The sequence below is a fragment of the Gimesia algae genome, from assembly GCF_007746795.1.
Taxonomy (GTDB): Bacteria; Planctomycetota; Planctomycetia; order Planctomycetales; family Planctomycetaceae; genus Gimesia; species Gimesia algae.
The window spans coordinates 288,357-346,027 of the sequence record NZ_CP036343.1; the positions used below are offsets into that span (position 1 = coordinate 288,357).

46 protein-coding genes (2 of these 46 cut by a window edge) are annotated in these 57,671 nt (G+C 49.9%); 16 read left to right on the forward strand and 30 right to left on the reverse strand.

The annotated features are described in order from the left end of the window. A protein-coding gene (rdgB, locus tag Pan161_RS01075) for an RdgB/HAM1 family non-canonical purine NTP pyrophosphatase (protein ID WP_145223769.1) crosses the window boundary here: on the reverse strand, positions 1 to 253 show its start. 368 nt of this gene lie to the left of the window's left edge; the window shows 253 of its 621 coding nt (coding positions 1–253); its start codon is at positions 251 to 253; its stop codon lies beyond the left edge, outside the window. 147 nt (positions 254 to 400) lie between these two features. After that, positions 401 to 1,471, reverse strand: a complete 1,071-nt coding sequence (locus Pan161_RS01080) for a hypothetical protein (protein WP_145223770.1) — start codon at positions 1,469 to 1,471, stop codon at positions 401 to 403. Between the two features lie 339 nt (positions 1,472 to 1,810). Here Pan161_RS01080 and Pan161_RS01085 point away from each other — a divergent pair, with 339 nt between their 5' ends. Next, entirely contained in the window at positions 1,811 to 2,506 is a 696-nt protein-coding gene (locus Pan161_RS01085; protein WP_145223771.1) for a metallophosphoesterase family protein, read from the forward strand. A 16-nt stretch (positions 2,507 to 2,522) separates the two neighbouring features. Here the strand turns inward: Pan161_RS01085 and Pan161_RS01090 are convergent, their stop codons facing one another. Both Pan161_RS01090 and Pan161_RS01095 read right to left on the reverse strand, forming a co-directional pair. Next, on the reverse strand, positions 2,523 to 3,947 hold the full coding sequence (locus Pan161_RS01090; RefSeq protein ID WP_145223772.1) for a class II fumarate hydratase: 1,425 nt from the start codon (positions 3,945 to 3,947) through the stop codon (positions 2,523 to 2,525). Positions 3,948 to 4,085: 138 nt separating this feature from the next. Then, a complete protein-coding gene (locus tag Pan161_RS01095) occupies positions 4,086 to 7,091 on the reverse strand; it encodes a PVC-type heme-binding CxxCH protein (RefSeq protein WP_145223773.1) in 3,006 nt (1,001 codons plus the stop codon). A gap of 346 nt (positions 7,092 to 7,437) precedes the next feature. Between Pan161_RS01095 and Pan161_RS01100 the strand changes: the two genes are divergently transcribed. Next, a complete protein-coding gene (locus Pan161_RS01100; RefSeq protein WP_145223774.1) occupies positions 7,438 to 8,367 on the forward strand; it encodes an SMP-30/gluconolactonase/LRE family protein in 930 nt (309 codons plus the stop codon). An 85-nt stretch (positions 8,368 to 8,452) separates the two neighbouring features. On the opposite strand, the gene Pan161_RS01105 is transcribed toward Pan161_RS01100, so the two are convergent. The 6 genes from Pan161_RS01105 to Pan161_RS01130 form a co-directional block, all read right to left on the reverse strand. Further along, positions 8,453 to 9,607, reverse strand: coding sequence for a type IV pilus twitching motility protein PilT (locus tag Pan161_RS01105; RefSeq protein WP_145223775.1), 1,155 nt, complete (start codon positions 9,605 to 9,607; stop codon positions 8,453 to 8,455). Positions 9,608 to 9,846: 239 nt separating this feature from the next. Next, positions 9,847 to 10,641 carry an imidazole glycerol phosphate synthase subunit HisF gene (gene hisF, locus Pan161_RS01110; protein WP_145223776.1) on the reverse strand — a complete coding sequence of 265 codons (795 nt, stop codon included), beginning with the start codon at positions 10,639 to 10,641 and terminating at the stop codon, positions 9,847 to 9,849. Positions 10,642 to 11,014: 373 nt separating this feature from the next. Further along, positions 11,015 to 11,539, reverse strand: a complete 525-nt coding sequence (locus Pan161_RS01115; protein ID WP_145223777.1) for a carboxypeptidase-like regulatory domain-containing protein — start codon at positions 11,537 to 11,539, stop codon at positions 11,015 to 11,017. A 119-nt stretch (positions 11,540 to 11,658) separates the two neighbouring features. Continuing rightward, entirely contained in the window at positions 11,659 to 12,603 is a 945-nt protein-coding gene (locus tag Pan161_RS01120) for a DUF1559 domain-containing protein (protein WP_261342936.1), read from the reverse strand. 957 nt (positions 12,604 to 13,560) lie between these two features. Beyond that, positions 13,561 to 14,055 (reverse strand): carboxypeptidase-like regulatory domain-containing protein, encoded by a 495-nt coding sequence (locus Pan161_RS01125; RefSeq protein WP_232103579.1) that lies wholly within the window; start codon positions 14,053 to 14,055, stop codon positions 13,561 to 13,563. 159 nt (positions 14,056 to 14,214) lie between these two features. Continuing rightward, positions 14,215 to 15,159 carry a DUF1559 domain-containing protein gene (locus tag Pan161_RS01130; RefSeq protein WP_145223779.1) on the reverse strand — a complete coding sequence of 315 codons (945 nt, stop codon included), beginning with the start codon at positions 15,157 to 15,159 and terminating at the stop codon, positions 14,215 to 14,217. Positions 15,160 to 15,930: 771 nt separating this feature from the next. Between Pan161_RS01130 and Pan161_RS01135 the strand changes: the two genes are divergently transcribed. Together Pan161_RS01135 and Pan161_RS01140 are read left to right on the forward strand one after the other, a co-directional pair. Continuing rightward, positions 15,931 to 17,106 carry a sialidase family protein gene (locus tag Pan161_RS01135; RefSeq protein ID WP_232103580.1) on the forward strand — a complete coding sequence of 392 codons (1,176 nt, stop codon included), beginning with the start codon at positions 15,931 to 15,933 and terminating at the stop codon, positions 17,104 to 17,106. A gap of 185 nt (positions 17,107 to 17,291) precedes the next feature. After that, on the forward strand, positions 17,292 to 18,638 hold the full coding sequence (locus Pan161_RS01140) for a right-handed parallel beta-helix repeat-containing protein (RefSeq protein WP_145223781.1): 1,347 nt from the start codon (positions 17,292 to 17,294) through the stop codon (positions 18,636 to 18,638). Positions 18,639 to 18,660: 22 nt separating this feature from the next. Here Pan161_RS01140 and Pan161_RS01145 read toward each other — a convergent pair whose 3' ends face one another. Both Pan161_RS01145 and Pan161_RS01150 read right to left on the reverse strand, forming a co-directional pair. After that, positions 18,661 to 19,896, reverse strand: coding sequence for an aminotransferase class I/II-fold pyridoxal phosphate-dependent enzyme (locus tag Pan161_RS01145; RefSeq protein WP_145223782.1), 1,236 nt, complete (start codon positions 19,894 to 19,896; stop codon positions 18,661 to 18,663). Positions 19,897 to 20,134: 238 nt separating this feature from the next. Continuing rightward, the gene (locus Pan161_RS01150) at positions 20,135 to 21,235 is read right to left on the reverse strand and encodes a SurA N-terminal domain-containing protein (protein ID WP_145223783.1); all 1,101 of its coding nucleotides are present in this window, start codon (positions 21,233 to 21,235) and stop codon (positions 20,135 to 20,137) included. 752 nt (positions 21,236 to 21,987) lie between these two features. Here Pan161_RS01150 and Pan161_RS01155 point away from each other — a divergent pair. Then, the gene (locus tag Pan161_RS01155) at positions 21,988 to 23,091 is read left to right on the forward strand and encodes an SPFH domain-containing protein (RefSeq protein ID WP_145223784.1); all 1,104 of its coding nucleotides are present in this window, start codon (positions 21,988 to 21,990) and stop codon (positions 23,089 to 23,091) included. Positions 23,092 to 23,186: 95 nt separating this feature from the next. Then, positions 23,187 to 24,353 (forward strand): glycosyltransferase family 4 protein, encoded by a 1,167-nt coding sequence (locus Pan161_RS01160; protein ID WP_145223785.1) that lies wholly within the window; start codon positions 23,187 to 23,189, stop codon positions 24,351 to 24,353. 14 nt (positions 24,354 to 24,367) lie between these two features. Here the strand turns inward: Pan161_RS01160 and Pan161_RS01165 are convergent, their stop codons facing one another. The 5 genes from Pan161_RS01165 to Pan161_RS01185 all read right to left on the reverse strand — a co-directional run bounded on the left by Pan161_RS01165 (position 24,368) and on the right by Pan161_RS01185 (position 28,344). Beyond that, positions 24,368 to 25,588 carry an FG-GAP repeat domain-containing protein gene (locus tag Pan161_RS01165; protein WP_145223786.1) on the reverse strand — a complete coding sequence of 407 codons (1,221 nt, stop codon included), beginning with the start codon at positions 25,586 to 25,588 and terminating at the stop codon, positions 24,368 to 24,370. After that, complete coding sequence (locus Pan161_RS01170) at positions 25,585 to 26,691, reverse strand: NHL domain-containing protein (protein ID WP_145223787.1); 1,107 nt, start codon at positions 26,689 to 26,691, stop codon at positions 25,585 to 25,587. The genes Pan161_RS01165 and Pan161_RS01170 overlap by 4 nt, the downstream gene beginning before the upstream one ends. A 29-nt stretch (positions 26,692 to 26,720) precedes the next feature. Further along, positions 26,721 to 27,062 carry a hypothetical protein gene (locus Pan161_RS01175; RefSeq protein WP_145223788.1) on the reverse strand — a complete coding sequence of 114 codons (342 nt, stop codon included), beginning with the start codon at positions 27,060 to 27,062 and terminating at the stop codon, positions 26,721 to 26,723. Beyond that, complete coding sequence (locus Pan161_RS01180) at positions 27,063 to 27,989, reverse strand: DUF1559 family PulG-like putative transporter (protein WP_145223789.1); 927 nt, start codon at positions 27,987 to 27,989, stop codon at positions 27,063 to 27,065. A 163-nt stretch (positions 27,990 to 28,152) separates the two neighbouring features. Beyond that, positions 28,153 to 28,344 (reverse strand): hypothetical protein, encoded by a 192-nt coding sequence (locus Pan161_RS01185; protein WP_145223790.1) that lies wholly within the window; start codon positions 28,342 to 28,344, stop codon positions 28,153 to 28,155. A 167-nt stretch (positions 28,345 to 28,511) separates the two neighbouring features. Between Pan161_RS01185 and Pan161_RS01190 the strand changes: the two genes are divergently transcribed. From Pan161_RS01190 to Pan161_RS01215, 6 genes are all read left to right on the forward strand, one after another. Then, complete coding sequence (locus Pan161_RS01190) at positions 28,512 to 29,327, forward strand: Nif3-like dinuclear metal center hexameric protein (protein ID WP_145223791.1); 816 nt, start codon at positions 28,512 to 28,514, stop codon at positions 29,325 to 29,327. A 210-nt stretch (positions 29,328 to 29,537) separates the two neighbouring features. Further along, positions 29,538 to 31,019 carry a lysine--tRNA ligase gene (gene lysS / locus Pan161_RS01195; RefSeq protein ID WP_145223792.1) on the forward strand — a complete coding sequence of 494 codons (1,482 nt, stop codon included), beginning with the start codon at positions 29,538 to 29,540 and terminating at the stop codon, positions 31,017 to 31,019. Between the two features lie 67 nt (positions 31,020 to 31,086). Further along, on the forward strand, positions 31,087 to 32,688 hold the full coding sequence (locus Pan161_RS01200) for an ABC transporter permease (protein WP_145223793.1): 1,602 nt from the start codon (positions 31,087 to 31,089) through the stop codon (positions 32,686 to 32,688). 81 nt (positions 32,689 to 32,769) lie between these two features. Next, a complete protein-coding gene (locus Pan161_RS01205; RefSeq protein ID WP_197995631.1) occupies positions 32,770 to 33,516 on the forward strand; it encodes an ABC transporter ATP-binding protein in 747 nt (248 codons plus the stop codon). Positions 33,517 to 33,701: 185 nt separating this feature from the next. Beyond that, the gene (gene ilvE, locus Pan161_RS01210; protein WP_145223794.1) at positions 33,702 to 34,559 is read left to right on the forward strand and encodes a branched-chain-amino-acid transaminase; all 858 of its coding nucleotides are present in this window, start codon (positions 33,702 to 33,704) and stop codon (positions 34,557 to 34,559) included. Positions 34,560 to 34,737: 178 nt separating this feature from the next. After that, the gene (locus Pan161_RS01215) at positions 34,738 to 35,499 is read left to right on the forward strand and encodes a YHS domain-containing protein (RefSeq protein ID WP_197995632.1); all 762 of its coding nucleotides are present in this window, start codon (positions 34,738 to 34,740) and stop codon (positions 35,497 to 35,499) included. Positions 35,500 to 35,527: 28 nt separating this feature from the next. Here the strand turns inward: Pan161_RS01215 and Pan161_RS01220 are convergent, their stop codons facing one another. Next, on the reverse strand, positions 35,528 to 35,770 hold the full coding sequence (locus Pan161_RS01220; protein ID WP_145223795.1) for a hypothetical protein: 243 nt from the start codon (positions 35,768 to 35,770) through the stop codon (positions 35,528 to 35,530). Between the two features lie 381 nt (positions 35,771 to 36,151). Continuing rightward, the gene (locus Pan161_RS01225; protein ID WP_145223796.1) at positions 36,152 to 36,346 is read right to left on the reverse strand and encodes a hypothetical protein; all 195 of its coding nucleotides are present in this window, start codon (positions 36,344 to 36,346) and stop codon (positions 36,152 to 36,154) included. Positions 36,347 to 36,839: 493 nt separating this feature from the next. Here Pan161_RS01225 and Pan161_RS01230 point away from each other — a divergent pair, with 493 nt between their 5' ends. Then, positions 36,840 to 37,118, forward strand: coding sequence for a Flp family type IVb pilin (locus Pan161_RS01230; protein ID WP_002645565.1), 279 nt, complete (start codon positions 36,840 to 36,842; stop codon positions 37,116 to 37,118). Positions 37,119 to 37,256: 138 nt separating this feature from the next. Continuing rightward, positions 37,257 to 37,577 carry a branched-chain amino acid aminotransferase gene (locus Pan161_RS01235; protein ID WP_145223797.1) on the forward strand — a complete coding sequence of 107 codons (321 nt, stop codon included), beginning with the start codon at positions 37,257 to 37,259 and terminating at the stop codon, positions 37,575 to 37,577. A 154-nt stretch (positions 37,578 to 37,731) separates the two neighbouring features. On the opposite strand, the gene fliS is transcribed toward Pan161_RS01235, so the two are convergent. The 7 genes from fliS to Pan161_RS01270 all read right to left on the reverse strand — a co-directional run bounded on the left by fliS (position 37,732) and on the right by Pan161_RS01270 (position 49,980). After that, a complete protein-coding gene (fliS, locus tag Pan161_RS01240) occupies positions 37,732 to 38,205 on the reverse strand; it encodes a flagellar export chaperone FliS (protein WP_197995633.1) in 474 nt (157 codons plus the stop codon). A 67-nt stretch (positions 38,206 to 38,272) separates the two neighbouring features. Continuing rightward, a complete protein-coding gene (gene fliD / locus Pan161_RS01245) occupies positions 38,273 to 40,993 on the reverse strand; it encodes a flagellar filament capping protein FliD (protein ID WP_145223799.1) in 2,721 nt (906 codons plus the stop codon). A gap of 190 nt (positions 40,994 to 41,183) precedes the next feature. After that, on the reverse strand, positions 41,184 to 41,966 hold the full coding sequence (locus tag Pan161_RS01250) for a class I SAM-dependent methyltransferase (RefSeq protein ID WP_145223800.1): 783 nt from the start codon (positions 41,964 to 41,966) through the stop codon (positions 41,184 to 41,186). Between the two features lie 55 nt (positions 41,967 to 42,021). Further along, positions 42,022 to 42,873, reverse strand: a complete 852-nt coding sequence (locus tag Pan161_RS01255) for a phytanoyl-CoA dioxygenase family protein (RefSeq protein ID WP_145223801.1) — start codon at positions 42,871 to 42,873, stop codon at positions 42,022 to 42,024. A gap of 38 nt (positions 42,874 to 42,911) precedes the next feature. Continuing rightward, positions 42,912 to 43,601 (reverse strand): hypothetical protein, encoded by a 690-nt coding sequence (locus Pan161_RS01260; protein ID WP_145223802.1) that lies wholly within the window; start codon positions 43,599 to 43,601, stop codon positions 42,912 to 42,914. A gap of 70 nt (positions 43,602 to 43,671) precedes the next feature. Next, entirely contained in the window at positions 43,672 to 47,868 is a 4,197-nt protein-coding gene (locus Pan161_RS01265; RefSeq protein ID WP_145223803.1) for a tetratricopeptide repeat protein, read from the reverse strand. Between the two features lie 303 nt (positions 47,869 to 48,171). Next, positions 48,172 to 49,980 carry a flagellin N-terminal helical domain-containing protein gene (locus Pan161_RS01270; protein ID WP_145223804.1) on the reverse strand — a complete coding sequence of 603 codons (1,809 nt, stop codon included), beginning with the start codon at positions 49,978 to 49,980 and terminating at the stop codon, positions 48,172 to 48,174. Between the two features lie 1,674 nt (positions 49,981 to 51,654). On the opposite strand from Pan161_RS01270, the gene Pan161_RS30365 reads away from it, so the two are divergent. Then, on the forward strand, positions 51,655 to 51,801 hold the full coding sequence (locus Pan161_RS30365; protein ID WP_197995634.1) for a hypothetical protein: 147 nt from the start codon (positions 51,655 to 51,657) through the stop codon (positions 51,799 to 51,801). 104 nt (positions 51,802 to 51,905) lie between these two features. Here the strand turns inward: Pan161_RS30365 and Pan161_RS01275 are convergent, their stop codons facing one another. Together Pan161_RS01275 and Pan161_RS01280 are read right to left on the reverse strand one after the other, a co-directional pair. After that, a complete protein-coding gene (locus Pan161_RS01275) occupies positions 51,906 to 53,051 on the reverse strand; it encodes a cysteine desulfurase family protein (protein ID WP_145223805.1) in 1,146 nt (381 codons plus the stop codon). A 45-nt stretch (positions 53,052 to 53,096) separates the two neighbouring features. After that, positions 53,097 to 54,170 carry an AAA family ATPase gene (locus Pan161_RS01280; protein WP_145223806.1) on the reverse strand — a complete coding sequence of 358 codons (1,074 nt, stop codon included), beginning with the start codon at positions 54,168 to 54,170 and terminating at the stop codon, positions 53,097 to 53,099. Between the two features lie 200 nt (positions 54,171 to 54,370). Here Pan161_RS01280 and Pan161_RS01285 point away from each other — a divergent pair, with 200 nt between their 5' ends. Further along, positions 54,371 to 55,186 (forward strand): 3'-5' exonuclease, encoded by an 816-nt coding sequence (locus Pan161_RS01285; protein ID WP_232103582.1) that lies wholly within the window; start codon positions 54,371 to 54,373, stop codon positions 55,184 to 55,186. A 9-nt stretch (positions 55,187 to 55,195) separates the two neighbouring features. Here Pan161_RS01285 and Pan161_RS01290 read toward each other — a convergent pair whose 3' ends face one another. Next, positions 55,196 to 56,356: a hypothetical protein gene (locus tag Pan161_RS01290; protein ID WP_145223807.1), complete on the reverse strand. Its 1,161-nt coding sequence runs from the start codon at positions 56,354 to 56,356 to the stop codon at positions 55,196 to 55,198. 225 nt (positions 56,357 to 56,581) lie between these two features. Then, a protein-coding gene (locus Pan161_RS01295; RefSeq protein WP_145223808.1) for a HEAT repeat domain-containing protein crosses the window boundary here: on the reverse strand, positions 56,582 to 57,671 show its final stretch. It continues 2,378 nt past the right edge of the window; only the last 1,090 of its 3,468 coding nucleotides appear in the window; its start codon lies off the right edge, out of view; it ends in the stop codon at positions 56,582 to 56,584.

Here is a 57,671-nt window from a genome sequence, read left to right on the forward strand (position 1 = left end):
GTGCGCCATCGAGGGCATCGATCATGAGCCCGCTGTCTTCACCAATCGTCCAGTGTGAAAGGGTGCGCGCGGTCTGCGAAGCTTTTTTGGCTGCGTTCTCGCCGAATGTACTGCCATCTTCGATGACTTCTTCCGCTTCCGGGAAATCGGCCACGCTCTGAACCTGAATGCCATGTGGAGCTAACAACTCTGAAATTTCATTTGCTTTTTTCTGATTACGACTGGCCAGAACGATGATGGGATAGTGAGACATGGAACCGTTTTCAAAAGAGAGATCAGTCAAAGAATGTGAACGCGGGAAAGCGCGGCGCAAAAAAGCCTTCCCGAATTCTGGCACTTTATCAGGCCTGAATAGTGGAAGGAAGGCTACTGCGATGATTGATCGACTGGATCCGGAAGCTTATTTTGCGTTGGGAACCTGCATCAACAGAGGCTTGGGATCGAAGACCCAGGAAGCCAATGGTGGTGCGCCCGCTGAATTACCGGGAATGATGAAGTACTCGGATGTCATGGCCTCGACACCTGTTTCCGGGTGAGGCCTCATTTTCGAGCCAAACAGTTTGGCATAGGCTTCAATGCGGGGATCGTCGGGGGCATCGAAAGACCCGACGGTGACGATCGAGCGATATTTTTCATGCAGGACATAGGCATCAATGTCGGTTGCATTACCGGCAGGGAAACCATGTTTTTTCGCTTCACGTAAAGCCTTCGTTAAGAGCCAGGCATTTTGAGCGGCTTTGTCCAGGCTGTTACTGACAGCTTCTGATTCAGACGCATTAGTAAATCTTGAAGTGGCTGTTTCTGTGACTGAATTTCCATAAAACGAAGCAATGACCAGAGAGTACTTGCCTTTGTTATTCAGCAGAGAGTATTCGACGCCGGAGTTCAGTTTGGCGATCAGTGGATCCTGTTTTCGCTGGGCGACTTCCTGTGGCGAGAGCAGGGGGTTGATCGTGAGGAACGCGCCGCTCAACGGTCCGGGTTGACCGGGAGTTTTTTTGTAGACGCCATTTTCGGTAATGACTTCTGGTTGGAAGTGCTTAATGTATTTGAGCGTTTTCTGTGCGACTTCATCTTCGCTGTCAGAATAGTTTCCGGCGATCACCGAAATCATGGCGCGCTGGGCGGCATAGCTGCGTCGTTCTTCGCGCCCCAGACGGTCGAGCGTATTGAACCGCTGAATGACTGATTCCTGGCTGAAGGTGTAGGCCGGGATACCACGTTTACGAAGTTCGTAGACCAGTTCATCGGCTGCTTCCTGGGCACTCAAGCCTTTGGAACGCCTGCTTTCCGGAATGTCACGCAGACTGGCGACCATGATCATCCATGGTCCATGCCGTTTGGTCAGCTTGTATTTCTTACCTTTGACGGCTTCAATGCGTGCCTCTGCGACGGGCAGAAAACTGGTCGCGCAGACTGTCACGGCGATGGTAAAAATCAGACATAGTTTAAACAGTTGCATGGTCCGCATATCAGTATCCCTTCTGAACAGCGTCCGAACCGGATGGATTAAATTGAATGATTGAGGCTTTGTTTCCGGCTTCATCCTGAAGGGAAACAGTTGTCTAAAGTTTAGACGGGGGTCGTGATAATATTGAGCTGCCTCAGACATGCGGCGGGAGTCTAGCAGTTCTGCAAAAAGGAGTCCAGAGCTGATTTTTCCTGCTGGAATTCTGTCGCAGAGACGGGAAAAAGGAGCAGAATCGGCGTTGTCTGATAGAAATGGTTTCCCAGGCCTGGCGGCTTGTCTATAATCTAAGTAACTGTGGAATAATAAGATAACGGATTTGTTAATACTGGATGATGATGTATGCGTGTACTTGTGGTTTCCGATATCCATTCCAACTGGGTGGCGCTCTCTTCGATTCAGGAAGAGTTCGACTACTGCCTGTGCGTCGGGGATCTGGTCGACTACGGAACCGAACCGCTACCCTGTATTGAATGGATCAAAGCGCATGCCACTGCCTGTGTGCGGGGGAACCACGATCATGCCGTTGCTCAGAGGGTGGAAGCAAAAGGTTCTACCGGATTTCGCAAGCTGGCATGTGCAACGCGGCCGCTGCATTGGGAGTTGCTGGATCGTGTCAAAATGAAATACCTGGCGCGGTTACCGATCTCACAACAGATTACGATTGAAGGGGTCACCTTCTATCTGGTACACGGCACCCCCCGTGATCCTCTGGACGAGTATCTGGGGGATAACGAAGCGGCGTGGACAGCCCGCCTGCAGGGCATCAATGCGAGCTTCATCTGTGTGGGGCATACCCATATTCCGTTTCACCTGAATCTGGGTGACAAGCAGGTGATTAATCCCGGCAGCGTGGGACAGCCTCGGGACGGAGATCCGCGGATTTCTTACGCGATCGTTGAGGATGGCAAGGTGACGTTGAAACGTCAGGAATATGATATCCAGGCAGCCATTCGCCAGATGGAAACAGCGGGCCTGTCAGGAGAAACACTGGAGATGGCCTCCAGTGTACTCCTTAACGGCCGTATGACTTCCTGACGATCCACGCTGACTGTTAAGCATGTGGTTCCGTCATGCTCATTGGATCCAAAGCTTCTTTGAGTGTTTCCGCCGGCAGGATTTCCTGTTCGGTGCAGAGTTCTCGAATTGTCTTACCTGACTTGAACGCTTCTTTGGCTAATGCGGATGCTTTTTCATAGCCGATATGAGGGTTCAGACTGGTCACCATGGAGAGACTGTTTTCGACGGCTGCGTTGCAGGCTTCTTCGTTGGCTTCCATATTGTCTGAGCAGAGCCGCACGAACTCATTGCTGGAATTGGCCAGCAGGTGAATGCTTTCCAGTGCGGTAAATCCCATCACGGGCATCATGATATTCAGCTGGAACTGACCACCGGCTGCCCCGGACATGGTAATGGTCTGATCGTTGCCGATGACCCGGGTTGAGGCCTGCATCATGCTTTCACACATGACGGGATTCACTTTGCCGGGCATAATGGAACTGCCAGGCTGCAGGTCGGGAATCTTGACTTCATAAAATCCACAGCGGGGGCCTGAACCGAGCCAGCGGATATTGTTTGATACATTGAACAGTGTGGTGGCGATGGTTTTTAAGATGGCATGGCATTCTACCAGACCGTCCCGCTGCGCATTGGCTTCGAAATGGTCGGCAGCTTCGACAAAAGAGATGCCGGTCAGCTTCGCGAGTTCGGCACTCACGCGGTGACCGAATTCCGGATGAGTATTGATGCCGGAACCGACGGCGGTGCCCCCCACGGGTAATTCATAAACGGCAGCCGCTGCCTGATAGGCGCGTTCCACACTGAGTTCAAGCTGGCGGGCGAATCCACCAAATTCCTGTCCCAGTCTGAGTGGTGTGGCATCGGCCAGGTGGGTGCGGCCGATCTTGATGATCTGATCCCAGTCTTGGGCTTTCTGCGCCAGGCTGGCTGCCAGTTTTTCCAGTCCGGGAATCAGATGATTGTGAATGCTGGAGGCGACAGCGACATGGATGGCGGTGGGGAAGGTGTCGTTGGTGCTCTGTCCCATATTCACATGATCGTTGGGGTGGACGGACTTTTCCGGGGCAAAGCGGTCCTGTCCCAGAATTTCGATCGCGCGATTGCTGATGACTTCGTTCACGTTCATGTTACTCGAAGTTCCTGAGCCGGTCTGGTAAACGTCAATCGGAAACTGATCGTCGAATTTTCCATCGGCGACTTCGGTGGCAGCATCGATCAGCGCTTTGATCTGTTCGTCATTCAGCGGATTTTTTCCACTACCGGAGAGCTTTCCAATATCGCGGTTCGCATGTGCGGCGGCCAGCTTGACCTGCCCCATGGCATGAATCAGACTGGGAGGCAGGGTATTGCCGGAGATCTGAAAATTCTCAACGGCCCGCTGCGTCTGTGCACCGTAGTACGCTTCTGCTGGAACCTGTACTTCACCCATCGAATCACGTTCGGTTCGAAACCCCGACATGGTCTGTTTCCTGTCTCGTTTAAAGTTGTCAATTGTGAATGTAAAAAGAGCCGACTTTCAAGTAATGGGAAAGCCGGCTTCAATTCTAGCAAGTTGTCCTGTTTTCTCAATCGCCGCCCGGTTCGGGTGAGAAAATGCTCAGGGTAGAGGCTGCGAGCTGCGCAGATAGCTGAACAGATCCCGAACTTCTTTCTCAGAAAGCTTGTCGAGCAGGCCTTCTGGCATCAGTGATTTCTTCTGCGGCAGCATTTCATCGATATTGTCGCGTTCCACCGTGATGCTTTGACCATCGGCACTGCGGATGACAATCACATTATTGTCCTGATCGGCGAGGAACCCGTTGACGGTCCGCCCATCCTCGGTGACAATCAGATAGGTTTCAAAACCTTCGCGGATTTCGTTGGAGGGATTGATGATATTCACCAGCATGCGACCGACGTCATCGCGTTTGAACGAAGTCAAATCGGGGCCAATTTCTCCTCCGTCGCCGAACAGTTTATGGCATTTGCCACAGTTCTTCTGGAACAGTTTTTCGCCGGCATAGCGATCGGGTTCTTCTGTGGCTGTGGTCAGCAATTTCTGTTGGGCGGCGATCTGCTGCTGCATCTGTTCGGTTGTAGCGCCGGCGATGGAGCCGAAATGTTTTGCGATGAGAGCGGTAATGCCTGCATCACCATAGACCGTCATTTTGCGGGCTGTTTCAACGGGCACGGTGTCTTTGTTGATTTTTCCCGCTTCGATGGCCCGAAGAAATTCAAGCGTCCAGGGTTTGCGAATGGAAACCAGGGTCTGGGCGGCACTGCGGAGATCGTCAGACATGTTCGGGTACTGCGCGGCGACCACTTTGCCGATCGATTCATCCGGATATTGCTGCAGGGCGCTGATGGCGGCGATCTGCATCTGCAGGTCACTGGAGTTCTGAATGATCTTCAACAGCAGGGGGACTGATTGCGGGACTTTGACTTCGCCCAGGATCTGAATCAGGTCGAGACGTTTCTGGTTGTCCGCTTTGGAGTCGGCGACGATCTTCAGCGCTTTTTTAACAGCCTCCTGATCGCCTTGGCGAAGACCCAGCGACAGAGACTGTCCGCCGTACTTTGACATGGCGGTGATCAGCTCTTTGGGGAAGCTGGCCTGCGAGCGACCCTTCATGGCGGTTTCAAATCCCGACATCAGAATTTCTGCATGAGACTTTTCCGGGGCGAGTTCCAGCAGGCGAGCACAGACCAGCAGGTCATTCCGTGAACCTGTTGATGCGAACCGCCGCATGATACGTTCGAGAATATACTTTTCTACCAGTGGGTACTGCCAGGCTTCCGGCTTTTCAAAATAGGTGAGCAGTTCAGCCCGGTTTTCAGCGACCCGTTTTTCCAGCGACCACCAGAGCATCAAAGGCAGGTGCACATCTTCCAGATCTTCGGAGCGGCTCAATAGATTAAAGGCAATGGGCAGACCGGGTTCTGCGGTCAGTCGTTTGGATGAACTGGCGAGCTGGCTGCGAACCTGCACGTGTGGTTCAGTCAATGCTAACGCAATGAGCTGCTGCCCAATTTCCGGAGAGACGTGATGGTCATCACAGAGCAGTCGAATGGTCCAGGCCCTGACATACGGATCGGAATGCATCAGTGATTTCTGCGCGACGCTTTCGTCAAAGCCGCCGCTCAGGTTCAATGCCCAGAGTGCTTCCAACGCCGACTGTCCTTCTAAAGAGAACAGTTTCTGTTTGAGAGCAGGAATCACACTGGCGTCTTTTCTGTCTCCAAACAGGCGGAGCGCCTGCTGACGAAACCATTTGTTGGGATGATCGAGTACGGCGATCAGTTCTTCGGAAGATTTTTTGCCGAGATCGAAGGAAGCCAGCGGTTTAGCATCTTTGGCAGTGAGTCGATAGATACGGCCATCTTCTTTTTCCACCTGGCCGGAATAATGCTGACCGTGGGCAATCTGATGTTCGTACATGTCACAGAAATATATCGCGCCATCAGGGCCGAGTTTAATATCGACGGGACGGAAACGTTTATCGGTGGTCGCGACGGGGCGTTGCAGGTCTTCGGTCTGATAGGAGGATCCATCGGCGGTGATTTTACTTTCGACCACGCGCCCCTGCAGCGGTTCTATCCCAAACAGGTGTCCCCAGTATTTTTTCGGGAGCGTTTCGGCTTCGTAGATAATAAAGTTGTGAGTAAATCGCGGGACCTTGGCATGTTTCATCGCCTGGAAGTACCCGAAGGCATACGGATTAGAAAGCGGGCCGTGTTTGCCGAAGCCTTTCTGGTAGTAGCTGCCTTGTGTGTAATGGAAGCCTCGAGTGTTGCCGCCATTGTGTCCGGAATAGAGTCGGCCTTTGTCATCAAATTCGACGCCGAATGCGTTTCCGCCCCCCTCGGAAAAAATTTCATAGATCTGCTTTTCCGGGTGGTAACGCCAGATCAATTGTCCCAGCGTTTGAATGGCTTCTTTGTCTTTCTGTCCGGGCTTTTTCACTTTTCCGGAAACGGTACTCCCCTGCGAAGAGTAGAGCCAGCCATCCGGGCCCCAGCGGAGGCTATTGACGACCGAGTGTGTGTCTTCCAGCCCGAAGCCTTCGAGGTGCACGACGGGATCGCCGTCGGGAACATCATCGTTATCTTTATCGGGGTAAAACAACAGGTAAGGAGGATTCAAAACCCAGACACCGCCACGCCCTTTGACAAACGAAGAAGCAATATTCAAACCGTCAAGGAACGTTTTATGTTTATCGTATTTTCCATCGCCGTTGGTATCTTCGTGGATGGTGATTTTGTCGGCCCCTTTTTCATGGTGTGGCGGAGGCAGGGGGATTTTATCGTAAACGGCGCGATGGTGTTTGTCTTTGCTGAGAATTCTCAATCCTTCGGGGTAGGGATACTGCAGGTAGTTAATGACCCACATGCGTCCGCGTTCATCGAAATTTTGAAAGATCGGCTGCCTGACCTCGGGCTCGGCGAGCACCTGTTCGATCTTGAGATCATCGGGAACAGTGAACTGCTTGAGTGAGTCCGCCGGGCTGAAAAATTCGCCTCCGGTATTATTGGGTGGTGGAACCGGAGGGGCTGCCTGAGTTATTGAACTTACGGACCACAGGACAGGGGTGAGAGCCAGTAGTATGATCGTGCGATGATTCATTAATCTGAATCCTTGTTACTTGGATAATGCAGTATGCAGTCGGTCTAAATCTGACTGGGGAGGGATGGACGTTCTATCCCGCAGGAAAGATCCTCCGGGAATTTATAAATATCATTCAGAATCTGTTACCCAGTCTGAAGGGAGCGCATGTCAAAATCAAGTAACCGACAGGGAATGCAGTCCAGTTTCTCTGTCGGTCCCGTCAAATATCTTGTCTGTTCTATTGTTTTTCGAGTCATCTATAGTGGAAAAGGGCTCCTTTGTTTTCTTACGATAAATGATTGCCGATTCCTTAAAGGCAATCGGTGTTTTTTGTTAAATCGATTTCTTTCAGGACCGGATACTTATGATAAAACGAATCACGCTGGTGGCCGTCATGTTGAGTTTGTCGCTCTCTGTTCCAATGGGATGGGCTCAAAAGCAGGAGACGGAAACGCATCCCCTGCCTGCAACAGTGGCTGAAAATGCGAAGTTGCAGGAAGAGTATGCAGCGAAAGCATTTTTCGAAGGGCCGATCTGGGACCCGACTGGCAAACAGTTGTACTTCACTTCATTTGTGGATAAGGACACAAAGATTCTGCGGCTGGATGGGACGGGGAAAGCGAGTGTCTGGCTGGATAACACCAAAGGCATCAATGGAACATACCTTTCGCTGGAAGGTCGTATGCTGGGGGCACAGGCCTACGGTCAGCATGTGATGAGTTACGCTTTCGGTGAATCGGGGCCAGCCGATACGATCGTGATTGCCGCGAATCCGAAATGGAATCAGCCCAACGATGTCTGTCAGACGCCTAATGGCAATATCTATTTTACCGACCCGGATTTCAAGAACCGTAAAACCAGCGCCGTGTATGTGAAACCAACTGAAGCAGAAGTGAAAAAAATTATCACCAGTATGCCGGTTCCTAACGGCGTGATCGCCTCGAACGACGGGAAGACCCTCTATGTGGGGGACAGTCACGAAAAGCTGTGGCGCAGTTTTCCGATCCTGGCGGACGGCACGGTAGGGGAAGGTCAGCTGTTTTTTGATCCTGCAACATCACGCAAGGATTCTCCCGATGGGATGAGCATTGATGCGGAGGGGAACCTGTATCTTTCCGGGCGGGGTGGTGTGTGGGTGGCGAGTCCCGAGGGAAAATCACTGGGTTTGATCCCTGTCCCTGAGTTCTGTTCGAATGTGACCTTTGGAGGCGCGGAGGGAAAGACGCTTTACTTCACCTGTGCGAATAAAGTCTACAGTCTGAAAATGAAGGTGAAAGGCGGACAGTTTCGCTAAGCTTCTGCAGGAAATGTCTATAAAAAAGCAGGCGCTGTCTGAAATGGACAGCGCCTGCTTTGTATTCGTGATTGGGAGAACGCGTTTACAGAATCGCGGCCCCTTTGACGTCGATCCCTTTCAGGACCATCTTCAGTTCTTCGACGTTCGGTGAAATTTCGAACGCGTCGGCGCGGCTGATGAATTCGCGATCGATGAAACCTTTCAGGCTGTCATTGAACTGCTGCATGCCTTCATCTTTACCGATACGGATGGCAGCGGCCAGTTTTTCATCCTGCTCTTCGAGGATCAGTTTTCGTACGGTGGGATTGAATGTCATGATTTCAATGATCGGCACTCGTCCCGGTTTGTCGACGATGGTCTTCAGCAGTTTTTGTGCGACGATGGCACGCATGTTGAACGCCAGACTGCTGCGCAGCGCTTTATGCATGTCCTGCGGGAAGAGGTCGAGAATACGGCCGATACAACTGGGGGCATTAGAAGCGTGAATGGTTCCAAACACAAGGTGCCCTGTTTCCGCAGCGTGGATGGCTGTGGAGAATGTTTCCATGTCACGCATTTCGCCCACCAGCATGATGTCGGGGTCCTGACGCACGGCGTGTTTCATCGCGATTTCAAAGTCTTTCACATCGATGCCGACCTCGCGCTGATTGATCAGACATTTATTCTGCGTGTAGACGAATTCGATCGGGTCTTCAATCGTTAGAATATGTTTGCGGTAATTATCGTTCACCCAGTTCAACATCGAAGCAATCGTGGTACTTTTACCACTACCGGTCACACCGGCGAGCAGTACCATGCCCTGATCGAATTTACAAAGCGACTCCATCACGGGGGGCAGGAATAAGCCTTCAAAGTTGGGGATCGAGCGTTCGATTTTACGGGAGACCATGCCTGGAAAACCGAGCTGGATAAACAGGTTCACACGGAATCGCCAAGGCACCCCTTCGTACTCTACCACGTAAGAAAAGTCAGCTCCCCCTTCATCGTGGAAGATTTTCTGATTTCGTTCATCCATCATCGGCTCAAACAGGGCCATCATCTGGTCCCGGTCGATGGGGTCCATCTGCAGTTCCCGCAGCGTTCCTTTGACGCGCAGGATCGGTGCTTTTCCTACCTGCATATGCAAGTCAGACCCGCCATGCTTGATCAACTGGCGGAAGACTTTGTCGACCTCGTTTTCAACGCGCCCAGTGATGGGATTGACGTCTTTAGGTTTTGCAGGAACTGTTGTCGCCATAAACAAACTCCACTTATTCTAACTCGATGTTCTGCTGCAAGAGCGTGCAGCTGACTTGACAGGAATTGCTGAACAGAAGTGAGACACATTGATGAGAGGTCTCATACACATAACGGAAGCTACTTGGGCTGCTATCACTATTTTGGGAACTCTGAAAGAACATGCAAGCTTCAATTCCCGCGTTACCGGTAAATTTGTTGCTCTCACGGGATAACGGGTAGACCTTTTCTGGTTATCAGTTACACCCGGTTCAAGGAGACTTCGCTTTTGAATCGAATCGGAATTCCCCGTTCTGCCAGGTAGTGTTTCGTTTCATCAACCGGATGGGTTCCATAGTGAAAAATGCTGGCTGCGAGCGCAGCGCTGGCTTTGCCTGCGGTCAGAATCTGATATAAGTGTTCAGGGCAGCCGGCGCCCCCGCTGGCCACGACGGGGATTGTGACGGCTTCGGCAACGGCGCGAGTCATCGGCAGATCATAGCCATCTTTTGTGCCGTCGGCGTCCATCGAGGTCAGTACGATTTCCCCCGCTCCCAGGTCTTCCACTTTCTGAGCCCATTCGATGGCTTCCAGGCCCGTGGGAACACGACCCCCGTTTACGTGCACTTCCCAGAATTCTTTACCGTCTTTCTGCACCCGTTTGGGATCGATATTGACGACGATACACTGGCTGCCAAATCGCAGCGCGGCTTCGCGGATCAGGTCCGGATCTTTGACGGCGGAAGAATTGATGGAAACTTTGTCACAGCCTGCACTCAGTAACGCACGGATATCTTCGAGTGTTCGAATTCCCCCGCCAACCGTCAAAGGCATGAAGATGACCTCCGACGTACGGCGGACGATATCCAGAATGATCTCGCGTTCTTCATGGCTGGCAGTGATGTCCAGAAAGACGAGTTCATCGGCCCCCTGTTCTTCATAGCGCGCTGCGACTTCCACCGGGTCTCCCGCATCCTGAAGATTGACGAAATTGACCCCTTTGACCACCCGGCCTGCATGTACATCGAGGCAGGGTATGATTCGTTTCGCCAGCATTATAAACAGCCTTGATTTTGTAGTTGAAAGAGCGTGTGAAGCGTCAGAAGGGTCTGAAACAAGGTTCGACCTCTGAACTGACTAAAGATTAATCGACGGAGACTGAATTGAACAGTCTACCCATACGGAATCCTGCAATGACAATCAGACCGATGTGTACAGGTCGGAAATGAGTCGGTTCTTCGAGCGGTGAGAACAGTGAGTGTACTGAATCAGGGGGCCTGCGTGATTTCCGGGTACGATTTAGCAGGTCTAAAAAAATTCGCAGTACCATTTCTGTTACTGCGAATGAAATCGATAGATTGAGTTGAAATCAAGGTTGCAAGGTTAAAACTCCTGTTTCATAACCATAGAGACAGTAACTGCATACAGTTTATTTTGACTTCAGATCAAAGTTAACCGTATTGACTCCCGCAGTGACATCTGCCTTCAACTCGGTTTTCGAATTGTATTTTGCAGGAATAGGGTCCTCCTCACCTTTCTTTTTGGGCTTGGGACGTGGTCTGCTCTGTGTCATATCACCATCCGATTCCACGGGTGGGGTCTCGACCTCAGTCGTATCTGTAATATCTGTATTCGCTAAGTCTGTGTCCCCATCTATGGTTTCTTCCAGTGGCTCTCCCGTGGTAATCTTCACAGTATGACTGCCAACAATAGCGCCCTTGGAGTCGCCCAGATAGGCAAGTTCGTAATTACCACTTGCATCGGTTCGCCCTGTAGAGGGATTCCCTTTGTCTGGTATAAAAACAATGATGGCATCAGGCAGTGGTGCCCCATCCATGGTGATAACGCCAGAAACCGTTCCGAGATCCACCGAATCTCCGCCAGAACATCCCAGACAATAAACTGATAATGTCACCAGCAGGAATTTCGATGTCATACTTTTAATACGATTCATATTTCTCCTCATAGGACCTGATTACATAAGATTGGTATTCTGGTGGCTGTGATAAAGTCAAAGAGTCCGGTTTCACCAGTGTGGTGAAACCGGAAACAAGAGTTTTCTACAGCGCGGCTTTAATACTCGCCTAAGACATTCTTGTCATTGATGGCGGCGAGATAAACCAGGGTATCGCCGTTTACGTTTTCGCTGATGAATTTGACTCGACCGTCACCGAAAACAAAGTGGCAGCCTCCCGTATGAGAGCTACTCAGCGACCATTCATATTTGGTTCCCGTATTATTATTGATCCCGTTGATCAGATAGATCGTGGAAGGATCCGGGGTTGCTGTTGCACCCTGCCAGGTTCGAACCAGCGCAGTGTGATATGGCCAGTTTGCATAATTACCAGCTGTACCACTAGAGTTAGATGCACCAATCCAGAGACCGCCTGCATTTACCCCTTCTGTCGTTCTTTCACCAACCATAATTACATTGCTGACGCCGTCGGTAAAGTCACGCATGCGGGTGACAGCATGATTGTTAAATGGACCGGCATAACATGAACCTGCGGTCGCGCCGGGTTTAATGTTACAGGGCGAATAAATCGCGGGATAATTCGACTTACCCCAGGATCCGATGTTGGTATTGAGTCCTTCCATGGGGTCAGACGGGCAGTTGAAAGCAGGGAGGATAGTTTTGACGAGTGCAAGTTGTGGAGGAGTCCCCGTATAATTGGCACGCCAAGGCGCATTCATATTAATCTGATTGTAAAGTGAGGACTGATCCATGAAGGGAAGCAGCATCACACTCCAGGCAAGGTAACTATCCGTATCAGGATCGTACGTTGTATTTCGAATGTTTTCTACATGCATCTGGGGAAATGAACGATGCGTTTCATGATAGTTGTGTAAGGCCAGCCCAATCTGCTTCAGGTTGTTTTTACAGGTGCTTCTGCGAGCTGCTTCACGTGCCTGTTGCACAGCCGGCAGTAAAAGTGCGATCAAAATCGCGATGATGGCAATCACCACCAGAAGTTCAATCAGGGTGAATCCCCGTTTTGCTGTGAGTCGTTTCATCATCACCTCCAATGTAGAAAGAAATTAAGAGAAAGGAATAAATTACTCTCTCGAACTCTCGTTTCAATTTCAATTTAACATTGAAAGTAGAGGTAGTTGCATCAAGGTAGTAAGCAATTTAGAAAAATTCAGGTCCGAAAGGACAGAGCTTGGTGATGCCAGATACCCAGTTGATAACAAGAGCGCGAAAACGATATTTAACAAGGTAATAACTGCCAAGAATTGCAGTTAGATGAACACAATAAGCGTACAGGCGAAAGCCTTACAAAGAGTGGTAGTGAATTATTAATGAATTGTAAAAAACAAAAAACTAAAATGTCAAACAAATTATTTGAGGGATTCTTCGTTTACCGCTAATTAGTTTTATTAACAAAGGGGAGGGGACGGACAATTCAGGCATCGGAGGTCACATCGCTAATAATGTTTGTAGAGTGAAGATCGTGGAATCAGAACAGAGAGGTTCTGGAGAGGGGTTCGCATAAGTTCTTTAATTCAAGGGAGTTTCATTGATGAGAACGAAGTTCAGTGCATTGGTTCAACATAAATGAAAGCGACTTGGAGTGTTGTAACTGAGCCAAATATGGTGAAGCGGATTGTGGAGGAGTTGGTACGGAAAAATTATGTTTGGAATCGGATTTTTTTAGAATAGCGTACCGAAAATTAATAATTCGGTCCCTATTTCTCATTTCGTTGAATTTGAATCCTGCTGCAAAATACATAACCCGAGAGCACGCGCGCTACGATTTCTCCTTCAAGCCTCCAGGGTTCCTCTAACCAGTCCGTACCGTGTTCAAGTACAATATCGCAGGAGGAATTCCCTTAAAATGCAGGCCCTCTGAAGTCGTTTCACGAATTGCTGTGAACAAAGTTCTTGCTGTATCAAAGCGACGGTTTACACTGTTTGAGGTAATTCACTACGCTTATTGAGACGTCAGGCTTCTGATACAGAATCAGCGTTGGCTACTCTGATTTCAAATCAAAATCGATTGTGTTTTCTCCTGCCGTGACTTTCTTGATTAATTCTGTCTGAGAATTATATCTGGCAGGAATTGGTTCTTCTTTGCCTTTCTTGTTGGGAGTGGTTACAGGTCTTTTCTTGGTCATGTCACCATCGGATTCTACAGGGGGAGTGGCTATGTCGAGAGTCTCAGACATAGCCACTTTCGCAAAATCTGTATCGCCGTCAATTTCTTCGTCCAGTTCATTTGGATCGCGGGAGGTAATTTTCACTTTGTGGCTACCTACAATCGCTCCCCTGGAATTTCCCAGATAGGTGAGATCATACGTTCCTTGTTCGTCAGTTCGACCAGAAGAAGGATTCCCTTTCTCAGGTACAAATACAACAATGGCATTGGAGAGTGGCTTGCCATCCATGGTGACAACTCCCGAGACGCTACCCAGATCGACGTCGTTTCCACCGGTACAACCCAGACAGCAGGAAGTTAAAATGACCATGAAGAAATTCCATGGCATTTTAGAAATGTAACTCATAGCTTTCCTCTTAGACCCAGATAGCATGAGGGGCAATTTCTTGTGGTTATTTGGTAGTCAGAAATCCCGGTTTCACCAGTGGAGGTGAAACCGGGAGAACGAAACTCAAATATTTAAGGTCCGTTAGAACTCACCAATGACATTTTTATCGTTGATGGCAGCCAGGTAAACCAGCGTGTCCCCGTCGATATTTTCACTGATGAAGCGGACACTGCCATCACCCAGTAAGAAGTGGCAGCCACCTGTATGTGAACTGCTTAAAGACCAGGCATACCTCAGGCCATCATTGTTATTGATACCATTGATGAGGTAGATCGTGGAAGGATCTGGTGTCGCTGTTGGTCCCTGCCACGTCCGCACCAGGGCAGTATGGTAAGGCCAGTTGGCGACATTTCCCGCAGACGAGTGAACATAGCCTTGCGCACCAATCCAGATGGCTCCTGAACCACGATCTTCGGTAGTTCTTTCACCAACCATAATCAGATTACTCGCACCATCGGTAAAGTTTTTCATTCTGTTGATGTTGTGGTAATTAAAAGCACCCGTATAACAACTCCCTGCTGTGTTGCCAGGCTTGATATTACAGGGAGACATAAGCGCCGGGTAGTTTGACTTACCCCAGGATCCGATGTTGGAATTGAGTCCGCCCATGGGATCAGAAGGGCAGTTGAATACCGGGATGATGGTTTTTACAAGAGACAGCTGTGCGACCGTTCCCGTGGGGGTACGCCACGGTTCGTTCATGTTGATCTTGTTGTAGACGGTGGCCTGGTCCATGAACGGTAAAATCATGGCGCTCCAGGCAAGGTAGTTTTCTCCACCTGGGGGGTCATAAGTTGTGTTGCGTATGTTCTCTATATGCGCGGGAGGGAACGTACGATGTGTGTCGTGATAGTTGTGTAGAGCCAGTCCAATCTGCTTCAGACTGTTCTTACAGGTACTTCTGCGAGCTGCTTCGCGTGCCTGTTGCACAGCAGGCAACAGCAGAGCAACGAGGATCGCAATGATCGCAATTACGACCAGGAGTTCAATCAGGGTAAATCCCCGTTTCTTTGTGAGTCGTCTCATCTTCACCACCGGCATTTGTTAAGAGAAATAAGAGAAATGATAACCATTCCCCACTCTCATCCGGCCTTTAAGCGAATCGAAAACGGTAATGCGCACAAAGCTAAGAAAGCTGTTGAGATAAAATCTGCGCACAGACAAATTTCAGTTAGCTGTAAAGAGCGACTTTAGTTAGTTCAGATAAGAGTAAGAAATATGAAAGTTATAACGACAAAATTAACTACCAGAATCAGTAGATAAAGTCTCTCAGTATTAATGGCGAATGCCAGTTAGAGTTGTTTAAAAAGACATGTCTCATTAAAAGGCAGATAATTAAATTGTCAACATGTTTCTATTTGTATTTATCGAATGTTTCAGCTGAAAAATGAAGAAAAATTCATATCTGTAGCGTTGTACTATGCTTACGGGGAAAGAAAATCTTCGAAAAAAATATAGAATTATCGAAACATTGATTGAGATGCAGTGTTGCCGTTCAGCACTGTTTTCTATTGATGTGAGAAGGGAGGCGAAACACCCTCATTGCAAAAGGAAAAAGCGCTTCAGTCTGACCAGAATTGTTACTCATCCTGCTATAGAAAGGCGAAACATTTCTAAAGAACCATTCATTATTCACGAGTATATGCTTGATGATTATCAGGCACTGTTGTCCAATCAGAGAATGTGTCTCTGTGTAAAGAGTGATCATTGGTGGTGAGAGTTTTGAAGTATTGCAACGGGTAACCAATGCACGTCACAACCGATTCTCATCGCCTGAAAAATAAAGAGGATCAGAGAATGAATCAAAGTCGCCTGTATAGTCCTGCTGTGTTCGTCGCTGTAATCGCTGGTGTATTACCCATCAATATGATGCGGGCCGGAGATGATGCAAAATCAACCGCGGTGGAATCGGGAACCATTCAACGTGTCTTGCGATTACCGGCGCGCGAGAATAATCCCCGCAACAGTGAAGGGGATTTTATCACTCTGAAAGATGGACGCATTCTGTTTGTCTACACTCATTTCACGGGTGGGGCTGCAGACCACTCCTCTGCTTACCTGGCGGGTCGCTACTCATCCGATGGCGGCAGGACCTGGACGCAGGAAGATGAAACGATCATCGAAAATGACGGCAAACAGAACATCATGTCGGTCTCACTGTTGCGGCTGCAGGACGGACGAATCGCCTTGTTTTATGCCCGCAAAAATTCGCTCCATGATTTACTGCCTGTCATGCGCATCAGCGCTGATGAAGGAGTTCACTGGAGCGAACCGCTTGAGATCATTCCTCAAAACGAGGTCGGATATTATGTCTTGAACAATGATCGCGTAGTGCAGTTGAAGAGTGGTCGCATTGTGGTCCCGTTGGCGCTACATCAGAACCTGCCAGGATCAGATCGGTTTAACCCCAATGCAAAATTCCTCTGTTATTACTCTGACGATCAGGGAAAAACCTGGCAGCGTGGAACAGAAGTTGTTGTCGAGACGCAGCCAGGTGGCAAGCAGCCTTACATGCAGGAACCCGGTTTGGTTGAACTGAAAGACGGGACCCTGATGGGATTCTGTCGTACGAATGGCGGCAGTCAGTATGTCGCGTTTTCACAAGATGGAGGCCAGACGTTTTCCGAACTGAAGCCATCCCAGATTATTTCTCCCGTCTCGCCGGCATCCATAGAACGCATTCCTTCCACGGGTGACTTACTGCTGGTCTGGAATAATCACCAGGGAATCGATGCCAAGCTGCGCGGCAAGCGGACGCCGCTGACCCTGGCTATTTCCAAAGACGAAGGCAAGACCTGGCAGCAGATTCAGAATATCGAAACCAATCCGAATGGCTGGTACTGTTACACGGCGATTGAGTTCACGAAAGACGGCGTACTACTGGGACACTGTGCCGGCGATCGTACGAAAAATAATGGACTCGCAGAATCGCAAATCACGCTGGTGCCCCTGTCTGTCATCTACGGAAAGTAAATGACTCGCGGAAAATGTCCTTCTTTGTCAGGAATAAAACCGATCGTACCAGAAAAACAATCGATCTGATTGATCTCTGGAATCGAGCTTGAATTCACTGAATGAATCAGGGAAACTGATTATAAATAGAGTTAATAAAATTCTGCTTGTATTCATTCCTCAGACCATTTTCCCGGAGTCGACTGATGAAATCATTGCCCCTTTCCCGTCGTGATTTTCTAGGTACCGCTGTTGGCGGTGGATTGGGGGTGCTCTCATTGAGCCGGCTAATCAATGCCGGCCTGCCGACTGTAAACGACCCGCGTGCCACAGACGGTGATTCACGCTTTGAACCGGAATGGGAAGATCGCCTTTCCATTTCCGTCGGACCGAAATCGGGAGATATCAGCGGTACGAGTGACAAAGCGCTCCAGGCAGCGATTGACTACATAGCCGGTAAAGGAGGAGGCACGGTTCGACTGCTGCCCGGAACATTCACTCTGCGAAATGCGTTGCATCTGCCATCGAAGATTCGGCTGCAGGGAAGTGGCCCGGAAACAATCATCACAAAAGGCGCCTCGGAAACGGTGGCGCTCTCTGAAGATTCTGACTGGTACGATCAGGAAATTACGCTGGAGAAGTCGGCGGGCCTTCAGGTGGGAGATGGAGTCGTTCTCGTGACAAAGAATCCGAGTACCGGCAGTCAGGAAGTCATTAAACGCACGCTGGTGGCACGATCCGGAAACCGGTTCAAGTTGAACGACGGATTGCGCAAGAATTTGTGGCTTTCCGGAAAGCCTACCGTCTCATCCCTGTTTCCGTTATTAACCAGCGAATACACAAAAAATGTATTGATCGAAGATCTGACGCTGGATGGGAATCGGGAAAACAATACCAACCTGAATGGCAACTATGGTGGCTGTATCTTTCTGCAGGACTGCAATCGCTACACGATACGAAACGTGACCGCGAGGAATTATAACGGGGACGGCATCAGCTTTCAGATCTGTCACGATGTCAAAGTCGAGAACTGCCACAGCCACGATAATGCCGACCTGGGAATTCATCCCGGATCGGGTTCACAGCGACCGTTGATTGTGAACAACCGCTTCGAAAATAACCACATCGGGTTGTACTGGTGCTGGGGTGTGAAATTTGGCCTGGCGGAGAAGAATCAGTTAAAAGGCAATGACATCAGTATTTCGATTGGCCATAACGATACCGATAATGTGATGCGGGAAAATGTCATCCGTGACAGTAACCAGGTTGGTATTTTGTTCCGTAATGATATCCGTGGGAAAAACTTCTGGGCGAATCGCAATACGGTGGTCAAGAATCAGATCATCAACAGCGGAGCCGCAGATGGGGTCGCCATCGACATCACTGGCAAGACTTCCGACCTGATAATTACCGATAACGTCATCAGTGAAGAGCGCCAGCCGATGCAGCGCACCGGGATCCGCATTGGACCCGATGCGGGCACGATCAAACTGGCCGAAAATCAGATTCAGGGATTCATGAAGCCGGTCGATGATCAGCGAAAGACCGTCTGAGTCTTCGAAATCTTCAGCGGAATTACTCCGCTGTGATTTCTTCTGACTTCATCACTTTACCGATCTGCTTAACGGCCTGTCGCAATCGCTGTGAGTTTTCGACGATTGCCATCCGCAGGTATCCTTCGCCGTCTTCACCGAACCCGCGTCCGGGGCTGACGGCGACGCCACCTTCGTCCAGCAGTTTCATTGCGAAATCGATCGATCCCATCTTGGCCCAGGGTTCCGGGATCTTGGCCCAGACGAACATACCCGCTTTAGGGCGTTCAATTTCCCAGCCGAGTCGCTCCAGGCCGCTGCAGAAGACGTCGCGTCGCATCTGATACTCGGCGGCAATACTGTCGACCGCCGCTTCACAGTGCCGCATGGCGACGATGGCGGCAATCTGGACGGGCTGGAACAGGCCATAATCGTAATAACCTTTGATGGTCGAGAGGGCACGCACCATCTCCGAATTCCCTGAACAGAAGCCGATACGCCAGCCGGCCATACTGAAACCTTTACTCATGGTCGTAAATTCCACGCCCACTTCGGTGGCGCCAGGAGTTGCCAGAAAGCTGGGCGCTTTGTAACCATCAAAGCAGATGTCTGCGTAAGCAAAGTCGCTGATGACCAGGAACGAATACTTGCGTGCCAGTCGAACCAGTTCCACGTAGAAGTCCTGTTCAATGACGGTCGCACTGGGGTTGTGCGGAAAATTCACGACAACCACACGTGGCTTGGGATACAGATGCTCGCAGGTATAAGCAATATTCGAGAGGAACTGATCGGGCTGCCGCACATCGAGTTCAATGACGTTACCGGCAGCCAGCATGACAGCATACACGTGTACGGGAAACGAGGGGGAAGGCACGATCGCAGTGTCTCCCGGGCCCATCAATGCCAGACACATGTGGCTGAAGCCCTCTTTCGATCCGATACAGGTGACGACTTCCGAATCCGGATCGAGGCGGACGCCATATTTTTTCCAGTAGCGGGACGTCACTTCTTTTCTGAGGTTGGCAATGCCGTTGGCGACGGAATAACGGTGGTTCCGCGGGTCGGCAACGGCTTCTGTCATCTTCTCGACAATCAGGGGATCAGGCGGGTCGGTCGGGTTCCCCATCCCCAGGTCGATCACATCCACGCCCGCCACACGTTTCTGGTATTTCAGTTTATTGATTTTTCCAAAAAGGTAAGGGGGTAAACGCTTTACTCGTTCAGCGACGGGGATGGTAAAGCCGTCATCTGAAGAAGGAACTTCCGATTCGCCACGCATAATGAAAAGACTGCCTGTTCTACAAGGAATATTTGTCGACTATCTGTCAGGGCGTCAAATTCGCAACAGAATTGGAATTTGACCTGACTGAAACCATTTTACGCGATCACAACAAAAAATGCGCCTGATGAAGATGACATATTTTTCTCAGATTGATCAGGACATAAAAAAACGTGTGTCAGTAAATCAGGACTGACACACGTAAAGGCTATCTGGTTCTCTACCCGAAGAACTTAAATTAGCGGTTCGAGCCGTTCAGTCCCTGTGTGGGGCTGGGGATGGCCTGATTGACCTGTCCCTTGCTGAAGCTCGTGCCCGAAGTCTGGGAGACACCACCGGTCGTCGAACCAGTGATATAGTTGTCGACGCGGGTTTGCTCTTTCAGTTTCGCAAACACGCGGGCGACTGCTTCCTGTGTCTGTTCTTCAGTCAACTGGTCCACCAGTTGAGTTTTTACATCTTCGATGCTGTTTACGATGGGCTCGGTCCGGCCTTCGCAAAGCAGAATGGCATAGCGGCTGAGTCCGATTTGAACGATTCCGGAGACTTCCCCTTCATGGAGTTTGAAGGCGGCTTTCCAGAGGCTTTCATTTTCAGAAAACTGGGGAATCGGTTGAATAGCACCACCCAGGGCGCGGCTGTTTGGTTCGATGGAATAGTCACGGGCATAACGTTCAAATTCGGCTGGATGTTTTTTGACATCATCCCAGACTTTCTGAGCACGGCTCAGGTTGTCCATCATGATCATACGGGCTTTCACGCGTGGGCCATAATCCCGGACGAATGCTTTCTGCACCTGCTCCGGGGTCAGCTTAGTGCGCTGTCCAGCCAGTTTACGCAGTGCCAGCATCGGCCAGATCACGTTGCGGCGATACTGGTTGGGATTCATTTTACGCTCTGCCTGCAGCATTTCGTACCAGGTTTTGGTATCCAGGTTAAAGCGTTTGGCGATCTTTTCGACTTCGGCGTGAACTTCTGCCTGTTCGACGTTAATGCCGGCTTTCTGACAGGCCTGTTCGATAATGGCCCGGTTGATGACATTCTCCAGGACTTCTGGTCCATACAAGGCGATACACTCGCGGGCTAGCTCATCTTCACTGATCACCACGTTGCCGACTTTGGCTACAGGCTGAGTCCGTGCAGAAGGCTGGCTTCCGGAAATCCGGACCGAACCAGCTGATTTGTCTTCACCGGCGGCACCTGTTTTGGCGTTGAATGCCTGGAACAAGAGCACGCCAGCTAAAAGCACCAGTCCTGTACCGGCTGCGAAAAACATAATTTTTCGATTTGAGTTTGTCTTGGCTTTGGTCGCATGCGGGTTTGGGAATGGGTCGCCCATTGCTTAAAATCTCCATGTTTTGTATCCGACGCGGGGGAATCATGTGATTGCCTGATTTCAGACACCAGCGAACTGTGCTGGATGTGACGATCCTGATTGGGGTCTTTTGATCGTCAGGCAGTGATTCCGATTGGGTCAAAACAGACGGCTTCGGAGCCACCAATCACGTTGATACTTTGTCGTCAGAAGATTTACGAAACTTCCATGTCTCAAGCTCTACCGTTAGAGCGCGGCGGAAATGTAAAACTTTCAACAAAACAGGTCAACAGCAATTTATGGACCCTGATATCTGTATACATGCGAGGCGGCTTGATTTCGGTCCAGCCGCCTCGAAAACAGGGTGGCGAAGCTGTTTTACTCGAATTATTTGATCCAACAGGATCCTGGCTGCGTTCTCTAGACTGTGTCCAGTTTTACTGTAGCGTCTCCAAGGCCATTTGGACCGAGTATACTAGATTGAGAGACGCTATGGTTAAATGTGATGCGCTCTAGAGGTCTGCTTACTGAGCGAGGTTGCTTCAGTCTGCAGAACCGGATCAGGAAGTGTACCCGATTTATGATTATTCAGCAGGTCGGCAATTTCTTTGATTGCGAACGAAATTGAGGGGGTTACAATCAGGGTACAGGCAGCCCGGCTGTCGGCATTTCCCCGTTGCGCCAGACAATTGCAACAGACAAACAACTCACTCAGGCCGATCAGACGAACAGACCAGATTCAACAATCAGCAGTATCAGAGACAAGGGACATCAATATGGGATTCTGGATGGATAAACTGCGAGCCGAACTCGTAGATATTATTGAGTGGATCGATGATTCAAAACACACCATGACCTGGCGGTTTCCCCGTTATCAGAATGAAATCAAAAATGGCGCGCAACTGATCGTCAGGCCCGGCCAGATGGCTTTGTTTGTGCATCGCGGACAGGTCGCCGACGTCTTTGAGCCTGGGCATTATGAGCTCAAAACCGATAATCTGCCGATCCTGGCGACACTGCAGGGCTGGAAACATGGTTTCAACAGTCCCTTCCGTTCGGAAGTCTATTTCGTCAATACCACACAAATTACCGACTTGAAATGGGGCACTCCCAATCCGATCATGCTCCGTGATCCGGAGTTCGGTCCGATTCGACTGCGGGCCTTTGGCAACTATTCACTCAAAGCCAATGATCCGCGAATCCTGGTGAAAGAACTGGTGGGCACCAATGCGGAGTTTCATTCAGAAGAAATCAACGAACTGTTACGCTCGATCATCAACAGTTCGTTCGCCGATCTGATTGGGGAGTCAAAATATGCGGCACTGGATCTCGCTTCGAAATATACCGAGATTTCCACAGAACTGAAAAAAATAGTCAATGAACGAATCGATGATGAATATGGTCTGGAGACTCCCCAGTTACTGATCGTGAATATTTCCCTGCCGGAAACGGTGGAAAAAGCGCTGGATACCCGGACCAGTATGGGCGTGATTGGTGATATGAATAAATTCCAGCAGTTCCAGATGGGCCAGGCGATGCTCTCTGCAGCCGAAAACCCTTCGGGGGGAGGCGCAGCAGATGGCATGGGGCTGGGCATGGGGTTCGCGATGGCGAATCGGATGATGCAGTCTCCCGGAATGGGGGCCCCCACTCAGATGACGCCACCACCACCGCCGGCGGCCTGGCACATCGCCGTGAATGGCCAGTCACAGGGACCATATTCCCCGGAACAGATTTCACAGGGAATCGCCGGGGGGCAGATCACCGATCAGACTCAGGTCTGGTCAGCCGGGATGTCAGGCTGGTTACCCGCGGGTCAGGTACCTCAGCTGTCAGGTTACTTTCAGGCCACACCACCTCCTCCACCACCGGCTGGTTAGTCGAATATGGTTTCTGAATATGTTGACGGCATGAAAGCGGTACCGATCGTGAAATCAGGCTGCCCCGGGCAGAGAGACCAGAGGCTGGTGTTTGCGTGAGAGTCGCACATATTATCACTCGTATGATTATCGGCGGTGCGCAGCAGAATACGCTTTACACGGTCGAGGATCAGTATCGGGATTACCAGGATGAAGTGATCCTGATGACTGGCCCCACCGATGGCCCGGAAGGAACACTTATTCCCCGCGCGGAACAGGGGGGCTTTGATCTGCAGATCCTACCGCATCTGACACGGAGTATCAGTCCTCTGAATGACTGGCGCGCGTATCGGGAGCTGATTGCTGCTTTGCGGGAGTACCAGCCTGATCTGGTTCACACGCATAGTTCCAAGGCAGGTATTCTGGGAAGAGCCGCCGCCTGGAAACTGAAATTGCCGACGGTCCATACGATTCATGGCGCCGCCTTTCATTTCGGGCAGTCCCCGGTGAATTATCATGCTTACATCGCCGCAGAGAAGTGGGCCGCCCGGCGTTGTGATCGGCTTATCAGCGTGTGTGATGCCATGACCGATCAGTACGTCGCCGCCGGAATTACTACCAGGGATCGCTGTGACACTGTCTACAGTGGCATGGAAGTCGAACCGTTTCTCACGCCCCCACGACCGCCGGAAGAAGTACGTCGTGAACTGGGAATCCAACCGGGGCAGATCGTCATTGGCAAAGTGGCTCGGCTGTTTCATCTGAAAGGGCACAAATATCTGATCGAAGCTGCCAGGCAGGTTGTCGATGCACAACCTGAGGTTCGATTTTTACTGATTGGCGATGGCATTCTTCGTGCAGAATTTGAAGCGAGGATTGCCGAACTGGGGCTGTCGGAGCATTTTATTTTTGCCGGACTGGTTCCTCCCGAACGCGTACCGGAATTGATTCATGCGATGGATATCATCGTGCATACCAGTGTCTGGGAAGGACTGGCCCGGGTGCTGCCTCAAGGGTTGATCGCCGGCAAGCCGGTCGTCTCCTATGACGTGGATGGGGCACGTGAAGTGGTGATCCCCGAGGAAACCGGTTATCTGCTGCCCCCCGAGTCGATCGAACCACTGGCGCAGGCGTTAATAGAACTTGCCGCTGATCCGGAAAAACGGGAGCGGTTCGGTCAGACGGGGCGTGAACGGTTCACGGATCAGTTTCGGCATCAAACCATGACCCGCCAATTACGCGAAATTTATCAGCGGGTCCTGGATGCACGTCAGTCGGATTAAGGCAATGGTCCGATCTATTTCTGAATCAGAACATTCACCCCTTTTTTGTTGGACAGGACGATATCAGGACGTCCATCGCCGTTCATGTCAGCCATGGAGAACTGGGTTCCCACGCCTGTATCATTGCCGGCTTCAATTTTGTGCGGAATGATGTCAGGAGCCGCGTTTTTATTGCGTTTGATTTCATACCAGTACATCACGACCGGTTCTTTTCCACCCGGGTCTTTGCCGTTGTGGGCGAAGAACCGTTTCCCGGTGACCATATCCCGCTGTCCGTTGCCATTCATATCAATGAAGTGCACGGCATGTGTTTGAGAATAGCTTTTATCGATCAGGTGTGCTTTGAACTTGGGCTTATCTCCACCAGTGAGATTTTCAAACCACCACACGCCAAACGCATGGGCGGAACTGCCGATGATGTCGTTGTCACCATCCATGTCGAGATCTTCCACGTGCAGATCAGCCATTTTTTCTGAGGGTTCAGAGCCATTCACGCTGAGCGTAAAGGGATGGAATTCCCACAGGCTTTCTCCCAGTACTTTCGGGGCTTCCCACCAGCCATTGGGGATCAATACGTCCTGTCGCCCATCCTGATTGAAGTCACCAACACCCAGCCCATGGTAATATTTGAATGTTCCGTTCTGCATGGGATCGCCAGGTTTGCTGATCGGAGTAAAGGTCCATTTTTTGTCAGCCAGATCGGGAGAAGGGATTTCCAGATAGCCCATCTGCTGTTCGGGTTGAGACCCAAAAATCAGTTCCGGTTTACCATCTCCGGTCAGGTCGGCGAACTGCGGAGACTCATTACAGATACTGTGCCAGATCAGGTGTTCTTTCCAGTGACCTGATTCGTTCTTGGGATTTTCATACCAGTAGAACTCTTTGCCTGGGAAGCTGACGTAAATGAAATCGGTCCAGCCATCCTGGTTTATGTCATAGGCAAAATTACAGAAGCTGTCACTGTATCCTACACCTGCGACGAATTTTCCCGGTTTGCGAACTTCATGCATTTTCCAGTCGGGGGCTTCGTACCAGACGTCGCCGGCAATCACATCCATCTTGCCATCTTTATTCACGTCGGCGGCTGCAGAACCTTCCGAGCGGAAGGCGGCGTCCAGTTGCTGTCGCTGCCAGGTTTCGCCGGCGGAAAGTGTCAGCGGAGCGGTCAGCAGAGCCAGCAGCGTGAAGATGGAGCAACGACTCAGTTGATGGTGGGTGTGATTGAGATTGTTCATTTATGAGTTCCTGTTGTTAACTTGCGAACGCGGTAAGTTTCACTGTCTCCAATATAGACATTTCCTTTTGGTCCCACGTACACGCCGTGCGGGCGCGCCATGCGGCACTGGGCCGGATCTCCGTCTGGGCCATCTCCTTTTTTACCATCTCCCACAGCGGTTTCAATTGTGCCATCATTTTTACGGATGACGCGAATCGTATGGCTTTCTGTATCAGCCAGATAAATATCACCATTCGGAGCGACAGAAATTCCTTTCGGGCCGGACAGAGTTGCTTTCTCTGCGGGGCCGCCATGTCCCGTATATCCTTTTTTACCAGTGCCTGCGATGTGATGTAAAGTCTGATCATCCAGATCGATGCGATATACCTTGTTTCCTTCACGCAACGCGAGGTACAGAGAACCCTTACCGGAACCATCGGTAAAAAAGTCCAGCGCGCGTGGACCGTTAAGAGGAGTGCCGCCGACTTTCGCACCATCGGAAGTCGCCTTACGTTCACCCGTACCAGAGAATGTACTGACCGTGCCGGTGGTCAAATCAACGCGGCGAATGCGATGGTTGCCGATATCGCAGATGTAGAGATTGTTGTCATTGTCCAGCGCGATGGAGTGCGGACGCGAGAATGTGGCATTCGTTGCCGGGCCGCCATCTCCGGAGAATCCTTTTTCGCCTGTGCCGGCAACGGTTGAGATCTGACCTGTTTTCGCATCGACGCGGCGGACAATGTTATTGATCATCTCAACAAAATACATATTGCCGGTTTGATCGAAGCGAACTTCGTAAGGTTCATTGAGTTTTGCTTCCAGAGCCGGGCCGCCGTCGCCGCTGTAGCCTTTCTTACCGGAACCGGCGACCGTGGAAATCTTTCCTGTTTTCTCATCAATGCGACGGATGACATGGCTTTTAATTTCACAGACATACAGTCCGCCGTCCGGTCCCAGAGTCAGGCCATAGGGTTCACCGACCTGGGCTTTCACTGCGGGGCCACCGTCGCCGGTATGACCGACTTTTCCTGTGCCGGCGAGTGTTTTGACGGTTTGAGCAGAAGCAGACGTAGTTAACAGGCTGAGCAGCAGGACTGCAGGGAACATCAATCGGTGCATGTTGTCATTCCAGAAGAAGAGTAGTTCATTTACTGAGGAAGATCGTCAAACGGTCGTTGCGGATCGTCGTGTTTAAAGATCAGGTAACGTCCGACATTCGGATTCTGTTTTAACAGTTCCTTAGGAGAGATCAATTTGTGTGCATTGGACTGTTTGTCAATGACCAGTATTTTAACACCTTCTGGATGATCTTGCTTCTTGAAAAACTGTTCGAGCATAATATTATCAGGTTTCCCTTCTGCATCGAGTATCACGACGTATTCGGCTGAAGGCTGGGGGACAAACGGTCGTTCCTCGGCACAGCTCTGAAAGATAAACGAGCACGCAGTTAACAGGCTCAGCGGAAAGAAATATGAGTTAGCGGTATGCATTTAATGTACGCCTCCCATCTCAGTTTCCAGTTTGTCTTTGTTGTTGAAAAGAATATTACTATCCATGGGGCCGAACCAGCCGATCTGGAATTTTTGGGGGTCTCCTCCATAGACAGATGTTCCTGTTCCCGACATCACGGCTGACGTCACCCGACCATCCGCCCAGCCAATATTCGCCACAGTTCCCGTATGTCTAAAATGAATGGACGGGTCGGGACGATATGATGATTCTAGAAAAGTGGGAGGCGTGGGAGGCGAACCCCAGTTATCAACGAAGTAAGGGGGTTCGATAAAGCTGTACTCAATGATGTGTAAATCAGGGCCCTGTGCTAAAGCGGCATCAGAAAAGGCGACCGTGCGTGCGAGGCTGCCGATCTCCCGCATGTTCGTGGAGACCATATTGTTGGTAGGATATGTATTCTTCCATGAGGTTCCCCCCAAATAGGCCTGGTTGTACCCGTAGCCGCCGGTTCCGCCTTCAAAGGCATTGTCCACAGTGCCGTGCTCGGCATAGTTTCCAAAGGTCGGGCATTTTTTGATACTGGTGCTCTGTTCGAGGAAAGGAGCTAATGGTCCCAGGTGCGCCTGAAATTTCGTGGTGGGATCGTCGGTGGTTCGTTCACCATGCCAGCGTTTTTTGCCTCCAATGCCGGCATGGTGGTCGGCTGCAGCGCGTGGCCAGTAGCCGCCGTTTGAATCCGCATACATATGGCAGGCCAGCACAATCTGACGCAGGTTATTTTTACAGTGCGCCATCCGGGCTGCTTCGCGTGCCTGTTGAACTGCAGGCAGCAGTAATGCGACCAGAATTGCAATAATTGCGATGACGACCAGCAGCTCAATCAGGGTAAACCCACGCTTGCGGTGCGTTCTGGTATGCTGGTGATCAATCTGTGGGGCGGCGGAGGGAGGATTCGAAAAGTACATTCTGACGGTTACTTTATGGTTAGAGTGAAGCGTTGCAGGTGAAAAATATCACCCGGCATTCTAACCCTTCGCCGTTATTACTGTCTTGTCAGCAAACGGACTTCGAGCGTGGTAAACCACATTTTTACCGAAAAAGCAGTCCGAAGGTGAACGTTTTCGGTAATTATTCCGTCGCAGCGTCTGCCTGATTTTGTTTAGCGATGATTTCACGCTCTTTCTTCAGGCACATGGTGATGAAAGTACCTGAGATCGCGACCTGGGCGATCAGATAGATCAGGATCTGTGGTCCGTTCAAGATAATACAGGCGCCGAAGGCGATGACAAACAGCGTAATCAGACGTGCTTTCAAACTCATGAACTGGACCTTACTTTATTTCGAAGAAAGGAATCTCTTGTCTTTGGTTACACAAAGTATAGTGCTGTATGATACATTGATCAATTCAGATTTAATATAGCCAGAGAACCAGCAACTCGTTTTCTGGAAAACAGATAGTCTTCAGGAGACCCGGAGTAGAAATCACCATGACCGATGTTGCAGAAATTCAGGAATATCTGACGCACCTTGCTCCCCCGGATCTGGCAGAGAGCTGGGACAATGTCGGTTTAATAATGGGTGACCCGACTCAACCGGTCAGCCGGATTCTCACTTGTCTGACGTTGACTCCAGATGTGGCTGCAGAAGCGATTTCCGAAAAAGCAGACCTGATCATCAGTCATCATCCAATTCTGTTTCGTCCGGTCCAGCAGATTACATCTAACTCAGTAGAAGGGAAAATGCTGCTGGACCTGATCCAGGCGAATATTTCTGTTTACAGTCCCCACACGTCGTATGACAGTGCCGAACAGGGTATCAACTGGCAGTTGGCCCAACTGCTGGGACTGGAAGACGTGGGAATTCTCAGGCCTCTGAATTCCGGTGCAGATCCGAGTCTGCCAGAGCAGGGGGCAGGCCGCTACGGCTCTTTACCCGCCGAATTCACCCTTGCGCAGGTGAATCAATTAATCAAACAGGCACTCAAGATCGATGCCCTGCAGTTTGTAGGAGATCCTGGTCTGAAGGTGAAACGGATTGGCATCGCGTGTGGAGCAGCAGCAGAGTTTCTGAGGGACGCACATCATCATGACTGTCAGGCTCTGTTGACGGGTGAAGCCCGGTTTCATGCCTGCCTCGAAGCCCGCGCACTGGGAATGGGCCTGATTCTACCCGGCCACTATGCCACGGAGCGTCCTGCGATGGAGCGGATGGCAGAACTGCTGCAGCAGAAGTTTTCTCAGTTAACGACCTGGGCGAGTCAAAAAGAGACAGATCCATTGCAATGGGATTGTGAAGCAGAGTGAAAAGGAGCGAAAACAGTGATTCAGGACTGATTTAGATGGCTCTATGTATATTCCATATTGGTTGCCATTGACCTGATCGGCAGATTTCGCCATTATCCTCCCTCTCTCAGTCGTATAGATCCTCTTTTTTGACACACTCTCTGAACACAATACCGTTTTAGAGTGTCATAATCTGTAACAACCAGCTCACATAAGACTTAAAAAATTTCGATGTCCAAAGTGAAACCCAACCGTTTTGAAGCAGAACGGATAAAAAAATTAGAGAAAATTCAGTCACTCGGATTTGATCCCTGGGGTCAACGGTTTGATGGCCATATTCCGATCGCTGATGCACGTACCCAAGCCCCCGAAGCTTCCGGCGAAGACGGGGAAGAAGTGCGCATTGCGGGGCGCATCATGTTGCGTCGTAAAGCGGGAAAACTCCGTTTTTATGATATCAAAGACTGGACCGGCAAAATCCAGCTGCTCTTTTCCCGGGGAGATTTGACCGAAGCCCAGTGGGAACTGATGGGAACACTGGATCTGGGTGACCTGATCGGCATCGATGGCTGTCTGCGACGGACTGAGACCGGTGAGATTTCCGTCTTCGTGAAAGGACTGACCGTACTCTGTAAATCACTGGCACAGCCGCCGGAAAAACACCATAGTGTCAAAGATGTCGAACTACTGCTGCGTCAGCGCTCACTGGATCTGATCTATACCGAAGGCGTTCTGGAAAAAATGCTCAAACGGAGTCAGATCATTGACTCGGTCCGGCAGACGCTGCGGAATCAGAAGTTCGCGGAAGTCGAAACGCCCGTGTTACATGCTGTCGCCGGTGGCGCCGCTGCGCGTCCTTTTACTACACATCATAATACGCTCGATATCGAGCTCTACATGCGAATTGCCCTGGAACTGCACCTCAAGCGATTGATGGTCGGCGGAATTGAACGCGTGTATGAAATGGGCCGCGTCTTCCGTAATGAAGGAATTGACGCAACCCATAATCCCGAATTCACGATGATTGAAATCTACCAGGCATATGGCAATTATGAAACAATGATGGATCTGACCGAAGCCATCGTCACCGACGCCGTCAAAACGATCAGCGAAACGATGGAACTTCCCTGGGGCGAAGAGGAAACGATTGATTTCAGTGGTCCCTGGGAACGGAAAAAATATCTTGACCTCATCAGAGAACATGCGGGCTGTGATCCAGCAGATCCGGCTGCTGTTGCAGCAGTGGCAAAACAGCATGGGATTGAAACGGAGAATGTGCATCCCGATGTGGTTCTGAATGAAGTTTTTGAGGCCACCTGTGAAGAACATCTGACCGGGCCGGTTTTCGTGATTGATTACCCCGCCTCGATCTGTCCGCTCACCAAGCGGAAGCAGGATGATCCCCACATTGCCGAGCGGTTCGAACTGTTCGTTAAAGGGATGGAACTGGCGAATGCCTACACTGAACTAAATGACCCGCTGCTGCAGGAAGAATTATTCCAGACTCAACTCTCGGGGCTTTCGGAAGAAGACTCGATGGCGAAGATGGATACAGATTTTATTAAAGCGTTAAAGGTTGGTATGCCACCGGCTGGAGGCCTGGGGATCGGGATTGACCGTCTTGTAATGTTGCTGACGAACAGTCACAGCATTCGTGACGTGATCTTCTTCCCACTGCTTCGACCCGAAGGACAGCCGTCACAGCCTGAGTAAACCATGGATGTATTCGGCAATCAGTTGTATTGATTGTCGTCAAAAAATCAGCCAAAGGATTGGCCGTATGTACAAATCACTGCTTTGCCTGCGATATTTGAGAACCCGATATATTGCGCTGGCCAGTATCATTAGTATGACCCTGGGTGTGGCGACGATGATTGTCGTCAACAGTGTGATGGATGGTTTCAGTACGGATATGCGAACCCGTCTGCGAGGCATTCTCGCGGATGTGATCGTGGAAACCAATTCACTGGACGGTGAAGACAATACCCAGGATCTCAAAAACAGCATCCAGCGTGCTGTGGGAGATGATATTGATGGGATGACGGCGACCGTCGAAATTTACGCGATGCTCAGTGTGCAGTATGGTTCGCAGTGGCAAAGCAAGCCGGTGACTTTAATCGGCATTGACCCTGCCACCAAAGCCACCGTTGGCCCGCTGGCTCAATATCTGGAACACACCAACGATAATGACATTCCCAACTGGGAACTTTCGCCGGAGGCGATGGCCTATCGTAAAGAATGGACCACGCGCGCCCAGTGGATGGTTGATCGCTGGAATCATAACCCCCCCGCAATGGAAGAGAACGAACAGGTTTCATTTGAAGAACCTGTCGAGTCGAAGGAGCCACTGCCGGTCCCGAGATTTGCCAATGATTCCGGCTCGGCGTCGCCCTTTGATCAGGCACCGAAACCTACAGCATCCAACAAAGCGAACCCGAATGAAAATCCTTTCAGCGGAGACCTGAAAGCATCCCCCTGGGAAGAAAAGGTAGAACGGGACCCCGGCAGTCCCCTGGAGGGACGCGTTTATATCGGGTATGGACTGGTGAGTTTTCCTTATGAAGATCCAGAAACCGGCAAGACGGAAATGTTCCAGATAGTCAAGCCGGGTGATGATGTCAAAATCAGTACGGTAACCGCCGGTCAACCACCGGAGCCGACGCACTTCAATGCCACGGTCGTTGATCTGTTTAAGAGCAACATGAGCGAGCATGATAGCAGCCTGGTATTCTGTAATCTCGAATACCTGCAGGAAATGCGTAGCATGATTGACCCTGAAAGCGGGGAGAAATCGATCACGTCGATTCAGATTAAATTGAAACATCCGGAAGACGCCGCCCTGGTCGTCAGTAAGCTGGAAAAAGCTTTGCCCGCAACTAAGTTTCGCGTGCGAACCTGGGAAGACAAACAGGGGCCCCTGCTGGCTGCAGTCGAAGTGGAATCTGCGATCCTGAATGTGCTGTTGTTTCTGATTATTGCGGTTGCCGGTTTTGGAATCCTGGCGATCTTCTTCATGATCACAATTGAAAAAACGCGCGACATCGGAGTGCTTAAAGCATTGGGCGCCAGCTCAAACGGCATCATGTCCATCTTTCTGTCTTACGGACTGGCTCTGGGGCTGGTGGGCAGCGGTGTCGGTGTGATTGTCGGTCTGCTGTTTGTCCGCTACATCAACGAAATTGAAAAAGCGATTACCTGGATCACCGGGCGGAAGGTGTTCGACCAGCGTATTTATTACTTCCCTGAAATTTCGACTCATGTGAATCCGATGATGGTCTTCTGGGTTGCCTTGGGCGCAATGGTTATTGCTGTCCTTGCCAGTATATTACCTGCACGAAAGGCGGCACGATTCCATCCTGTGGAATCACTGCGTTACGAGTAAGGTACTCTGATCGAGAACCGTTTTTAAATACGGCAAAGTATCAGCCACAGTTGTTTTCCCGTTTATATTGAGTATGAATTCATGACTGAGACCCTATCCATGCCTCATCCACAGTTAGCGGCGGTTGCCATCGAAAAGGCTTATCGAAAAGACAAGCACAAAGTCCCCGTTCTGCGGGGCATTGATATGGAAGTTCAGAAAGCTGAGTTTCTGTCGATTGTGGGGCAGTCCGGGTCCGGGAAAAGCACGCTGATGCATCTGTTTGGGCTCCTGGATTCGCCTGACATTGGCGAAATTCATCTGGAAGGCCAACGAATCGATGATCTGCCTGACCATGCCCGAGACCAGATTCGCAACCGGGTATTCGGCTTTATTTTCCAGTTCTACCATCTGCTGCCCGAACTGAATCTGCTGGAAAATGTACTCTCTCCGCTGATGATCCGATACTCGACATGGGAATACTGGAAGAAGAGAAAGCAGTTTCGTCAGGACGCTTTGGAGATTATCGAAAAAGTCGGTCTGTCGCATCGAATCAAACATCGCCCGTCAGAAATGTCGGGTGGGGAAATGCAGCGGGCCGCCATTGCCCGGGCCTTAATTGCCAAGCCTCAGATCCTGCTGGCGGACGAACCTACGGGAAATCTGGATAGTAGTACCGGTAAAGAGATTATGGACCTGCTGACCAACTTGAATGAGCAGGAACAGCTGACTATCATCATGGTGACGCACGACAATTCGATTGCCGCCCAGGCGCATCGGACGGTTCGTTTACTGGAAGGTCAGATTGAGGTTCTGGGGAAATCCCACGCCGCTTCCGTTCCCGCTTAGTGACAAACGATCAGCGTACCGCTGCTGGTTTGAACCACTGTCGCCTGCGTTGTGTCAATGGCGTACGCCGTTGCTCGTGATGCTTCTGACTGAAATGGATTTCGCTGAATTCAACTTCGGATTAATCTTCCGCCAAAACCAGCCAGCCGTGCCTCGGCGTATTTTGAGAATGGTACCAGATTCCAATGTCGCTCCAAGTTTATATTGACGGAAAACTGCTTCCCAAGGAAGAAGCAAAAATCAGTGTATTCGATCATGGTCTGCTGTATGGTGACGGCGTATTCGAAGGAATCCGCGTCTACAATAAAAAAGTGTTCCTGATACAGGAGCACATTGACCGTCTGTATGAAAGTGCTCTGGCGATTCGACTGACAATTCCGCTTACGAAGCAGGAAATGGTTTCGGCCATCAATGAAACAGTAGCAGCCAACAAGATTGAAAATGGCTACATCCGACTGGTGATCACACGTGGTGCCGGTTCTCTGGGACTGGATATCCGCCGGACCAGTAATCCGCAGGTGATCATCATTGCGGACAATATCTCCCTCTACGATCCGCAGCTGTATATCGACGGCCTGAAAATCATCACCGCTGCCACGATTCGCAATCACCCGGCGGCATTGTCTTCCCGGGTGAAGTCGCTCAACTATCTGAATAATATTCTCGCGAAGATTGAAGGCACCGACGCTGGCTGTATTGAGGCATTGATGTTGAATCATAAAGGAGAAGTCGCGGAGTGCACGGGCGACAATATTTTCATTGTGAAAAATAATGTGTTGAAAACTCCGTCCGTGGATGCAGGAATTCTGGAAGGCATCACTCGCAATGCGGTGATCAGGCTGGCTGAGCAGTCAGGTATTATCGTCGATCAGTCGCCGTTTACGCGACACGATATTTTCGTGGCTGACGAATGCTTCCTGACCGGTTCTGCTGCGGAAGTGATCCCAGTGGTGGAACTGGATGGTCGCCAGATCGGGAGCGGAAAACCAGGGCCGATGACGTTAGATCTCAATGAGAAGTTCAAACAGCTGACGCGAGAATAGCAGTGTCGCAGCTCACGTCGGGATCAGTCGAAATCGGCCCGTGACCGGAATGCCTGTTGCATGAGTCTTTTCCTGTGATACGATAAGAATTCGCCAGTTAGCGCGACCTGTTAACGCTGCTCTGGTGTTAATTCTCTCAGCGAATTTGAATTGATCTGTCCCGTCTGGAAACCTGTTCATGCGAATTACAACACATGCTGCTGTCCGTATTCTATGCGTTTCACTGCTGCTGCTATGTGTGACTGGCGCACAGGGTGAACCAGCCAGTAATACGAATCCCGAAGCGAAAAAAGATCCACAGACGGTCAAGCAGGCATTGGCGGAATTTAATTCCCTGATTGGTGGCTGGCGTGGGGTCGGCATGATCAAACGCAATTCGCGTAAAGGAGCCTGGTCCGAAAATGCAGAGTGGGTCTGGAAATTCAAACCCGGGTCCACCAGTATTGCTTACGAGATTACCGATGGGAAATTCCTGAAATCGGCGTCTCTCAGTTATGATCCAGAGCAGAAGCGTTATCAGCTTGCTACCGTTCTTCCGGACGGAACAAGCCGTGATTATGCGGGGACGTTAAATAAAGACACGCTGGTTTTGGAATCAGCCCCCGACCCGGAAGGTGACATCTATCGGATTTCAATTCGCCGCTTGAATGAGAAACGGACCCTGGTGCTGTTCGAACAGCGTAATCAAGGACAGTCATTTTATTACCGGCTGGCCGAAGTGGGGTACACCAGAGAAGGGACACGACTGGCAGACCCCGGGAGTGGCGGACCTGAGTGCATTGTGACCGGAGGTGCGGGAACGATTCAGGTCAGCTATCAGGGAAAAACGTATTACGTCTGCTGCAGCGGCTGTAAGCAGGCTTTCGATGAAGATCCGGAAACCTATATTGCGGAAGCAAAACAGAAAGCGGAAGCACGCCGGAAACAGAAGTCGAACTAATCCAGCCTGGCGATAAGCGGAATCCCGCTTAGAAATTTTCCAGTGAAGAACCGAGTTCACCCGAGGCTCTATCTTCGGGGGCTTCTTCCAGAATGACCTCAGTTTCAGCCAGATCCGTGCGAGGCAGCGGAATTCGTTCTTCCGTTACCGATTTTTTCGACATGGGATTCAGCCACTTGGGAAGTCGTGAAAAACGGGATGGTTCTTCCGCCTTGGTCTGTAGAATGGCGGGCTCAAGTTCTACAGGTTGCTGCTGTGAGACATTTTGCACCGGAGTCGTCTGTCTGTCTTTTTTCGTATAAAATTCCAACCCGAAAAAAGGTGAGCGACTGTTGCTGTCTATCTGGAATAATTTGTTACCCAGACCCTGACATCCCGTCTGTGTACAGAGTATGAGCGTCAAGACGCACAATACTCTGGTTAATCTTAGCCCGTTCATTTGTTGACTTATTCCATCCTTGTCCAAGTCAAATACTCTTTGCTGTATTGATGACTGAAATTCGAAGCAGCGTCCTGATCTGTGGCTGAACTGAATTTCGTCCTCTATCGTCATCGGCTGAATCTGAAGACAGATTTCCTGTTTTTCCCGTTTCTATAAAACTTGAAGGGGAATAGTCTGTCCCCGGTCGATTTATATTAACAGTTGACCGATTTACTCCTGTGCGGTTTCTTCTGAGAGGCGGCTTTCGATTTCTTCTTCCGATTCCACAGGAGGCTCACTCTGTTTGGGTACGCCTCGAAATGCGAGTTTGCTTGTGATCGGGCTCTCATTTCCCATCTGACAGCCAGACCAGGTCATGACGCACATCAGCGAACAGCAGATGGCAAGGTGTGATTGTTGACGCATTGGGATTCCCTTCCCAGTAAATATGAACAATACCCCCTACGATTATCGGGTGCGTTTCATAACAGGTATTGACTCTCAGGTGAAGAGCGTTTTTCGGATCCATGGCATCCAATTCTTATTTTCAACCGGTTTTTCAGGACTCCCTCCGGTCACGTTGCCGATTCCCCACATGTTGCTTTGAGGCATCCCTGGCGTTAACTGAATGTCAACTAACGGGTTACGTGTAAACTGCGGTCGGGGGCTTGAGGCGTGTTGTTTTTTTACCTCAAGCGGCTGCGTTCCATTTCAGGGTGGTGCCAGAAAATCTCTGCCTGGATTGCTTTTATTATCTCCCTTTACGGTAACCACTTACGATTCCGGTTCTGAACAGTTTGTAAAAAAAGATTTACGGTTTGGCCCCTTTGGTATTCAGCTTGCTTTACATCCCTTTATCAACTTTGAAATGCAAACAACTCGATGCAAAACTTTCATATCAACTTTGGAGACCACCACGATGAAAAACATTATCAACCAACTGATCAACGACGAAGCCGGCTTCATTGTTTCTGCAGAACTCGTCCTGATTTCCAGCATCGCTGTGCTGGCCATGATTGTCGGACTGTCTGAAGTCGCCAACAACGTCAACCAGGAACTGGAAGATGTCGGCAGTGCCTTCGCCAGCATCGACCAGTCTTACAAACTGAGCAACGCACATGGCCACAAAGCCTGCACCGATGGCAGCAGATTCAATGACTGCCCTGACTTCTGCTCAGGTCAATGGGACGTGCAGTAATCCTTTCGCTGAACTCTTCAACAACCCCGAAACGTGCTTTCTTTCCGACGACGACCGCCTGCAGGGCTTCACCACCCCTGCAGGCTCCGAAATACCCGAAACAAAAATGAACCAATTCTCTTTCTGGAGTCCATCACCATGAAAACTATGCTGATCCGTTTAATGAACGACGAGGCTGGCTTTATTGTCTCGTCCGAGCTGGTCCTGATTTCCACCATCGCCGTGCTGGCCATGATTGTCGGGCTGAGTGAAGTGGCCCACGGCGTCAACCAGGAGCTGGAAGATGTCGGGAGTGCCTTCGGGCGAATTAACCAGAGCTACTACGTTGCGGGTGCTCACGGCCATAAAGCCTGCACGGACGGCAGCAGCTTCCATGATCAGGCTGACTTCTGTGATGGCGAGAACGATATCGTCTGCGACCGTTCACCACGGCAGGAAGGTAACGGCTACTACAACTGATGGTCGGCCTTAAAGGGCTGACGGAAACATCCAGCTTTCCCGACAGGAAAGCAAGCTTGCATCGAGGCGGAGGTCTCCACCTCAGGCACTCTCATCGTACTGGTGAGAGTGCCTTTTTTTATGCGCTTATGCTTCTTGTTGCTTCTCCGCAGAATTAAGTTAACCAGGAGCGGCTCTGATGTGGTTGTTCGGCTTTTTCCATGTGATGTGGAGGCTGGAGAGAATCGTGTGAGTGGATGATCGCCGATTGTTCTGGTATTTCCACCTGAATTTGTTCAATCAGTTCACACCAGCTCTCCCGATGAATCTCAAGGACTTTAATTGCATTCTGGATATATCTGGCATCCTGTTTCACATCGGCATGATGCAGATTTTCATAAACGAACACAAACAGCGCTTTAAGCTGGTCGACCATTTCCGGCTGTTGGGACGGATCCAGACCGCCAATCAGTTCTGCAACGAGGTCGCGGCTTCTATCGAGTGCAAAATGAGCCTGCTCAAAATGTTTTTCTTCGGCGGCCAGAGCTGCTTTTCTGGCAAAACGCAAGGCACCATCAACTACCATGAGATGTAACTGGTGCGGTTTTGCTGTTAAAACCTGGTTCTCGATATAATCAGTTCCGTTCATCGCTTTGGTGGCCCCTCGCATTAATACAAATGAGTCTAAAACTTTAAATAGTTATGATGCAGACTGCTTAACTGCTGATCGAATTCTGCAGACCATCCAGCGCCGTCTGCTGTGAATTCAACTGGTTGACGATGGTTTCCTGTAGTGTGAACTGTCGAATGAGTCGCTCACGTCTGGCTTCCAGAATCGTATTCAATTCATCAACGCGTGTATTCAATGCCAGTGCCGAAGCCTTTAGTGAATCGGTTTGTGCTTTGAGTGTTCCGGTAAACGGGTCAGTCATTGCTGTAATGACATCATTCATGACGACGGCGAACCCGGTGTCCTCCTGCTGGAAGAATTCGGTGACAGCATCGGGGTCGTCAGCCAGCAGTGATTCGAGAGTGGCGCTGTTTAACTGCAATTTACCGCTGCCATTAAACTGAACTCCCAGCTGAGCCATGCTTTTGACAGAGCTGTTACTGATGGACAGCTTTTTCGTCAACATTCCTTCCAGGCGGGAAACGGTTGTCTGGACCAGACTGTTTCCGTTCAGCACGCCACGTGCATTGGTTTCGGAATCGTAACCGGTGAGTGAGTTCTTGGCGTCCACAAAACTGTTGTACGCATTAATGAAGGTCGTGACTGTGCTCTTAATTCCCGAAGTATCGCGGGCCACATTAATGGTTGACGATGACAACCCGGTAGAAAGGAGATCGATTTCCAGTCCCGTGATGGCGTCGTCAAAACTGTTGGTCGAGGAAGTCAGCAGGAACGAAGTCTGGGGGTTGCTACCGATACGGATCAATGCATCATCTGCATCCACGGATGTGGAGAAACCGAAATTATAATCGCTTTCCAGAATCAATTCGCCTGCCGCACCACTACGGGACGATGTAATCGATAGCCGGGCAGAATTAAAAGCCGTCCCATCGTCGATAATGGTGGCGGAAGCAACCCCGGTCGCATTGATTTTTTCTGTGATATCCTGGAGTGTGTCAGTCGCTTCAACGGAAATCTCCGTGAGCTGTCGACTGGTGACTCCGGTTGTTCCCGAGCCTTTTATGCCCAGGCTGGCCGCGACGGTGCCACCGGAAACTTCTTCGACTTTGACATCAAATGAGCTGCCCCCGGTGCCTTCTACAATAAAGCCGTCACCGTAATCGTTTAACCGTGCATTGATCTGTGCTCCGGCGGTGGCTGCAGCTTCATTGATTTTTGTGAGGACATCCCCAATCGTTTTTGTGGTGGCTGAGTCAGATAATTTGACATTGAAGCTGACACCATCACGGTCTGTGATTCGAATACTTCCGGTTGTGACTGGTGTTCCGTTTTTACCATAGGTTGAGAGTGAAGTATCCTCGTTGATGTAGCGTAAATCGAGTGAACCGGAATCAACGGTGTGTTTTGAGTCACCCAGAACGGTATCAATTTTCAGGAAGCTGCCCAGGTTCCCGGTTGTATCCTGGATTTCAATCGACGTGCCCGAAGCAGCGGAGGTATCTTTGATCTGGATGCCTGTTTTGGTGGCGTTGAGACTGGCCTCAATTTGAATGCTGCCGTTGGCGTTGATGGCATTGATCACATCGTCCAGTGTTTCCACTCCGGAAAAATCAATGGTGGCATTGCCGCCGGCTCCATCTTCAAAGTAAACCTGGCCGGCATCGAGCACAGTGCTGGTTGAGGACACGCCTCCATTTAAATTCCGCAGAAGTACAGAATTCAAACCACCCGACAGAGTACCCGTGATAGTGCCACCCAGGCCCGTGGTCTGGATGCCCAGTTCTCTGGCTGCGAGCGAACCGTTTAAAGCAGTGACTTCAAATGGTGTAGCAACACCGCCGGTGTTATCAGTCAGGCTGAGCTTACCGTCACTGGTGATGGCCGCAGTGATCTTTCCACCATTCGATGCGTGGTTGTTGACCAGGTCAACAACGTCACCGACCGTTTGTGCAGAGTCCAGATCGATATTAAACGTTGAAGCATCAGAGGCGGTGATCTGAAAATCTTCGGAGCCGGATACGGTGGTAATACCATTACCGTCATTGATCTGCGCCAGATTGAAATCGCTGGTCACGCGGTAGACCGAATCACCTGTTAAAGTCGAACCTGCAACAGACTGCAGTATACCCAGGTCGGCGGCTGTTTTTCCTCCAGAGACTTCTGCGACTTTTAGTGTTCCGAGACCGGAGCTCGTGTCTGTAAGAACCAGATGGTCATCTTCAATGCTGGCAACAATGGAAGTTGCCGAGCCGTTAATCTCGTCAACGACATCATCAATGGTGAGGGTTCGCGTCAGATCGATGACTTCTGTCTGGCCATCCCTGTCGGTGATGCGAATGCTGCCCCGCTGAACTCCCAGGCCATTATTCAATTCTTCCAGCAGCTTGGAATCATCCAGTTTTCCACCTTGTGAAAGTGTGATGGTAGTGGCGGTGCCCAGGGGAGTAGTGTCGGAGTCCGCAAATCCATTTGAGACAATCTGGTGATTCGATGAAAGTCTTAATCCCTGCAGCTGATAAGTGGCTGCGGTCGCGGTGCTGTTGGCGGCGACACTGAACTGGCTGCTATCAGAACTGGTGGCCTTCAGGGTTTCGAAGGTACTTTTCTGGTTCAGTTTCTGAACGGCTGTGTTAAGCGTCAACAGGTTGGCTTCGAGGGTTTTGATGCCCCCTTCGGTTGCCTCAAATGCGGATGCACGGTTCGCAAGTTTCACCAGAGCGTTACGTTGTACGCCGATGATTGCATCAGCGATTTCCGTGATGTTCAATCCGGTTGCCAGACCGACACCGGAACTGATGCCTGACATGTTACCTAACCTGTATTAAGGTTGAATGAGATAATGTTTTTCATAATCAGTCCGCGCATGCGGAACTACTGCATCTAACTATTTATCGGTTAGTCAAAGCTTACTGCTTGAGTAGAGTGCTTGATTACAGCGCTGCTGTTCTGACTTTGACCTGGACTCTATCGGTTGTAGTGAATATGTATGTTGTGGTTTATTCGATCACTGCGTAGGAAAGAGAAGTAGCAAACGGAAATCTCTTCAAACGCAGGTTTGGCAGCCCTAGAGTTTCCATGGCGGCCAGTGTTTCTCCGGGAAATAAATCCATATTGAGTTCATCAAAGGCGATAATTGCCCCTTTGGGCATCCGGGGAATCAGCAGTTCCAGCGCGACTTTGGTTGGCTCGTACAGGTCTGCATCCAGATGCAGCAGTGAAACTACCAGGTGCTGATTCTTTTCCAGGTACTCTGGCAGTGAAACGCTGATGTCTCCTTTCACCAGTTCGACCTTAGAAATATGATTCAGGTAACGTGAGGAATTATAAACCTGAATCGCTTTCTCCAGGTCTTCCATGGCATTTTCTTCTGATTTAAAGCCACCGACTTCCAGATGTTCGCTGGTACCCGTTGTGTCTTTCTCACTCAATGAGGGAAAGCCTTCAAATGTATCAAAGCCGATAATTTTGCGGAGATAATTGACCGGTTCCAGAATCGCGCTGAATTGTGCCCATGCCATCAGGCTGGCACCACGGTGTACACCCAGTTCAACAACAGATCCGTTGACTTCCAGCTGCTGTTTAAAAATTTCATAGCGGGCCAGCAGTTTAGTAATGGATTGCCGGGAGACGTACTTGGTAAACGCATCGAGTTTGTTCAGATTCGTGCCGACACTCGATTCCCAGTATGCTTCGACAGCATTCAACGCATTAAGGTCACTGTCAGACTGGTTTTGTGACTCGCCGACGTTCCCTTTTAACAGCCCTTTTTTTTCTGCCATTTCAGTTGCGCTTTTATAATGAAGTGTGAAGGGGATCTGACAGGATGTAGCCTGATTAAGATGCGGTTCGCTGCATCGCCTGTCTGGCATGGGTGATATCTCTGATCCGCCAGCCATCTCTCAAAAACTGCGGATCTCTCAGGTCTCGATACCGCAGATTTAACACAAACCGGACATGATCTGATTGATTCTTACAGGGAGTATGTGGAGTCAGGCTGTGAAACAGCAATACGTCGCCGACTTCCAGTTCCGTTGGTACAACACGTTCATATTGCTGAACTACCGCGGGAGGCAAAGAATGCCATTTTGTGTTGATGCCATGGTTATGTTCATCATGGGCGACCGGGGCTTTCTGGTGTTCTCCCAGCGCGAGCGTCAGACTCCCGTTATTCCGATCCGTTTTCTGCAGCGGTGCATACAGGGTGATCGTAGAATAGGGACCTTCGTTGTAATACCAGTCCTGATGCCATGAAGCGAGATGCCATTCCGCGTGGGGCATACTCATGAGAATAATGTAACGATCATGGATTGAGAGTTCCGGAGAGAGCAGTGCTTCGAGGATCGCCAGTAATTTGGGATGTGCTCCCATTGAGTGTAAAGCAGGCGCAGCATTCATGGAATCATATAAAACACTCTGCGCACCAGGATGGTTCCGTTCCAGTTCACGCAGGCGATCGCTGATCTGTACGATTTCATTCGCGTCTTGTGAAGTGCTGGCGCCGAAGTGTCGTTCCAGGAGAGAGAGTCGGCCTGACATATCTTTGCGGATGGAAAGAAACTCATCAGGTGAGAACAGTCCCTTTACCAGGATCGCACCTTCTTCTGCATATTGTTGTTTGAGTGCGTCTGAAAGTTCAAAACCGTCCTGGGGACAGTTCAGAGTGCATAATTGATTGAGGGGCAGCATCGGTTTCCATCCCTGGTTAATTTTGCTGAAAGAGAAAATTATTCACCGTAGCCGAACTGGGTCACGAGCGGTTTGAAAAACCGGGTGACCATAGCCTGTTCTGATTGAGAAAGTCGGTTGCGCCATTTTCCAATCATTAATGGTTGAATTGGTTCAGTGTCTACGGTGTGTTCACCATCGATTCGTAATGCTGCTGAAGTGACTGCAGTGTCGGAGACAGCTGCAGGAGCCATCAGTAGGACATTCATTTCCTGTGCAATCGCCTCAACGTCATCCAGTTTCAGCAGGACTCCCAGCTTGGTTGCCATCTGAAAGATCAGTCCTTCTGCATTTTTCAATAGATGCTCGTAAGGGATGACCATGATGCCGGGCAGGCAGAGTGCATGATGAATTTCCTGGTATGCAGCGACCGTCTGATCGACGGCATCTGCAAACGACATGTCCTGGAATTCCATTTCTGCACAAACGACGTCCCGCGGATCTCGATAGTGATAAAAGGGGCGTATGGCATCATCCTGGGCAGCTGAAACCGCTTCTTCCGTCAGGAAATCGAACTGCAGGATTAACCGCTCATTCACATCCATGGTGCCGATGAGCTGGTTGAGTTCTTCAACAGAATTTGCCTTCTCAACTCGAAACTCAAGGCTTTGATGCTGCCAGATTTTCTGAAAGACGGCTTGTGACCAGTCTGTACCTGAGTTGGGAATGCCGAAATTGAAAATGATCATAATACTTCCTGTATGAGATGAAGCTTAGAAAATTTGACAGAGGAGAACGCCTGGCAGGATTTATGAATTTCTATTTGAGATCCAGTTCGTTTGCTTCACGCTGACGAGTTTTCTGCGTGAGGAATTGCGGACGCGGAACTTTCGTTTCTGCCTGTGTACTGCGGTAGGGATGCTGATCCTGAAAATAATCAATAAGTTTTCCCTGGTATTCAATCAGTAGCGTTTCAAAGGGGATTTGATTACGTTGAATTTCCAGTACGATATCTGCGGCCCGCCATTGCGTGGCAATCAGAATGATATCCACTGGTTCTGCGATGAGCTTATCACGGAAGTAGATTTCCTGGCCGGTTCCCGGGACGAACGTGCCGACTTTGTTCATGTCGGAATCAATCACTGTCGGGAACCGCTCTTTGTCCAGTTTGTGCTGATTGATGAAGGCAGCCGCTTTCCCCGTGCCTCCCCAGATGGCAGTTCGCTTGCCGGTCTCTGCGAGTTCGTCAAACTGAAACGCGAGTTGTGTTGCTGACTGCAGAGCTTTTTCCTGAAATGCGATCGCCTGCCGCGCCAGTTCCACCTGATGACTCTGGGGTTGGAAGCTGGCCATCCCGTAGATGACTTCGTCGTTATAACTGGTTTCAATCAGGTCAACACTGGTGGCACAGCGTTTCAGTAAGCGTTCCAATGAGAGTGTTGTGAAATGTGAGTTGTGTTCGTAGAAGAAATCCACAGTACGACCGGCGGCCAGTACGCCATCTATACAGGGGACTTCAATAAACAGACTGGTTTCACAATCAGCTACATTGGCAGCAAATGCGACTTCCTGAGCAAATCCCAACGGGTTCATCAGGTGTTCGAAAACATGGCGGCTGATAATGAGATCCGGCTTCAACTCAGCCAGATGCAGGCCTGGTTCAAACAGCATGGCACGGGCTTCGATCAAGCCATCTTCGGTTTCGATCTCTGCGTTGGGATCAAAGCCAATGAATTTTCCCCAGGGTATTTTTTTTGCCAGGGAACGCAGTAAATGTCCTTCGCCGCAACCAATTTCCACAACGATTGGATTTTCCGGGAGTCTGACGGCAATCAGGTCACAGACATTCTGCAGGTGTTCGGACCAGATTGCACCTTTGTTAAACATCAGGTTGGGTTTATCAGAATAAGGGACCTTGGCATAATCAAAGGCAGCATTTGAGATGTGGCCACAGTCCACGCATCGCATAAAATCATGTGGCAGTCGTTCCATTGCCTGAGCTTCTTCACAGCTTTGAGGCCACGCCAATGTGGTCAATGGCAGTAATCCCCCATCGTAAAACTGGACTGCGATATGATAACCACAGGCGGGACAGGTGTAATTCTGCATGGCAGAATTCAGGATTTTGATGTAGTCAGCGTTTCCTGTCTGATTTAATGAAGCATCCATGCTGGGTTCCTTGTTGATGTCCGAGCTATTCAGACTGAGAGATGATTGTTTGTCAGGCTGCTGGGTATCGCTGTGTTTTAATGCTGATTCGAAAAAAGATTCCATTTCCCGAACCGTATTGATGTCTTCAAAAACCAGATGACTTTTGGAGAGGATTTTCAGGCGAAGCTGATCGCGGAATGCTTCATCAGCACCGATGCGACAGGCCAGTTCGATATACTCATCAATCGTAGAAACGACGCAATCCTGAAGCCCCATCTTCTTATAAATCGCGAGCATGCCCCGCCCGCGCATGTATTTTGCCGGCAGCGTGACAACCGGGGTTCCGATTGCCATCGACTGATAGGATGTATTTCCGCCTCCAAAGTGGAGAGGGTCAAGCAGTACATCAGAAATATAAATCAGATTCAAAAAGTCAGATGTTGCCATCCCGCGTAACCAGTGAATCCGATCCACCACGTCCGGGAATGTGTTATTGAAACGTTCAACCAGCAGATTTTTCCATTTGGAGTTTTTGTCACGAATCATGACAATCCGTGCCTGCGGGTCCTTTCGCAGAATTCCCGCCAGAATCTGATCAAATTCGGGATGAATTTTAAACAGCGTCTGAGGGCAGGCATAAACGTGTTCGTCATCGGAAAGCCCGAACGCAGCCCGTGCTTTAATCTTTTCAGGCAGCGTAGGGCGATAGTAGTACGAAGGAAGCGCATCCAATTGTACCAGTTGCTCTGAATAATGTTCTTCGGCATCTTCCGGCTCGATCAGTTTGCTGGAGATAAAGTAGTCGATGGTTTTTAAACCGGTTGTAATCGGGTGTCCCCAGGTCACACATTGGATAGGGGCATGTCGCGTGGTGGCCAGCGAGAAGATAAGGGGGTCCATGCCGATATCGGCATAAAACAGAATATCCAGTTCCAGGCTTTGTAATCGTTGATTGGCCTGCAGGAGGTCAATCCCTAGAAAGACATATTCGTCTGAGTTGGCACGAATTTCCTGGGCAACGTTGTCATTATGTTTTAATGGTGAGATGGTGATGACATGATATTTTTCACGATCAAAATTCTTGATGATTCCTTTCATCAGGGTCCCGATTGTATGTGCATAGAACAGGTTGGAGATAAAGCCGATTCGGATGCGACCATCTCGTTCTACTGTTGGGTTTTGTTGATTCCAACTGAGTGTGTTCTTTAGTTGATGCAACTCCGCCATACGTTCGATAATCGGCCGATCGTTATATCCCTGGTAAGCGAGATAAAACGTACCGGGAGTTAATTTGATTGAAGCGTCGATCTGAATCTCGTCGGCGTGCATCTCTTCAATTTTTTCCATAAAGGATATACGCACATCCTCAATCGCTTCCTGGGAAGCAGGTATGGGAGGCAGCAAGCTGGCGATCGCAAGTCGATATTCCGGCAGGGGGCGCAATTGGAAAGCTTTCTCCAATGCCTCTTTTGCTTCTTCGAACTGACCCATGCCTTGGTAGAGAGACGCCAGATTATTGTAAATGGAGGGACTGGAATCATCGAGTTTCAACGCACGCTGGAAATATTTGAGTGCTTTACGGGTTTGCTTTTTTTGATTGCTGAAGAATCCGCGAAAGCTCCAGAGAGTGGCGTTATCAGGATGATCATTGAGCGCTTGCTTTGTCTGCTCTTCAGCATCCTCCATTCGCAATTGTGATGAATAGAGGTCGATCAGTTTTAATCGTGACTGAAGATGATCCGGTTCCAGCTCAACCAGTAATTCAAAATAGCCAACAGCAGAACCGATTTTTTTTTGCCGTAATCTGACGGAACCCATTCCATACAGGGAAGCAGTGTTCGTCTGGTCGCTCTGGTAGAGACTTTGGAAGATTTCATAGGCATTGTCCAGGTCGCCGAGCGATGCCATCAGAGACCCCAGGTGAAAAGCAGCACCAGGATGATTTCGGTGTTTTTCCAGAACTTCTCGATACGCGAGCATTGCCTGGGAAATTTCTTTTGACTTTTCGAATGCCTTACCCAGGTGAAATAAAATTTCATAATTATCTGGTGCCTGCTTTAACGCATCCTGAAAACATTTGATGGCGGATTCAAATTCTTTCTGCGCGGAATAAACGATGCCCAGGTTGTTTTTGATTTCCCAACTACCTGGATGTAACACGATCGCTTTTTGGAGCACCGTGATTGCTGCTTCGTATTTCTGCTGTGATGTCAGAAAGACAGCGTAATTTTTCAGAGTACCAATATCATCAGGAGCAAACTGCAGTGCCCGTTGATAGGACTTTTCGGCAGCTTCCGGGGCGTCTGATTTCGCGAGCGCATTCGCCAGATTGAAATGAGCCGTATGTACCTGCGGTACCAATTTCACGACATTTCGGAAAATCGAAATCGCTTCTTCTAGCTCATCTTCTTCCTGTAAGAGGTTTCCGAGATTGATTAACGCGTCGATGTAATCGGGTTTGAGTTGAAGGGCTTTACGGTATTCATCGATGGCTGCCTGCTTTTTTCCAGAACTGGCGAGTGTGATTGCCAGATTGTAGATGAAAGTCGGGTTCTGAGAATCCAGCTCGATGGCACGTTCATAGTTGGTAATCGCGTCTTGAAATTTTCCTAAGCCTTTACAGGCGGCACCGCGATTGGAAAAGAACGAAGCGATCCCGTCGTTCCGGCAGATCGCCCGTGTCATGAAATCGATGGCTTTGTGATATTGTTTCAGATGCAGATAGACCACACCCAGTAAATGCAAGGCATCAATCTGTCCGGGATCGTGTTGCAAAACTTCGCGATACAGTTCTTCTGCCAGAGGGAGATTGCCCGCCTGATGCTGTTGAACCGCAGTTGCCAATAGTTCCTGAGGTGATGGCATGAGATCTTCTTTGAATCACTTTTGTGATTGAAAAAAATTCAAATAGTACTGAGCGAAACTGCCTGAGGCAGAACGCTCGGCAGACTTTTCCGGTTATTCTGTTTGTATCGGCTGCGGTGGGGGGCTAGATAAGCAGTTTCTCTGGTCTGCAGAAAATCAATCGTAATCTCGGTCCTTCACCTCAGAATGGTTGGTAAGCTGGGTGGGAATGAAGATATAAATAAAAAAACACTACCCATCATTGGATGGATAGTGTTTTTGTTAATTCAGTATTTCTCATTCGATGAATGAGGCCTTTGAGGATTATCTCAAGAGACTCAATACCTGTTGTGGGTTCTGGTTGGCAATCGAGAGAACCGAAATACCAGCCTGGTTCAAAATCTGAGCTTTCGTCAGATTTGCGGTTTCGACAGCGAAGTCGGTATCCACAATCTGGCTACGTGCTTCAGAAATGTTTTCCAGAGCAACACCCAGAGAGGAGACGTTGGTTTCGATCACGTTCTTCTGAATCGCACCCAGACGACCGCGAAGGGTGGAAACACGGTTGACCGCTTCTTCGATGATGTTCACCAGGTCAGAGCCGGGTACTGAAGGACCGACGTCCAACAGACTCTTTCCACCACCGGAACCCAGTTCGAACAGCTTACCGGAGACACCGCCCAGACGGGCTGTGTTGACCGCTTCAATTCCGATACCAACCTGACCAGCGGCTGACACGTCCTGTCCAATCTGGAACAGTGAACCACCACCAGTGATGGTGATGCTGGCAGTATTGTCAACAGTGTTCGCGGCAGCAGTGAAGGAGAACGATGCATCCAACTGTTGCGACCGCAGGTTCGCTGACAGACCGGAACCCTGGGCAACCTGACCGTTGATTCGTGCAACAATGTCCGAACCAATGTCTCGTTTCAGAGAATTCCCGTCGGTAATATTATCGACTGTGTCAAATGTTCCAGACAGCACGTTGACGTCCACGAATTCATCAGCACCATAGTTATTGGCACTGAAGGTCAGGTAAGCGTCCGTACCACCGGCTAAGGCAGCAGAAGCTGCAGCGTCGACCACACCGGCACCAGCACCTTCCACGGCTGTTGAGACGTACGCGTTGGCATCTGCGTTAGCATCCAGCAACGTTTTGATGTCGGCTGCAGTCGAGGTAATGGCACTACCAGCGTTCGTTGCCAGACTGACGACAATGTTAATGTCCGTGGCATTATTCGTGACAGTCACGCCTAAAGCTTGACTGGCCCCACTAGGGTCGACAAACGAAATGTTAATATTTTGGTTTGTATCACCCAAGATACTGTCCGATGAGCGAGCGTCGGTAAAAGTCAAATCGGAGTTGACGGCAGCACTGTCGACTGTCAGGTTGCTGGCAACCTTATTGGTTTTGGTCGCTGTCACACCTGTAATATCGGTCACGCCATTCACAGCATCCTTGACGTTGTCCAGCGTGCTGGATGCACCAAGGAAGAGCACCTGAGAACCACTGGAACCACCCACTTCGATGGTGGTCGCAGCTGCCAGTCCACCGTCAACAGCACTGTAATCCAGACTGGCCTGAGTAGCTGCAGTGACGATAGTAGCGTCGAGTGTAATCGAACTGCTGCTACCAAATACGGCTTCGTTGACCTGGAAGTCGGAGAGTTTTGCTGAATCGACTGCAGAAGACTGTGTACGGAATGCTTTGCTTCCGTCAATCAGTTTGTCACCAGCGAATGATGTATTGGCGGAAATTCGGTTGATCGCTGATAAAGCAGTGTCGATCTGCAGCTGATTAGCTGAGATTTCGTCTTGAGACAAAGCACCTTCGTTCAGACCTTCCTGGACCAGACCACGAACCTGATTCAACAGGTTAGTCACTTCGCCCAGAGCCGAGTCAGCAGTCGCAATTACGTTACTGGCACGGTTACTGTTTTTGATTGATTGTTCAATAGCAGATACCTGAGATCGCAGAGTTTCACTGGCGATCAGACCTGATGGATTGTCTTTACCGGAGTTGATTTTCAAACCGGTTGACAGTCGTGTCAGCGAGGTATCCAGAAGATTCGTAGATTTGTTTAAACTACGCAGACCTCGCAACGAGGCAACGTTAGTATTAATTCGCGTCATGGCAAACAGCCTTTCTCACTTGTAAATTAAGCTCCCCAAGGGATTAATGGGTATTAGCTACTTATATGATTTAGGTTTCGAGTGATGCTGAAACCACCCGAAGACATTAGTTTCTGATCCTGTCAAATCCTATAAATGTGAAACAAATCGATACATTCTGACAGGATTCCTCGAACTGATGTGGCTTATCTTTCCATAACAAAACCATTCCAGATTCAGACGACGCAAAGAATGAACAGAGGGAAATTGCGCATTCATGCTCATATTCTATCGGAATGTTACTTTAGGTAATCTGAGAGTCTTTGGTGTTTTTTTGAAAATAAACCGATCCCTCTGGTATCGCACGCAGGAAGGGATGAGTTGTAACTATTATCCGTTCCTTCATCAAAAGTTCGGCTGTAACTCTATTAGCGTGAGAGAGGAAAGTGGTGATCGTATCATACAAAGGAATATTTATATTAAGGCTGGCTGCAAGATTGTTGCTGTTTGCCTAACCGGACTCTGCCCGTGTTGCGGAACGGGTAATGACTTCTTAACTGCTAAAGTTTGCCATGAGGTAAATCCCTCTTACTCTCACAGCACTTAGCTTGTGCCCCGTTTCAATACCTGCGTCAGACTGGTTGAAATCCAGGATGAGTAATCCATCGCTGGGAGCTGTCGAACAGATTTGTTGCCGGACGAAATGAATCACGCTGACATTCAACTTGCAGTTAGACTGTGTCCAGTTTTACTGTCGCGTCTCCAGGGCCATTTGGACCGAGTAGAATAGATTGTGAGACGCTATGGTTTTAATGTGATGCGCTCTAGAAGTTGACCGATCGGTGATCTGGGATTTCCGCTCCTGGAACTTCTGTTTTAATAATGGTCACTCACAGAATTGAAGTACCGGTTTCGGATGCCGTTGGTCGGGCGTTAAGGATTGAAAACTGCAGGGTGCACAATCATCAGGAGAAACGATACGATCCCTTCGGGACTCTGCAGACAATTTCAAACAGAGTTACATTATCCGTTGTCTGGCAACGGGATTCCTGCAGTCAGACTGTGATTCCACCGGCTAAGTTGTTACATCTCAAAGAAGTTTGAATGAGCTGGATCAACTCAGGCAGAATCAGAGCATGCCTGGAATAATTCAATAATTAAACAGCAAATCGTAGTCTGTAATTAAGTTTGCTGGCAGGAAACCAACAGGTGCATTCTGTAACTGCTATTGCAGAGTTGTTGATTATGCGGGTTAATGATAATTGTTCTGATGAATGCCGATCGTATCAAATGAACTTGGTCTTCCCGGAGTCTCATTCTTTTCATGTGAAAAGTCAATGCTTATTGCTCAAGATCACTGATCGGCAGCGACGATCTATCTTTCATATCTTGCCAAAAGCGAACATGCCACAGCAGGTGGTTGAATAAGCAGACAAATGATGTCGCAACAGTTGATGGAATAAATATCACAGATCATATTGCACCTGCGCTGAACAGATTCACTTTCAAGATGTATTCATCCTAAGAAGACCATATTCACGAATCGCATACCTTAGGGAGCAGCATCGCATGCCTTTGTGTCCCCAACACACTAGTCATCAGGTTAAGGAAGCCCACTCAAGATTAGGACGATCACTTGTAAAAATCCAAACGACCCGTCACGCCTCAACAGTCGCTTCAGAGAATAATGCAACCATGTTCCATGACTGGGAACAAAAGTGGTCGCATCGTCGCGAACTGATCGCCAGTCGCATCGAGTTGATCGAAACGCAGCTCAAGGCTCTTGAGCAGTCAGATCTGCCGATGCCACAGTTTACTATTTTTGATGATCCGGGAGAGTAATAACTGCCCGGCCTGGAATAACGTCGCTGATGAAACCAACGCGGTCTCTGGATCAGAGAGCGGAACAAAAAAGCCTGACAAAATAGACAAGACTCTGTATCAGGTCAGGACCGCAGTTGGTTGACCACTTTGCTGATTCGCATGATGGCTGCTTCGATCTCCTCGTTTGTATTGAGGAACGAAAGGCTTAATCGAACTGCAGAGCGATAGACGCGTTCCTCGCAGCCCATCGCCAGCAGCACGGGAGCCGGGTCTCGTGAACCGCTGGCACAGGCGCTGCCCAGAGAGCAGGAGATGCCTGCCAGATCGAGTGAGATCAGCAGGGCTTCTCCATCCAGGCCGGGAAAAGAGATGTTGAGGGTATTGGGAAGCCGATGCTGTTGACTGCCATTGACAACTGTTGGCGAGCAGAGTTCCTGCAGTCCCACCTGCAGACGATCTCTGAGCGCTGCAGTCTGGCTTGCTCGTGCTTCCTGATCCTGCACAGCTGCTGCCAGCGCTTTTGCCATGCCCGCTGCCAATGCCACCGGTTCGGTTCCTGCCCGTTTGCCCCGCTCCTGATGTCCGCCTGCAATTTGAGGCAGCAGGCGTGCGTCTGCTTTAACGATCAGGGCACCTACGCCTCGCGGACCATGAAATTTATGAGCTGCCAGGCTGACGGCAGTCGCGCCTGAGTCATGAAAATGAAACGGAATCTTCCCGATGGCCTGCACGCAATCCAGATGCAGGGGAATATTATGTTTCTGACAGCTTTCCGCCAGCGGGGCAATATCCTGAATTACCCCGGTCTCGTTATGAGCCAGGATAGAGGTGGCCAACTGCACGTGTTCCCAGTTTAGTTCAGCGAGTGCTTTAGTCTCAATTCTGCCCTCGTCGTCCAAAGGAAGTGGAATCTGTTTCAGTCCCCGCGGTGCCAGGCGACGGATGGTGTTGACCGTAGCGGGATGCTCACCCGCTGGTAAGACAATCTCTCCGGGAGATCCAGACAAAAATCCCTGAATGGCCAGATTGATCGATTCCGTACCACCGCTGGTAAAAATGACTTCCTGGGGATGCGCACCCAGGAGTGCGGCCAGTTGTTCGCGGGCATCTTCCAGTACTCTGCGCGCCTGGCGCCCCTCTGCATGAGCGCTGCCGGGATTGGCATAGTGTGTTCGATACTGTTCTGCAAGCAAGTCCACCACGTCATCCAGGGGACGTGTTGTGGAATTGTTATCCAGAAAAATCCGTTGTGAAGCTGGTATCGACATGACCGGTCAGTATTTCAAAGTCGGTAGTCCCTTTGGGAAAAACCGTTAACCTTTTGCGGCTGCTTTCGCCTGAGTTTTAAGCTGGTTGGGAACATGTTCAATCAGCATGTCAATAATATCGTCGGGAGCAAGCCCTTTACTGTCTGCCTGAAAGGTGGTGACAATGCGATGCCTGAGGACTGCATGGGCAACGGATTTGATATCCTCGGTCGAGACATGAAAACGCCCTTCCAGAATGGCTCGGGCTTTGGCTCCCAATATCAGAAACTGTCCAGCACGTGGGCCGGCGCCCCATGACAAATATTCTTTAATGAACTTGGGGGCCGTCGCTTCTCCCGGACGCGTGGCCCGTACCAGATCCCGGGCATAGACAAATACATGCTCGGCGACAGGAACTTTGCGGACGACTTCCTGCAGCGCCAGAATCTGACGCCCCGTTAATGCGGCTTCCAACTCCGGTTTTTGATTGCCGGTCGTCTGTTTGAGGATCATGAGTTCTTCGGCAGCAGTCGGATAATTCACAACCACATTAAACATAAAGCGGTCCAGCTGCGCTTCCGGCAGTGGATAGGTACCTTCCTGTTCGATCGGATTTTGCGTTGCCAGTACAAAAAAGGGTTCCGGCAGACGATAGGTATTTGAGCCGACAGTCACATGACGTTCCTGCATGGCTTCCAGTAGCGCAGCCTGAGTTTTGGGAGGCGTTCGGTTAATTTCATCTGCCAGCAGGACGTTCGTGAAGAGTGGTCCCTGCATAAACTGGAAGGAACGATGCCCGGTTTCCGGATCGTCCTGCAGAACGTCGGTTCCTGTGATATCGGAAGGCATCAGGTCCGGGGTAAACTGGATGCGACGAAATGAAAGGTGCAGGATTTTGGCAATCGTGCTGACCAGCAGTGTTTTGGCCAGTCCCGGTACACCGACCAGCAGGCAGTGGCCTCGGCTGAACAGTGAGATGAGGATTTCATCCACAACTTCCGACTGACCGATGATGACTTTCCCAATTTCATCGCGCATCAGCAGGTAAGCATTGGACAGCCCACGGATGGCCTGTGCTTCCAGATCACGTTGTGCTTCATTGTCTTCCTGAACCATCAGATGCTCTTCATGGTCGGTCATAAACCCTGTCTGCCTTTGCAACAAAAGACCAAACTACTCGAAACGCTTCTTATTGTTTATACTGGTCAGCAGAACCGAATGGAAGGGGCCATTTGTCGGGAGCGGATATCCCGAACAGTCTGGCTCCGAATCCTGTTCGTCAGTGAACATGTTTTATGCTGTTATTATCATCACTTCACCCGTAAAATGCGAGTCAGAACGTGTCCCAGCCCCCCGTAGCGTATCTTGTATTTGATGTGGAAGCGATCGCCGATGGCGATCTGATTTCCCGTGTTCGTTATCCGGGGGAGGAATTGTCCCCTGCGGAAGCCCTGGCCCGCTATCAGGCCGAACAGGTTGAGGCCACCGGCAGCGACTTCATTCCGGCTACTTTTATGCTGCCGGTCTCTGTGGCGGTGGCTAAGTTGTCTGAAGACTATCGGCTGCAGGATCTGACAGTACTCGATCCACCCGAATTTCGCCCGCAAATCATCACAAAGAAATTCTGGCAGGGCTGGGTGCACTATGGTCAGCCAACCTTAGTCACTTTTAATGGTCGTGGTTATGATTTGCCGGTTCTGGAACTGGCAGCATATCGCTATGGAATTTCACTGCCGGAATGGTTCAATGTGAACGCCCGCAGTTTTGATCAATCACGCAACCGCTATAATACCGGCGCTCACCTCGATCTGATGGATCTGTTTTCCAATTTCGGTGCCGGCCGGATAACGGGAGGGCTGAACCTGTTGGCCAATCTGATCGGCAAGCCAGGCAAAACCGGCATTGATGGTTCGCAGGTGCAGTCGATGTATGATTCCGGCAAAGTGGATGAAATCAACGACTACTGCCGTTGTGATGTTCTGGATACCTATTTCGTATTTCTCCGTTCCCGGGTCCTGGCAGGATTCCTCAGTATTGATGCTGAGCAGGAGATCGTCACGGAGGCCTATCGGTATCTGGAGCAGGAAGCAAACTCCAACAAGGCGTATCAGCACTACCTTGAACACTGGGGAGATTGGGAACCGCCGACCGAATAGGCTCTGGCTTCACTCGGAATAAGTTACGTCCATGCCTGACAGTAGAAACTGAACCACCTGCTGGTTTCTGGTCTCACTGATTTTGACTGGAAGTGGTTGAGCGGTGTGGAATTCCAGTTCGACAGACTGCCAGCCGGGTTGAGGTTGATCCGGCTCTGGCTTAAGTTTCAGTGTAATAAACTTTGCTGCCACCGGTCCTGGCTCGTCTGTGGATAATTCGATTGTAAACGATTCGATCAGGAATGTACTCTGATCGACGTTCATTAACCACGAGGACAGGTTTTGCATGGCAGACAGATAGATTGCTCTCGTTGAGAGATTCGTATTGTTTTGAGAAATCTCAAACTCCAGTGATTTCTGCTGCTCACTATGTGGATAAAGAGTAATTCCATTTCCCAGTTTGACCGAATCAATTTTGCGAGAGACAGAAACCCAGCGCTTCACCAGTTTTTCGATTTCCAGCAGTTCTGTTTTATTCCTGTTTTCAGTACTGGTTTGGGAAAAAGAAATGCGTCGGATGGGATTTCTTTTTGCAGGGTCTGGCGGAGTAATCGCTTGCGGGAAGATTGCCTTGGCAACGGTTTGTGAAACGAATTCTGGTTCTGGATGTCCTGCGATGATGGCAGACTTGCGTACTTCTTTTAACGTGGTTAACTCGACCGCCGCAAACCCGGATTGTGACTTTGTCTTACCCGGCAGGAACGTTAAAGTTTCAGGCAGCATGGATTGTGTATTGAACTGCAGTTCAAATGGGCGGCACAGATGCCGGGTTAAGAGATCTTTAGGAACTCCCCGCAGGATGATAACGGAACCTGTTTTTCTGATCACATGCCACTCATATTCTGTCAGTAATGTCTGAGCTGAGATGGGTTGTTGAAATTCGGAAATCAGTGTCAGCTCATGCCCGCTGAAATAGACCTGATTCTGCTTCTTGAATTTTTCGATAGTGGATTGAGGGCCGACAGGCGACAGAAAGCTGGAGGCAGCCGACCATTGTGTCAAAATCTGTCGCGGATCATTCTGGTTAATTTCGACGGTAGTCTGGTTTGAGATCCCCGCAGCAACTTTTGTTTTAACCTGTGTCGCAGGTGGATTTTCAGCCGGAAGCGAAGTGGCAGCCAGCAAAGTCAGCAGGATCGAATTAAGATTCAGGAAAGGATGACGACGCATCACGAAACTCACTCTGAAATGGGGAGAAAAAACAGACCTCGCGCCGAATCGGAATTCACTGGTGAGATGCCTGATAGATGGGGCTGGAAATGTAGCAGAAAGCGTGATTTGAGAAAACGGCAATCTCCAGGCAGGGAGGCGAGGCAGGAACCATCTGCAGCAATGCTACTTTAAACTCAGACGGATCAGTGGTTTAGGTGCAGATCAGTGCTCACCAAGGGTGAGTTACTGTAATAGGCTCGTTTTCTTTTCGAGTGTCTGAACCAGTGCTTTGAATGCGGGAAGGGGCTGTAATTCACTGAGATCAGGATCTTTTTGCATCCACTCGACATCTTGAAAGCCGAGATCGGAAGCCTTGCTCAGATGCTGGATCGCTGTGTCCTGATAACCTTTGATGGTTTTCTGAGCGTCAGGTGTTTTTTTCTCATCCTTCAGATTGATCAACGCCCGTCCGTAAACGCAGGCGACATTATAATGAAACAGCCCATCTTCTTTGAAGTTTTTCAACTGTTCATTCACGAACGAAATCGCTTTGTCTTCCTGATGATTGTAAACCATGCAGATTGCCAGGCCGGTAATCGCCTGTGAGCTTTTATTGTCAATCTCAAAAGCTCGCTGGAAATCTTTCTGAGCAGACTGCCAGTCCATGCGCTGTAAATTCATATGACCGCGGCCGGTAAAGGCATCTATCAGGCGATTGTCTTTCTGGATCGTGGGATCCTGAATCATCTGATCATATACGTGCAACGCTTTTTCCCATTGCTCTGCTTCGGTATAAATATGAGCTTTGGTGAGGTAAGGCTGCATTTCCCCGGGTCTGATTTTAATTGCAGCGTCACAGGCGGCGATGGCATTCTCCAGTTGAGAGAGTTGCTGATAGGTATTGGCTTTTGTCAGATAGGCATACATAACATACTGCGGATTTCTCTTCAGGCTGCCTTCTTTTAAGATATCATCACAGACGGCCAGAACCTGGTAGTAGCGGTGGAGTTTTCGCAGCAGGGTCATCTTGCTGGAATAGGCCTTGATCTGTCCGCGATTGACTTCGATGGCCTGATCATAGGTTTTGAGTGCATCGTCGGGACGTTTGAGGGAGAGCTGGAGATCGGCTTTGAAATCGTAAAGATCCATATTACGGGGGTTGGCATGAATGGCACCGTCATAGGCTTCCAGCGCTTTTTCGTTTTGATTATGTTTGGAATAATGTGAAGCCAGCATGACATAGGAGAAATGATCCAGCGGGTCGATTTCAATCGCTTTGTGAAACTGCTGCAGTGCTTCTTCGGATTGCGACAGGTTGCTGTAGATCATCCCT

Excerpts from the sequence above, each read along its gene's own strand:
- Pan161_RS01090 (WP_145223772.1), bottom strand. The coding sequence starts at position 3,947 with ATGTCGGGGTTTCGAACCGAACGTGATTCGATGGGTGAAGTACAGGTT.
- Pan161_RS01200 (WP_145223793.1), top strand. The coding sequence starts at position 31,087 with ATGTACAAATCACTGCTTTGCCTGCGATATTTGAGAACCCGATATATT.
- Pan161_RS01205 (WP_197995631.1), top strand. The coding sequence starts at position 32,770 with ATGACTGAGACCCTATCCATGCCTCATCCACAGTTAGCGGCGGTTGCC.
- Pan161_RS01275 (WP_145223805.1), bottom strand. The coding sequence starts at position 53,051 with ATGTCGATACCAGCTTCACAACGGATTTTTCTGGATAACAATTCCACA.
- Pan161_RS30365 (WP_197995634.1), top strand. The coding sequence starts at position 51,655 with ATGTTCCATGACTGGGAACAAAAGTGGTCGCATCGTCGCGAACTGATC.
- Pan161_RS01100 (WP_145223774.1), top strand. The coding sequence starts at position 7,438 with ATGATAAAACGAATCACGCTGGTGGCCGTCATGTTGAGTTTGTCGCTC.
- Pan161_RS01105 (WP_145223775.1), bottom strand. The coding sequence starts at position 9,607 with ATGGCGACAACAGTTCCTGCAAAACCTAAAGACGTCAATCCCATCACT.
- fliS (WP_197995633.1), bottom strand. The coding sequence starts at position 38,205 with ATGAACGGAACTGATTATATCGAGAACCAGGTTTTAACAGCAAAACCG.
- Pan161_RS01250 (WP_145223800.1), bottom strand. The coding sequence starts at position 41,966 with ATGGCAGAAAAAAAAGGGCTGTTAAAAGGGAACGTCGGCGAGTCACAA.
- Pan161_RS01175 (WP_145223788.1), bottom strand. The coding sequence starts at position 27,062 with ATGCATACCGCTAACTCATATTTCTTTCCGCTGAGCCTGTTAACTGCG.
- Pan161_RS01190 (WP_145223791.1), top strand. The coding sequence starts at position 28,512 with ATGACCGATGTTGCAGAAATTCAGGAATATCTGACGCACCTTGCTCCC.
- Pan161_RS01125 (WP_232103579.1), bottom strand. The coding sequence starts at position 14,055 with ATGGTCATTTTAACTTCCTGCTGTCTGGGTTGTACCGGTGGAAACGAC.
- Pan161_RS01120 (WP_261342936.1), bottom strand. The coding sequence starts at position 12,603 with ATGATGAAACGACTCACAGCAAAACGGGGATTCACCCTGATTGAACTT.
- Pan161_RS01170 (WP_145223787.1), bottom strand. The coding sequence starts at position 26,691 with ATGCACCGATTGATGTTCCCTGCAGTCCTGCTGCTCAGCCTGTTAACT.
- Pan161_RS01085 (WP_145223771.1), top strand. The coding sequence starts at position 1,811 with ATGCGTGTACTTGTGGTTTCCGATATCCATTCCAACTGGGTGGCGCTC.
- Pan161_RS01230 (WP_002645565.1), top strand. The coding sequence starts at position 36,840 with ATGAAAAACATTATCAACCAACTGATCAACGACGAAGCCGGCTTCATT.
- Pan161_RS01145 (WP_145223782.1), bottom strand. The coding sequence starts at position 19,896 with ATGCGTGGCGAATCGGAAGTTCCTTCTTCAGATGACGGCTTTACCATC.
- Pan161_RS01130 (WP_145223779.1), bottom strand. The coding sequence starts at position 15,159 with ATGAGACGACTCACAAAGAAACGGGGATTTACCCTGATTGAACTCCTG.
- lysS (WP_145223792.1), top strand. The coding sequence starts at position 29,538 with ATGTCCAAAGTGAAACCCAACCGTTTTGAAGCAGAACGGATAAAAAAA.
- Pan161_RS01265 (WP_145223803.1), bottom strand. The coding sequence starts at position 47,868 with ATGCCATCACCTCAGGAACTATTGGCAACTGCGGTTCAACAGCATCAG.
- Pan161_RS01280 (WP_145223806.1), bottom strand. The coding sequence starts at position 54,170 with ATGACCGACCATGAAGAGCATCTGATGGTTCAGGAAGACAATGAAGCA.
- hisF (WP_145223776.1), bottom strand. The coding sequence starts at position 10,641 with ATGCTGGCGAAACGAATCATACCCTGCCTCGATGTACATGCAGGCCGG.
- Pan161_RS01255 (WP_145223801.1), bottom strand. The coding sequence starts at position 42,873 with ATGCTGCCCCTCAATCAATTATGCACTCTGAACTGTCCCCAGGACGGT.
- Pan161_RS01260 (WP_145223802.1), bottom strand. The coding sequence starts at position 43,601 with ATGATCATTTTCAATTTCGGCATTCCCAACTCAGGTACAGACTGGTCA.
- fliD (WP_145223799.1), bottom strand. The coding sequence starts at position 40,993 with ATGTCAGGCATCAGTTCCGGTGTCGGTCTGGCAACCGGATTGAACATC.
- Pan161_RS01095 (WP_145223773.1), bottom strand. The coding sequence starts at position 7,091 with ATGAATCATCGCACGATCATACTACTGGCTCTCACCCCTGTCCTGTGG.
- Pan161_RS01150 (WP_145223783.1), bottom strand. The coding sequence starts at position 21,235 with ATGGGCGACCCATTCCCAAACCCGCATGCGACCAAAGCCAAGACAAAC.
- Pan161_RS01290 (WP_145223807.1), bottom strand. The coding sequence starts at position 56,356 with ATGCGTCGTCATCCTTTCCTGAATCTTAATTCGATCCTGCTGACTTTG.
- Pan161_RS01165 (WP_145223786.1), bottom strand. The coding sequence starts at position 25,588 with ATGAACAATCTCAATCACACCCACCATCAACTGAGTCGTTGCTCCATC.
- Pan161_RS01180 (WP_145223789.1), bottom strand. The coding sequence starts at position 27,989 with ATGTACTTTTCGAATCCTCCCTCCGCCGCCCCACAGATTGATCACCAG.
- Pan161_RS01235 (WP_145223797.1), top strand. The coding sequence starts at position 37,257 with ATGAAAACTATGCTGATCCGTTTAATGAACGACGAGGCTGGCTTTATT.
- Pan161_RS01215 (WP_197995632.1), top strand. The coding sequence starts at position 34,738 with ATGCGAATTACAACACATGCTGCTGTCCGTATTCTATGCGTTTCACTG.
- Pan161_RS01225 (WP_145223796.1), bottom strand. The coding sequence starts at position 36,346 with ATGCGTCAACAATCACACCTTGCCATCTGCTGTTCGCTGATGTGCGTC.
- Pan161_RS01080 (WP_145223770.1), bottom strand. The coding sequence starts at position 1,471 with ATGCGGACCATGCAACTGTTTAAACTATGTCTGATTTTTACCATCGCC.
- ilvE (WP_145223794.1), top strand. The coding sequence starts at position 33,702 with ATGTCGCTCCAAGTTTATATTGACGGAAAACTGCTTCCCAAGGAAGAA.
- Pan161_RS01270 (WP_145223804.1), bottom strand. The coding sequence starts at position 49,980 with ATGACGCGAATTAATACTAACGTTGCCTCGTTGCGAGGTCTGCGTAGT.
- Pan161_RS01185 (WP_145223790.1), bottom strand. The coding sequence starts at position 28,344 with ATGAGTTTGAAAGCACGTCTGATTACGCTGTTTGTCATCGCCTTCGGC.
- Pan161_RS01135 (WP_232103580.1), top strand. The coding sequence starts at position 15,931 with ATGAATCAAAGTCGCCTGTATAGTCCTGCTGTGTTCGTCGCTGTAATC.
- Pan161_RS01155 (WP_145223784.1), top strand. The coding sequence starts at position 21,988 with ATGGGATTCTGGATGGATAAACTGCGAGCCGAACTCGTAGATATTATT.
- Pan161_RS01140 (WP_145223781.1), top strand. The coding sequence starts at position 17,292 with ATGAAATCATTGCCCCTTTCCCGTCGTGATTTTCTAGGTACCGCTGTT.
- Pan161_RS01115 (WP_145223777.1), bottom strand. The coding sequence starts at position 11,539 with ATGAATCGTATTAAAAGTATGACATCGAAATTCCTGCTGGTGACATTA.